The sequence below is a fragment of the Bradyrhizobium lablabi genome (assembly GCF_018131005.1).
GTDB classification, from domain to species: domain Bacteria; phylum Pseudomonadota; class Alphaproteobacteria; order Rhizobiales; family Xanthobacteraceae; genus Bradyrhizobium; species Bradyrhizobium lablabi_D.
In genome coordinates, this window is the sequence record NZ_JAFCJK010000020.1 from 1 (window position 1) to 50,990 (window position 50,990).

At 63.1% G+C, this 50,990-nt stretch carries 53 protein-coding genes and 1 tRNA gene; 26 read left to right on the plus strand and 28 right to left on the minus strand.

All coding sequences use genetic code 11. The annotated features are described in order from the left end of the window. Positions 1 to 161: 161 nt before the first annotated feature. Both JQ553_RS32880 and JQ553_RS32885 read right to left on the minus strand, forming a co-directional pair. Positions 162 to 1,364, minus strand: coding sequence for a DUF1501 domain-containing protein (locus JQ553_RS32880; protein ID WP_409363110.1), 1,203 nt, complete (start codon positions 1,362 to 1,364; stop codon positions 162 to 164). A 23-nt stretch (positions 1,365 to 1,387) separates the two neighbouring features. Further along, complete coding sequence (locus JQ553_RS32885; RefSeq protein WP_212504238.1) at positions 1,388 to 2,953, minus strand: DUF1800 domain-containing protein; 1,566 nt, start codon at positions 2,951 to 2,953, stop codon at positions 1,388 to 1,390. A 324-nt stretch (positions 2,954 to 3,277) separates the two neighbouring features. On the opposite strand from JQ553_RS32885, the gene JQ553_RS32890 reads away from it, so the two are divergent. Beyond that, the gene (locus JQ553_RS32890) at positions 3,278 to 3,967 is read left to right on the plus strand and encodes an HAD family phosphatase (protein ID WP_312015224.1); all 690 of its coding nucleotides are present in this window, start codon (positions 3,278 to 3,280) and stop codon (positions 3,965 to 3,967) included. Between the two features lie 104 nt (positions 3,968 to 4,071). Here JQ553_RS32890 and JQ553_RS32895 read toward each other — a convergent pair whose 3' ends face one another. Then, positions 4,072 to 4,779 (minus strand): glutathione binding-like protein, encoded by a 708-nt coding sequence (locus JQ553_RS32895; RefSeq protein ID WP_212504240.1) that lies wholly within the window; start codon positions 4,777 to 4,779, stop codon positions 4,072 to 4,074. Between the two features lie 202 nt (positions 4,780 to 4,981). On the opposite strand from JQ553_RS32895, the gene JQ553_RS32900 reads away from it, so the two are divergent. Continuing rightward, on the plus strand, positions 4,982 to 6,097 hold the full coding sequence (locus tag JQ553_RS32900; protein ID WP_212504241.1) for an MBL fold metallo-hydrolase: 1,116 nt from the start codon (positions 4,982 to 4,984) through the stop codon (positions 6,095 to 6,097). After that, positions 6,094 to 6,720 carry an SCO family protein gene (locus JQ553_RS32905; protein ID WP_212504242.1) on the plus strand — a complete coding sequence of 209 codons (627 nt, stop codon included), beginning with the start codon at positions 6,094 to 6,096 and terminating at the stop codon, positions 6,718 to 6,720. Before JQ553_RS32900 ends, JQ553_RS32905 begins: the two co-directional genes overlap by 4 nt. A 27-nt stretch (positions 6,721 to 6,747) precedes the next feature. On the opposite strand, the gene JQ553_RS32910 is transcribed toward JQ553_RS32905, so the two are convergent. Next, positions 6,748 to 6,981 (minus strand): hypothetical protein, encoded by a 234-nt coding sequence (locus JQ553_RS32910; protein WP_212504243.1) that lies wholly within the window; start codon positions 6,979 to 6,981, stop codon positions 6,748 to 6,750. 18 nt (positions 6,982 to 6,999) lie between these two features. Next, complete coding sequence (locus JQ553_RS32915) at positions 7,000 to 7,761, minus strand: sulfite exporter TauE/SafE family protein (RefSeq protein ID WP_212504244.1); 762 nt, start codon at positions 7,759 to 7,761, stop codon at positions 7,000 to 7,002. Between the two features lie 210 nt (positions 7,762 to 7,971). Here JQ553_RS32915 and JQ553_RS32920 point away from each other — a divergent pair, with 210 nt between their 5' ends. The 6 genes from JQ553_RS32920 (at position 7,972) to JQ553_RS32945 (ending at position 15,077) form a co-directional block, all read left to right on the plus strand. Beyond that, on the plus strand, positions 7,972 to 8,877 hold the full coding sequence (locus JQ553_RS32920) for a LysR substrate-binding domain-containing protein (protein ID WP_212504245.1): 906 nt from the start codon (positions 7,972 to 7,974) through the stop codon (positions 8,875 to 8,877). Beyond that, positions 8,867 to 10,090 carry an NAD(P)-binding domain-containing protein gene (locus JQ553_RS32925; RefSeq protein ID WP_212504246.1) on the plus strand — a complete coding sequence of 408 codons (1,224 nt, stop codon included), beginning with the start codon at positions 8,867 to 8,869 and terminating at the stop codon, positions 10,088 to 10,090. Before JQ553_RS32920 ends, JQ553_RS32925 begins: the two co-directional genes overlap by 11 nt. Positions 10,091 to 10,270: 180 nt before the next feature. Next, a complete protein-coding gene (locus tag JQ553_RS32930; protein ID WP_212504247.1) occupies positions 10,271 to 10,507 on the plus strand; it encodes a hypothetical protein in 237 nt (78 codons plus the stop codon). Positions 10,508 to 10,518: 11 nt separating this feature from the next. Continuing rightward, positions 10,519 to 10,710 (plus strand): hypothetical protein, encoded by a 192-nt coding sequence (locus JQ553_RS32935; RefSeq protein ID WP_212504248.1) that lies wholly within the window; start codon positions 10,519 to 10,521, stop codon positions 10,708 to 10,710. Between the two features lie 151 nt (positions 10,711 to 10,861). After that, positions 10,862 to 13,768 carry an excinuclease ABC subunit UvrB gene (uvrB, locus tag JQ553_RS32940; protein ID WP_212504249.1) on the plus strand — a complete coding sequence of 969 codons (2,907 nt, stop codon included), beginning with the start codon at positions 10,862 to 10,864 and terminating at the stop codon, positions 13,766 to 13,768. Between the two features lie 130 nt (positions 13,769 to 13,898). Further along, the gene (locus JQ553_RS32945; RefSeq protein ID WP_212504250.1) at positions 13,899 to 15,077 is read left to right on the plus strand and encodes an AIPR family protein; all 1,179 of its coding nucleotides are present in this window, start codon (positions 13,899 to 13,901) and stop codon (positions 15,075 to 15,077) included. A 73-nt stretch (positions 15,078 to 15,150) separates the two neighbouring features. On the opposite strand, the gene JQ553_RS32950 is transcribed toward JQ553_RS32945, so the two are convergent. Next, positions 15,151 to 15,786 (minus strand): MT-A70 family methyltransferase, encoded by a 636-nt coding sequence (locus tag JQ553_RS32950; protein WP_212504251.1) that lies wholly within the window; start codon positions 15,784 to 15,786, stop codon positions 15,151 to 15,153. Between the two features lie 130 nt (positions 15,787 to 15,916). On the opposite strand from JQ553_RS32950, the gene JQ553_RS32955 reads away from it, so the two are divergent. Next, positions 15,917 to 16,702, plus strand: a complete 786-nt coding sequence (locus JQ553_RS32955; protein WP_212504252.1) for a BglII/BstYI family type II restriction endonuclease — start codon at positions 15,917 to 15,919, stop codon at positions 16,700 to 16,702. A gap of 206 nt (positions 16,703 to 16,908) precedes the next feature. On the opposite strand, the gene JQ553_RS32960 is transcribed toward JQ553_RS32955, so the two are convergent. The 4 genes from JQ553_RS32960 to JQ553_RS32975 form a co-directional block, all read right to left on the minus strand. Further along, entirely contained in the window at positions 16,909 to 17,634 is a 726-nt protein-coding gene (locus JQ553_RS32960) for a hypothetical protein (protein WP_212504253.1), read from the minus strand. Between the two features lie 931 nt (positions 17,635 to 18,565). After that, positions 18,566 to 18,757 (minus strand): hypothetical protein, encoded by a 192-nt coding sequence (locus JQ553_RS32965; RefSeq protein WP_212504254.1) that lies wholly within the window; start codon positions 18,755 to 18,757, stop codon positions 18,566 to 18,568. Between the two features lie 149 nt (positions 18,758 to 18,906). Continuing rightward, on the minus strand, positions 18,907 to 19,143 hold the full coding sequence (locus JQ553_RS32970; RefSeq protein ID WP_409363112.1) for a hypothetical protein: 237 nt from the start codon (positions 19,141 to 19,143) through the stop codon (positions 18,907 to 18,909). Positions 19,144 to 19,221: 78 nt separating this feature from the next. Then, on the minus strand, positions 19,222 to 20,346 hold the full coding sequence (locus JQ553_RS32975; protein ID WP_212504256.1) for an alpha/beta fold hydrolase: 1,125 nt from the start codon (positions 20,344 to 20,346) through the stop codon (positions 19,222 to 19,224). A 411-nt stretch (positions 20,347 to 20,757) separates the two neighbouring features. On the opposite strand from JQ553_RS32975, the gene JQ553_RS32980 reads away from it, so the two are divergent. The 4 genes from JQ553_RS32980 (at position 20,758) to JQ553_RS32995 (ending at position 23,271) form a co-directional block, all read left to right on the plus strand. After that, positions 20,758 to 21,192: a nuclear transport factor 2 family protein gene (locus JQ553_RS32980; RefSeq protein ID WP_212504257.1), complete on the plus strand. Its 435-nt coding sequence runs from the start codon at positions 20,758 to 20,760 to the stop codon at positions 21,190 to 21,192. Between the two features lie 219 nt (positions 21,193 to 21,411). Beyond that, positions 21,412 to 22,320 carry a hypothetical protein gene (locus JQ553_RS32985; protein WP_212504258.1) on the plus strand — a complete coding sequence of 303 codons (909 nt, stop codon included), beginning with the start codon at positions 21,412 to 21,414 and terminating at the stop codon, positions 22,318 to 22,320. A 165-nt stretch (positions 22,321 to 22,485) separates the two neighbouring features. Continuing rightward, a complete protein-coding gene (locus JQ553_RS32990; protein ID WP_212504259.1) occupies positions 22,486 to 22,902 on the plus strand; it encodes a hypothetical protein in 417 nt (138 codons plus the stop codon). A 231-nt stretch (positions 22,903 to 23,133) separates the two neighbouring features. Next, positions 23,134 to 23,271 carry a hypothetical protein gene (locus JQ553_RS32995; protein ID WP_212504260.1) on the plus strand — a complete coding sequence of 46 codons (138 nt, stop codon included), beginning with the start codon at positions 23,134 to 23,136 and terminating at the stop codon, positions 23,269 to 23,271. Positions 23,272 to 23,314: 43 nt separating this feature from the next. On the opposite strand, the gene JQ553_RS33000 is transcribed toward JQ553_RS32995, so the two are convergent. The 3 genes from JQ553_RS33000 to JQ553_RS33010 all read right to left on the minus strand — a co-directional run bounded on the left by JQ553_RS33000 (position 23,315) and on the right by JQ553_RS33010 (position 24,562). Then, the gene (locus tag JQ553_RS33000) at positions 23,315 to 23,458 is read right to left on the minus strand and encodes a hypothetical protein (protein ID WP_212504261.1); all 144 of its coding nucleotides are present in this window, start codon (positions 23,456 to 23,458) and stop codon (positions 23,315 to 23,317) included. 154 nt (positions 23,459 to 23,612) lie between these two features. Beyond that, the gene (locus JQ553_RS33005; RefSeq protein WP_212504262.1) at positions 23,613 to 24,095 is read right to left on the minus strand and encodes a MaoC family dehydratase; all 483 of its coding nucleotides are present in this window, start codon (positions 24,093 to 24,095) and stop codon (positions 23,613 to 23,615) included. A 14-nt stretch (positions 24,096 to 24,109) separates the two neighbouring features. Then, positions 24,110 to 24,562, minus strand: a complete 453-nt coding sequence (locus tag JQ553_RS33010; protein WP_212504263.1) for a MaoC family dehydratase — start codon at positions 24,560 to 24,562, stop codon at positions 24,110 to 24,112. Between the two features lie 168 nt (positions 24,563 to 24,730). On the opposite strand from JQ553_RS33010, the gene JQ553_RS33015 reads away from it, so the two are divergent. The 3 genes from JQ553_RS33015 to JQ553_RS33025 all read left to right on the plus strand — a co-directional run bounded on the left by JQ553_RS33015 (position 24,731) and on the right by JQ553_RS33025 (position 25,579). Then, positions 24,731 to 25,024, plus strand: a complete 294-nt coding sequence (locus JQ553_RS33015) for a DUF4282 domain-containing protein (RefSeq protein ID WP_212504264.1) — start codon at positions 24,731 to 24,733, stop codon at positions 25,022 to 25,024. 119 nt (positions 25,025 to 25,143) lie between these two features. Further along, on the plus strand, positions 25,144 to 25,293 hold the full coding sequence (locus JQ553_RS33020; protein WP_212504265.1) for a hypothetical protein: 150 nt from the start codon (positions 25,144 to 25,146) through the stop codon (positions 25,291 to 25,293). Positions 25,294 to 25,426: 133 nt separating this feature from the next. Continuing rightward, positions 25,427 to 25,579, plus strand: coding sequence for a hypothetical protein (locus JQ553_RS33025; RefSeq protein WP_212504285.1), 153 nt, complete (start codon positions 25,427 to 25,429; stop codon positions 25,577 to 25,579). A 228-nt stretch (positions 25,580 to 25,807) separates the two neighbouring features. Here JQ553_RS33025 and JQ553_RS33030 read toward each other — a convergent pair whose 3' ends face one another. The 4 genes from JQ553_RS33030 to JQ553_RS33045 form a co-directional block, all read right to left on the minus strand. Then, positions 25,808 to 26,488 carry a ParA family protein gene (locus JQ553_RS33030; protein ID WP_212504266.1) on the minus strand — a complete coding sequence of 227 codons (681 nt, stop codon included), beginning with the start codon at positions 26,486 to 26,488 and terminating at the stop codon, positions 25,808 to 25,810. Between the two features lie 128 nt (positions 26,489 to 26,616). Next, a complete protein-coding gene (locus tag JQ553_RS33035; RefSeq protein ID WP_212504267.1) occupies positions 26,617 to 26,928 on the minus strand; it encodes a hypothetical protein in 312 nt (103 codons plus the stop codon). Between the two features lie 207 nt (positions 26,929 to 27,135). After that, a complete protein-coding gene (locus JQ553_RS33040) occupies positions 27,136 to 27,486 on the minus strand; it encodes a hypothetical protein (RefSeq protein WP_212504268.1) in 351 nt (116 codons plus the stop codon). A 35-nt stretch (positions 27,487 to 27,521) separates the two neighbouring features. Continuing rightward, positions 27,522 to 29,906 carry an arylsulfatase gene (locus JQ553_RS33045; protein WP_409363111.1) on the minus strand — a complete coding sequence of 795 codons (2,385 nt, stop codon included), beginning with the start codon at positions 29,904 to 29,906 and terminating at the stop codon, positions 27,522 to 27,524. Between JQ553_RS33045 and JQ553_RS35385 the strand changes: the two genes are divergently transcribed. Beyond that, the gene (locus JQ553_RS35385; protein WP_409363113.1) at positions 29,806 to 30,093 is read left to right on the plus strand and encodes a hypothetical protein; all 288 of its coding nucleotides are present in this window, start codon (positions 29,806 to 29,808) and stop codon (positions 30,091 to 30,093) included. The genes JQ553_RS33045 and JQ553_RS35385 overlap by 101 nt on opposite strands. Before the next feature lie 73 nt (positions 30,094 to 30,166). Then, positions 30,167 to 31,177 (plus strand): AraC family transcriptional regulator, encoded by a 1,011-nt coding sequence (locus JQ553_RS33050; RefSeq protein ID WP_312015226.1) that lies wholly within the window; start codon positions 30,167 to 30,169, stop codon positions 31,175 to 31,177. Positions 31,178 to 31,242: 65 nt separating this feature from the next. Here the strand turns inward: JQ553_RS33050 and JQ553_RS33055 are convergent, their stop codons facing one another. The 3 genes from JQ553_RS33055 to JQ553_RS33065 form a co-directional block, all read right to left on the minus strand. Further along, complete coding sequence (locus JQ553_RS33055) at positions 31,243 to 31,776, minus strand: AAA family ATPase (protein WP_212504271.1); 534 nt, start codon at positions 31,774 to 31,776, stop codon at positions 31,243 to 31,245. Between the two features lie 403 nt (positions 31,777 to 32,179). Continuing rightward, positions 32,180 to 33,952, minus strand: a complete 1,773-nt coding sequence (locus JQ553_RS33060; protein ID WP_249144819.1) for an adenylate/guanylate cyclase domain-containing protein — start codon at positions 33,950 to 33,952, stop codon at positions 32,180 to 32,182. 14 nt (positions 33,953 to 33,966) lie between these two features. Continuing rightward, positions 33,967 to 35,739, minus strand: a complete 1,773-nt coding sequence (locus JQ553_RS33065; RefSeq protein ID WP_212504272.1) for an adenylate/guanylate cyclase domain-containing protein — start codon at positions 35,737 to 35,739, stop codon at positions 33,967 to 33,969. A 351-nt stretch (positions 35,740 to 36,090) separates the two neighbouring features. On the opposite strand from JQ553_RS33065, the gene JQ553_RS35015 reads away from it, so the two are divergent. Continuing rightward, complete coding sequence (locus tag JQ553_RS35015; protein ID WP_283817316.1) at positions 36,091 to 36,222, plus strand: hypothetical protein; 132 nt, start codon at positions 36,091 to 36,093, stop codon at positions 36,220 to 36,222. 135 nt (positions 36,223 to 36,357) lie between these two features. Here the strand turns inward: JQ553_RS35015 and JQ553_RS35020 are convergent, their stop codons facing one another. From JQ553_RS35020 to JQ553_RS33095, 6 genes are all read right to left on the minus strand, one after another. Further along, positions 36,358 to 36,558, minus strand: a complete 201-nt coding sequence (locus JQ553_RS35020) for an ABC transporter substrate binding protein (protein ID WP_312015225.1) — start codon at positions 36,556 to 36,558, stop codon at positions 36,358 to 36,360. Continuing rightward, entirely contained in the window at positions 36,503 to 37,324 is an 822-nt protein-coding gene (locus tag JQ553_RS33075; RefSeq protein ID WP_283817318.1) for an ABC transporter substrate-binding protein, read from the minus strand. The genes JQ553_RS35020 and JQ553_RS33075 overlap by 56 nt, the downstream gene beginning before the upstream one ends. Before the next feature lie 85 nt (positions 37,325 to 37,409). Next, positions 37,410 to 38,174: a hypothetical protein gene (locus JQ553_RS33080; protein ID WP_212504273.1), complete on the minus strand. Its 765-nt coding sequence runs from the start codon at positions 38,172 to 38,174 to the stop codon at positions 37,410 to 37,412. An 85-nt stretch (positions 38,175 to 38,259) separates the two neighbouring features. Further along, positions 38,260 to 38,336: transfer RNA gene (locus tag JQ553_RS33085), tRNA-His, on the minus strand. A gap of 178 nt (positions 38,337 to 38,514) precedes the next feature. Further along, entirely contained in the window at positions 38,515 to 38,949 is a 435-nt protein-coding gene (locus tag JQ553_RS33090) for a phasin (protein WP_212504274.1), read from the minus strand. Positions 38,950 to 39,210: 261 nt separating this feature from the next. Next, a complete protein-coding gene (locus JQ553_RS33095) occupies positions 39,211 to 39,597 on the minus strand; it encodes a phasin family protein (protein ID WP_212504275.1) in 387 nt (128 codons plus the stop codon). Positions 39,598 to 39,932: 335 nt separating this feature from the next. Between JQ553_RS33095 and JQ553_RS33100 the strand changes: the two genes are divergently transcribed. Both JQ553_RS33100 and JQ553_RS33105 read left to right on the plus strand, forming a co-directional pair. After that, positions 39,933 to 43,379: a PAS domain-containing protein gene (locus JQ553_RS33100; protein WP_212504276.1), complete on the plus strand. Its 3,447-nt coding sequence runs from the start codon at positions 39,933 to 39,935 to the stop codon at positions 43,377 to 43,379. A 143-nt stretch (positions 43,380 to 43,522) separates the two neighbouring features. Continuing rightward, positions 43,523 to 44,350, plus strand: a complete 828-nt coding sequence (locus JQ553_RS33105; protein WP_212504277.1) for a metallophosphoesterase — start codon at positions 43,523 to 43,525, stop codon at positions 44,348 to 44,350. Here JQ553_RS33105 and JQ553_RS33110 read toward each other — a convergent pair. Together JQ553_RS33110 and JQ553_RS33115 are read right to left on the minus strand one after the other, a co-directional pair. Then, positions 44,289 to 44,774, minus strand: coding sequence for a Crp/Fnr family transcriptional regulator (locus JQ553_RS33110; protein WP_212504278.1), 486 nt, complete (start codon positions 44,772 to 44,774; stop codon positions 44,289 to 44,291). The genes JQ553_RS33105 and JQ553_RS33110 overlap by 62 nt on opposite strands. 97 nt (positions 44,775 to 44,871) lie before the next feature. Further along, entirely contained in the window at positions 44,872 to 45,666 is a 795-nt protein-coding gene (locus JQ553_RS33115; protein WP_212504279.1) for an alpha/beta fold hydrolase, read from the minus strand. A 146-nt stretch (positions 45,667 to 45,812) separates the two neighbouring features. On the opposite strand from JQ553_RS33115, the gene JQ553_RS33120 reads away from it, so the two are divergent. The 4 genes from JQ553_RS33120 (at position 45,813) to JQ553_RS33135 (ending at position 50,758) form a co-directional block, all read left to right on the plus strand. Next, complete coding sequence (locus JQ553_RS33120) at positions 45,813 to 46,457, plus strand: GntR family transcriptional regulator (RefSeq protein WP_212504280.1); 645 nt, start codon at positions 45,813 to 45,815, stop codon at positions 46,455 to 46,457. A 2-nt stretch (positions 46,458 to 46,459) separates the two neighbouring features. Continuing rightward, a complete protein-coding gene (locus JQ553_RS33125; RefSeq protein WP_212504281.1) occupies positions 46,460 to 47,989 on the plus strand; it encodes an aldehyde dehydrogenase in 1,530 nt (509 codons plus the stop codon). 198 nt (positions 47,990 to 48,187) lie between these two features. Further along, positions 48,188 to 49,555, plus strand: a complete 1,368-nt coding sequence (locus JQ553_RS33130) for an MFS transporter (protein WP_212504282.1) — start codon at positions 48,188 to 48,190, stop codon at positions 49,553 to 49,555. A 129-nt stretch (positions 49,556 to 49,684) separates the two neighbouring features. Next, on the plus strand, positions 49,685 to 50,758 hold the full coding sequence (locus tag JQ553_RS33135) for an alpha/beta hydrolase (protein WP_212504283.1): 1,074 nt from the start codon (positions 49,685 to 49,687) through the stop codon (positions 50,756 to 50,758). The last annotated feature ends 232 nt before the right edge of the window (positions 50,759 to 50,990 follow it).

The window sequence follows — 50,990 nt, forward strand, 5'->3', positions numbered from 1 at the left end:
TCCGACCTCTCCCCGCAAAAGAGCGGGGAGAGGTTGGAAAAGCAACACTTGTCTCGGCGAAACAGCAAGCGACACTCTCCCCGTCCTTCACGGGGAGAGGGTTGGGGTGAGGGGCTCTATCCACGAGCCGTGCATTCAGTAGGACCTCCAGCGGCGAGAGGTCACGCGACCAATCCTTTCATTGGCTTCACCGGCCCACTGTCCGGAAACACCGTTTCCGCCAAGACGCGCTCGGCCAGTCCGAACTGGTCGCGCAGCACGCCCTTCATCACGGCGCGCAGGTCCGTGGTCGGGGCGAGGTCGCGGCCCTGGTAGAGATTGGCGGGCTTGAGGCCCGGCCAATCCGACAGCACACGGCCGCCCTTTACGGCTCCGCCGGCGAGTAGAGCGATGGTGCCGGTGCCATGATCGGTGCCTTCGGTGCCGTTGATGCGCGCGGTGCGGCCGAATTCGGTGGCGACGACGATCGCGGTGTCGCGCCAGCGATCGCCGAGACTGCTCTCGAACTCCGCGAGCGCCCCGTCGAGGCCACTGAGCAATTGCGCGAGGCGGCCGACCGGCCCGCCTTCATTGGCATGGGTGTCCCAGCCGTCGAAGGCGAGCGCGCCGATGCGCGGGCCGTCGTCGGCTGCCATCAGTTTTGCCGCACCGCGCGCCACCAGCCGCATCGCGGCCGCGCCGCCGGTGCCGGGCTTCGGCTTCATGTCGTCAGTCAGCGCGGCCTTGTCGAGCTGCAGGCCTTGCGTCAGCGCACTCGCAAGCGCGGGATCGCGATGCTGATAGAGATCGATGAGGCGCATCGCGGTGTCGTCGGCGGCCTGCGGCAGCGCTACCGGCGCCCAGCCGACAGTCGGCGCGGCCCCGCGCAACACCAGCGGTGTGGTCGGGCCGACCGCGAGCGCGTTCATGACACGCTCACCCTTCGGCAGCACCTCGAGCGCGCGGTTGAGCCAGCCGGACTGCACGCGACCGGGACCGGCCAAGCCGCTTTCCAGCACGTCCTGGCCATCGAAATGCGAACGGTCGCGATAGGAGGTCGCAACCGCATGGATCACCGCCGCCTGCTTGGCGCGATACATCCGCGCGAAGGCGGGCATCGCCGGATGCAGGCCGAAGAACGGGTCGAGCATCACGGCCGCATTCGGCCCGTCAGTCCTTAGCGCGATCGAACCGTGGAGCGCGGCATAGTCGGGATCGCCGATCGGCGCGACGGTTGCGAGCCCATCGAGCGCGCCGCGCAGGATCACGACGACGAGCCGGGGATCGCGGGCGTCACCGGCGCGCGCGAATTTCGGCAGGTAAGCCCACGCCGCAAAGCAAGCGCCGCCAAGCAGCAACGCGCGCCGTGATGTCGCCTGCGCCATCAAGCTCTCACAGCACTCCATCGTCACCTCCTCTGGAATTCCGGCGACATCAACAAGAGCGCCAGAGCCTGCTGGCGGGATTCCGCGCGTTCGATCGTGCGCCGCGTTTCCGTCGACGCCGCATCCGCCGCGACGAGTTCGAGCAGGTCGCGCGGATCGAGCCGGTCGGCGAGCATGGAAGCAATCTGCGCCGAGATATCGAGCCGCAGTTTGATGCCTTCGGGCGAGGCCCAGGCCGCGTTGGTATCGGGAAATCCGTTCGGCCCGGCCGGCGACCACAAGGGCTGGCCGAGCACATTGAGGCCATTGAGATAGCGGCCCGGCTCCTCCGGATTGCGCGCCAGCAGACGGCCCGTTGCAACGAGAAATTCGTAAGGCGAGCGCATTTTTGCAAGTGGCGCCCGCCACGCGTCGTCGGAATCCACCAGCGCATTGGCGAGCGCCTTGAGGTCGCCGTCGCTCTTCGTGAAGACGTCCGTGAGCTTCGCCACCAGCGCGGGCGGCGGATCGTCGGCGACAAAGTGGCGGGCGAACTTGGCGGCGATGAACTTTGCCGTCGAGGGATGCCGCGCGATGTCGGCGAGAACAGCCTCGCCCTGCGCCACGCCATTGGGCTCGTAGACCTTGCCAAGCACTTTCTGCGCGCCGGGCTGGTGCGCATTGGCATTGAACACGAAGGTGCCGGGCGTGCCGAGCTGGCCTTGCCGGCCGGCATAGGTCCAGCCTGTAATGACGCGAGCGAGCGACGTCACGTCGTCCTGGGTGTAGCCCCCGCCGACGCCGAGCGTATGCAGTTCCATGATCTCGCGCGCCAGGTTTTCGTTCAGGCCGCGATTGCGGTTGATGCCGGCGCGGGACTCCGGACCCAGCGACTGCTGGTTGTCGAGGAAGAACAGCATCGCGGGATGCTGCTCGACCGCCTGCAACATGTCGGCGAAGCGGCCGAGTACGTGCGGACGGATCGCTTCCCGTTCGAACGAGCCGGCCCACATCCGCGCCAGCGCGCCCTTGTTGGCCGAAATGCAGAAATGGTTGGACCAGAACACCACGAGCCGTTCGAGAAAGCCGCAATCGGCGACCACGCCGCGCTGCAGCCGCGCCAGCGCCTCGGCACGAAAGGTCTTCTGGATGATGTTGAGCGGCTGCGGTTGCGGCTTTGGCGGATTGACCGATGGCGGCGTCGCCCCGGGCGACGTCATCGCCGAGCCGGCGTTATCGGCCGCCTGCATCGCCGGATCCTTCGCCGTGATCTCCTTGGCGATCGTGGAGAGCGACAGGTTGCTGCGACGTGGCTGCCGCGCGTCCGGGGATGGCTGGGCTGGCGTCTCGGTCGCGGCAGGCTGCGCCGCTTTCGCGGCCTCGCGTGCCTGTCGGATCTCGTCCTGATAGTCGAACACCTGCCTGCCCAGCGCCGCCGTCGAGAGCAGGCCCGGCACCTCGAGCAGCGCGCCGTTCGGACGCGCCAGTTCCGACCTGACGAAACCGCGCGGATCGGAGGCTGCATTGATGAAGTCGCCGGACGCGCCGCCGCGGGCGCCAAATCCGAACCGATTGAGGGCAACCAGCGCGGCTTGTGAATCGCGGGCCATCCGAAAGTCCCTCGAGAATTTCCCTTGGCGCCGTATCCCGGCTATATCCCATCATCATAACGCGTTTCCCGATGAACCCGAGATTAATTCAGGACTAATTCCCGGTCAGAATGCGCCGCTTGTCATGACAGATCGCCCGGAAAGCCCATCCTCGCGCCGCCTCGCATGCGCAAATTGCGGCACGGAATTCGGCTGCACGCCCTCGGGACCGTGCTGGTGCTTCGACGAAAACTTTCGCGTGCCGATGCCGACCGATGGCGGCGAATGTCTGTGCCCGACCTGTCTGGGCAGGCTCGCGCAACAGCACGCAAAGGCGCGTGTCACGTGAGCGCGCGATGGGCTGTCCACGCCGTCCTGCTCGACATGGACGGCACGCTGATCGACACTGAGAAGGTCTATTTTGACAGCCTCGTTGCGGCGCTGAACGCCCACGGTTACACCGACGACGTCGTTTCGCTTTGCAATTCCATGGTCGGCCTTCCCGGACCTGCCTGCGAGGCCCTGCTGCTCGATCGCTACGGCGCGGCGTTTCCGCTCGCCGCAATCAACCAGGTGTTCCTCGACAATCGCGACGCCATGATTCGCGCGGGCCTTCCGCTCAAGACTGGTGCACTGGAATTGCTCGACGGCCTTGCCGCCGCCGATTGCCCGATGGCGATCGTGACCTCTTCATCGCGCCGCTCGGCCGAACGCAACCTGACGCTTGCCGGAATCCGTGGCCGCTTCGACACGCTGCTGACGCTCGACGACGTCACGCACGGCAAGCCGGACCCGGAGCTTTATCTGAAGGCTGCATCATCCTTAGGGGTGACCGCGCGGACTTGCGTCGCCGTGGAAGATTCCAACCACGGCGTCGCCGCGGCCCACGCCGCCGGCACGATCACGCTGATGGTGCCGGATCTGTCGCCACCGACGGAGGAGACCCGCGCGAAATGCGCGGCGGTGCTGCCGGACTTGAGTGCAGTACTGGCGCTGCTGCGCGAGCGCGGCGCGCTGATGCGCAAATCTCGGTAACCGTCGTTGCGAGCGACAGCGAAGCAATCCATATGTCCGCGTGTGCGGCCGTGGACTGCTTCGTCGCTTCGCGTCTCGCAATGACGATGGAAGAACCGCTTACCCTATCGCACCACGGCCGCCGTCTGGCCGAACAACAGCTTGCGCTCTTCCTCGGTGCGGATCGCGGGCTGGCCGAAATTCGGGTTGACCTCCTTTGCCTTGGCATAGGCACGCTCGGTTGCCGGCCGCTTTCCGATCGTTTCCAGCCAGCGCTTCAGATGCGGGAAGTCGTCGATGTTCTGGCCCTGGTTCTTGTAGGGCACGACCCAGGGATAGCTCGCCATGTCGGCGATCGAATAGTCGCCCGCGATGAATTCGCGATCGGCGAGGCGCTTGTTCAGCACGCCATAGAGGCGGTTGGTCTCGTTGACGTAGCGGTCGATCGCGTAAGGCAGCTTTTCCACTGCGTAGTTCCGGAAGTGATGGTTCTGCCCGGCCATCGGCCCGAGCCCGCCCATCTGCCAGAACGTCCACTGGATCGCATCGTAGCGACCGTAGAGATCATCAGGCAGGAACTTGCCAGTCTTCTCGGCGAGATAGAGCAGGATCGCGCCCGACTCGAAAATCTGTAACGGCTTGCCGCCGCCCTTCGGTGCATGATCCGATATCGCCGGAATGCGATTGTTCGGCGCGATCTGCAAGAACTCCGGCTTGAACTGTTCGCCCTTGCCGATGTTGACCGGAAAAATCCGGTACTCCAGCCCGGCCTCTTCCAGGAACATCGTGATTTTGTGACCGTTCGGGGTGGTCCAGTAATGGAGGTCGATCATGGGTACGATCCTGGGCTGCGGGGAAAGATGCGATTGCATGGATTTGGGAGCAAAGCCCCGGGCGAGTCAATGGCGGGCGTATTGCACTGCGCGCGAATGTGATCTGCGGGCCACGCAATCGCCACATTGAGCCGCAGCCCGATTGCTCCTAGGCTGCTCATCACGGACTTACCAAGACATTTTCAACGCGGGGAGATTTCAAATGACCAGAGACCTGGCTCGGCGTGATTTCCTGAAAGGTTCGGCGGCGCTCGCGGGCGCCGCTGCGGCAGGCGCGTTTTCCTGTGTCGAGATTGCGAGCGCCGCGCCCATCGAGGTGCCTACCGTCGACAAGCTCTCGATCCGCGTCCTCGTCGATTCCAGCTTCGACCTGTTCTTCAAGCCGAAGCAGGCGGGCGGCGTCTCGATCGCGCCGCCGCCGCGCAGCGCCGATTACCAGAAGTCGCTGCACAATGAATGGGGCCTCTCGCTATGGCTGGAGTCGCAGGGCGGCGGCGCTCAGCGCGCCATGATGCTGGACTATGGCTATACGCCCGAGGTCTTGCTCAACAACATGGCGCTGGTCGGCGTCGATCCGTCGAAGCTCGACGCGCTGATCGTGAGCCATGGGCATTACGATCATTTCGGCGGCCTCAACGGCTTCCTCGACAAGTTTCGCGACAAGCTGCCGGCCGATCTCAAGCTCTATGCCGGCGGCGAGGACAATTTCTGCCATCGCCTCAGCGCGACGCCGACCAAGGGCCAGTTCGCCGATTTCGGCACGCTCGACCGCCGCGACCTCGCCGCGCGCAAGGTGACGACGGTGCTGTGCGAGACGCCGACCGTGATCGCCGGCCACGCCTTCACCACCGGCAAGATCGCGCGCCGCGGCATGGAGCGCGTGCTGCCGCAGACCTGGGTCGAGTTCAGCATGAAGGACGGGCTCGGCTGCAACGCGAGCCACTATCTGCCGGCCGAGATGGAGGGCAAGATCGTGCCCGACGAGCATATCCACGAGCATGCGACCTGTTTCAACGTGAAGGATTTCGGTCTCGTCGTGATCTCGTCCTGCGGCCATGTCGGCATCGTCAATTCGGTGAAGCAGGCGCAGGAGGTCTCGGGCATCCAGAAGGTGCACGCGATCGTCGGCGGCTTCCATCTCGGCCCGGCGCCGAAGGACTACCTCACCGAGGTGGTCGCCGAGATCAAGAAGCTCGATCCCGACGTGGTGGTCCCGATGCATTGCAGCGGGCTCAATTTCGTGCAGGAGGCGGCCGCGCAGATGGGCGACAAGGTGCTCGTCACGACCACCGGCAGCCGCCTCTCCTTCGGCATATGATCGCCCGCGCGATCGCGATCGCGCTCGCCGGCCTGTGGCTGGCGCTGGCGTCTGCGCATGGGGGCGAGGCACCGGCGCAGTCGGGCCGCTCGGCCGCCGAGATCATGGACATCCTGATGTGGAATCGGGAGCCTATCGGCGGACCCTTCGCACTTACCGACCAGGCCGGGCGGGTCCGCGCCGACGGCGACTTTCGCGGCAAGCTGATGCTGGTCTATTTCGGCTTCACCTATTGCCCCGACATCTGCCCGACCGACCTGCAGGCGATCGCGCTTGCGCTCGACAAGCTCGGCGGCGACGCCGACCGCGTGCAGCCGATCTTCATCACCGTCGATCCCGAACGCGACACCGCAGCACATCTCGCCGACTATGTGGCGCTGTTCCACCCGCGTCTGATCGGCCTGACCGGCAGCGCGGAGGCGATCCGAAAGGTGGCCGACGCCTACAAGGTCTACTACGCGCGCGTGCCGCTCAAGGACGGGAGCGACTACACGGTGGATCACACCGCCTACATCTATCTGATGGATCGCGATGGCAGTTATCTCGGCTTCTTCCCGCCCGGCACTTCGGCCGACCGCATGGTCGAGATCATCAAGCCGCGGCTGGCGCAGCCGGGGCGGTAGTTGCGCCCCCGCTCCTGCCCCCGCGCATCAATGCATGCGGCCATGCGCTCGCAAAAACGTCCTGCCGTCTTCGGTTACGGTCACCCGCAGGCCCTCGACCGAGGGACGGCGCACGACATAGCCACGGTCGACGGCGTCCTCCCATATCGTCAGGCGCGGGCACGAGGTGCGCCAGGTCTCGATCACCTCGGCATAGGGCCGCGGCTCGCGCGCGATCCATTCGACGAGATCGAGCACCAATGCGTCGGTCGTTTCCGTCATACGATCTCCCTTCATGCGTTAATGCGCGAGCGCGCTGTTGCGCGCGAACATCAGCCAGCCGCCATAGAGGATGTAATAGCTCGCGACCGTCGTGATCAGCCGGTTGGCCCAGGTGCGGAACTGCTGGTCGCTCATCGCTTCCAGAATCCTCCGCGCCAGCGAGGTGCCGAGCATCGAGGCCGCGACTGCGACCGCCGCCAGCACCGGGTCGAGCGAAGCCGCCTGGTCGATGATGCCGCCGAAATAGATCAGCTTGGTGAAATGGCTCGCGACCTGGCAGGTCGCCTTGGTCGCCACCGTCTCGCGCCGGCCGAAATTGCCGCCGAGGAAGAAGGTGTCCATCAGGGGGCCCGCGACGCCGGTCATCAGCATCAATCCCATGCAGACCGTGCCGTAGAACGCGCCCTGCCAGACGCTGTCCGGGTTCGGCTTGATGCCCTTCGGCACCAGCCGCGCCATGAACGGCGTGACGCCGAGCAGGAGCAGCGCGATCGGCTTGTCCGGCACATAGCGGGTGACCGACCACAGCGCGAGCGCCAGCGCGCAGCCGATCAGGTAGACTGCGACCGGCCGCCAGCGGATATGCGCCCGCCACAGGAAGGCACGCCAGCCATTGGAAGCCATCTGCGTGATCGCGTGCAGTACCATCGCCGACGGCAGCGGCAGGATCGCCAGCAGCACGCCGATCAGAATCAGCCCGCCGGCCATGCCGAACAGTCCGGACAGGAATGCCGTCGCGACCATCAACACGCCAAGCGCTGCGATCAGGAACGGCGACATCGAGGATCTCCTGCCTAAGCCGGACTGCGGTCGAAAACGCGCACGGTGACTTCTCCCTCGCCCGCTCTTCGCGAGGAGAGGGTCGGGGCGAGATAAAGAATATCGGAACGGATTGAATCGCAACCCGGCACACTCCGTTTCTGTCTTGCTTGGACGGTGCGCGCAAACTGAGTTATCTTGCCCTTGCATCAGCTTTCCTGAGGGTTGACCGTGCGGCGGCTGCTCTTTCTCAACGGCATCAAGGCATTCGAGGCTGCGGCGCGGACCGGCAGCTTTGCCGCCGCGGGGCAAGAGCTCAACGTCTCGGCCGCGGCGATCAGCCGGATGGTCCATCTGCTGGAAGAGCGGCTCGGCGTCGTGCTGTTCGAGCGCAAGGCCAACCGCCTCGTCACCACCGCGGCCGGCCGCGCCTATCAGAACGGACTGACGCCGATCTTCGACGCGCTGGCGAGCCTGACCGCGCAGGTCACGGCGCCGGCAAGCGTGCGCGTGCTGACCATCGGCGTCGGCCCGACCTTTGCGATGAAATGGCTGATCCCGCGGCTGGCCGACTTCCGGAAGGAGGAGCCCGACATCGAGGTGCGGATCACGACCGGCGGCGCCGCGGCGCCGTTCGGCGACGACTGGACCTGCGGGGTCAAGCTCGGCGGCGGCGAATGGCCGGGCTTCGTCGCCGAACCGCTGTTCGCCGCCGACCTGCTGCCGGTGTGCACGGCGCGGCTCGCCGGCACCTTCAAGCGCCCCGCCGACCTGCGGGGGCCGAGCCTGATCCGCGTCGCGCATTCGCCCGACGACTGGCCGTCATGGCTGAAGGCCGCGGGCGTCACGCGGGTCAGCGCGCGCGGTCAGGAATTCCAGTTCTACGGCCAGGCCCTGCAGGCAGCCATCGACGGGCTCGGCGTCGCCATGGGCATCCGGCCCTATATCGACGACGACCTCGCCGCCGGCCGGCTGGTGGCGCCGTTTGCGCTGAGCGTGCCGAAGGGCATGCACTGGTACCTGGTCTATCGCGGCTTCCACGCCGGGCAGCGCGACTTTGCCGCGTTCCGCCGCTGGATCATCCGCGCCGCGGCCGAGCCGGCCGCGCGGCGCAAGGGAGCGCGCCGTGCCGGATGAAGCGGTCGATACGCTGGTGATCGGCGGCGGCCAGGCCGGGCTCACCATGAGCCATCGGCTGAAGCAGCGCGGCATCGACCATCTCGTGCTGGAGCGGCACCGTATCGCCGAGCGCTGGCGCAGCGAACGCTGGGACGGATTGATGTTCCAGTTTCCGAACTGGTCGGTTCGGCTGCCCGACTTTGCCTTTCCGCACGATGATCCCGACGGCTTCTCGAACACGGCTGCGATCATCAGGTTCATCGAGCGCTATGCCGGGTTCGTCGCGCCGCCGATCCGCTGCGGCGTCGAGGTCACGAGCCTGCGCAGCGATGGCGGCGGCGGCTTCATCGCCGAGACCCGCGATGGCCGCATCGCGGCCAAGAACGTCGTGGTCGCGACCGGCCCCTATCAGCGGCCGCTGCGGCCCGACGTGCTGCGCGACCATGCCAATCTCTTTCAGGTCCACGCCAGCGGTTACAGGAATCCCGCGCAACTGCCCGATGGCGCGGTACTGGTGATCGGCGCCGGTGCCTCCGGCGCCCAGATCACCGAGGAGCTGCTGCGCGCCAGGCGCCGCGTCTTTCTCTCGGTCGGACGCCACAGCCGGCTGCCGCGCCGCTATCGCGGACGCGACCTGATCTGGTGGCTGGCCGAGATGGGCATCGACCGGACCCCGGTCGAGCAGCGCGGCCCGGCGCGCCTGCTGCCGGTGATCTCGGGCGCCTATGGCGGCCACACCATCGACTTTCGCCGCTATGCCGCCGAAGGCGTGACGCTGCTCGGCCGCGTGCAGTCTGCCGGCGACGGCGTGATCGCAATCGCACCCGATCTTGTCGACAGCATCGCCCAGGGCGACGCCTATTGCGCAACCTTCCTCGCCATGGTGGACGACTTCGTCAGGGCGCGCGGCCTCGATTATCCGGAGGAGCCGGCGGCGCGCACGCAACGGCCCGATCCGCCCTGCCTTGCCGAGCCGCTGCGCCGGCTTGACCTGCGCGCCGAGGGCATCGGCGCGGTGATCTGGGCCACCGGCTACGGGTTCGATTTCGGCTGGATCGAGCTTCCGGTGCTGGATGTGAGCGGGACACCCCGGCACCGCCATGGCATCTCCGACATTCCGGGCCTTTATTTCCTCGGCCTGCAATGGCTGTCGCGGATGAAATCCTCGTTTCTCTCGGGGGTTGGCGATGACGCCGCCGTCCTGGCCGACCATATTGCGGCCCGCCGCTGACCCCGGTCGCGGCTCCCGCTGACCCCGGTCGCGGCCCCCGCTGACCCGGTCGCGGCCCCGCCGCTGCCCCCCGGCTCGGCTGCTGCTCAAATTAACCGTGAGATGTGACCTCGTTCACACCTGATCCCGGGAGGGCGTGTTTCCTTCACGCCAACAAAAGCGGAAATCGCGGAGTCTCGGATGATCTACGGCTGTTTTGAAATCGAGTCGATTGAGGTAGGGACAGGGCAATGGCACGCCAGGATTCAACGTACCGATCAAAAGCCGGTCGTCATCGATGGCATCGCTTTTCCAATGCTCGACATCGGCTTTGCGTGGTCCGATCGGGATGCGGCGATCGCCGACGCGAAGACGGTCATCGACCAGTTCCAGCAGCGCTATGGCATGATGCTGCCATCGGTGAAACGTTCGGCCTGATCGGCAGCGCGATGGTCTTCTCCATTCCGCAATGCGAGCTCAACACGCCATGGCCGGCGCAGGTGAAAACGAGCTGCCCCGAATGCGCAGCCGAACTCGCGGTGCTGCGCGTCATTCCCGGTCGCGCCGCCGAATATTGGACCATGCGTTGTGTCGGCTGCGGCGGGATCCATCTCGACGTCGTCGACACGCCGCTGACGTAACGCGCTCCATCGTCGATACGTTGTCGTTGCGCGGCGGGTTCCCGCCTCGCCGCATGTCATGACCACTGACATCTGCTGCCAGCGGAATGGGCCGGACTCCACACGTCCTTTGCCCTTTTCTCGCTGCCGGACTCGTCCCATATTCGGGTGCATGGCGAAGAAATCAGACGCTCCGAAAAAGCCCGGCAAATCCCCAAAATCCAAAGCACACCGGCCCGAGGTTCTCCCCATCGGGCCGGCGCTTGCCGAGCTCCTGAACCCCGCAATCAACCGCGGCGACGCCGGCATGGGGTCCGGCACGGGATTGCAGCCGCCGCCGGACAATTCCTGGGATCGTCGTGCCGGCGGCGAGGCTGCCGCGCATCGCGCACGCGCCTCGACGCGCGGAGCCAGCAATGACGTCGCAAAGCGCGACGCTGCCGGCCTCGAGGAAACCCCGCAGGCCAATTACGGCACCTCGGCGACGATTCCCATGCTCGACCCCGAGATCGCACGCCAGCTCGGCCTGCCGACCGCCGAGGACGACGACGAGGCGCTCGCCCGCCCGCCGCGCAGCAAGATGGAAGCGCTCGGCGTCAAGGCGACCGCCGACGCGCTGGAAAACCTGATCCGCGACGGCCGTCCGGAATTCCGCAAGGACGACGGCTCGATGCGGGTGTGGACGCCGCACCGGCCGCCGCGCCCGGAGAAGTCCGAAGGCGGCGTGCGCTTCGAGATCAAGTCCGACTATCAGCCGAAGGGCGACCAGCCGACCGCGATCGCCGAGCTGGTCGAAGGCATCCAGCGTAACGACCGCACGCAAGTTCTGCTCGGCGTCACCGGAAGCGGCAAGACCTATACGATGGCAAAGGTGATCGAGGCGACCCAGCGCCCGGCGCTGATCCTCGCGCCGAACAAGACGCTGGCCGCGCAGCTCTATGGCGAGTTCAAGAACTTCTTCCCCGACAACGCGGTCGAGTATTTCGTCTCCTACTACGACTACTACCAGCCGGAAGCCTACGTCCCGCGCACCGACACCTACATCGAGAAGGACTCCTCGATCAACGAGCAGATCGATCGCATGCGCCATTCGGCGACGCGCGCGCTGCTCGAGCGCGACGACGTCATCATCGTCGCCTCCGTCTCCTGCATCTACGGTATCGGCTCGGTCGAGACCTACACCGCGATGACCTTCGCGCTGAAGAAGGGCGAGCGCATCGACCAGCGGCAATTGATCGCCGACCTCGTCGCGCTGCAGTACAAGCGCACGCAGGCCGAGTTCAGCCGCGGCACGTTTCGCGTGCGCGGCGACGTCATCGACATTTTCCCCGCGCACTATGAGGACCGCGCCTGGCGCGTGAACCTGTTCGGCGACACGGTCGAAAATATCGAGGAGTTCGATCCGCTCACCGGCCACAAGCAGGACGAGCTCGAATTCATCAAGATCTACGCCAATTCGCACTATGTGACGCCGCGCCCGACGCTGGTGCAGGCGATCAAGTCGATCAAGAGCGAGCTGAAGCTGCGCCTCGACCAGCTCAACGACCAGGGCCGCCTGCTCGAAGCGCAGCGGCTGGAGCAGCGCACCACCTTCGATCTCGAGATGATGGAGGCGACCGGAAGCTGCGCCGGCATCGAGAATTATTCGCGCTATCTCACCGGGCGCCGCCCCGGCGAGCCGCCGCCGACGCTGTTCGAATACGTGCCCGACAACGCGCTGGTGTTCGCCGACGAAAGCCACGTCACCGTGCCGCAGATCGGCGGCATGTTCCGCGGCGACTTCCGCCGCAAGGCGACGCTCGCGGAATATGGCTTCCGCCTGCCCTCCTGCATGGACAACCGCCCGCTCCGCTTCGAGGAATGGGACATGATGCGGCCGCAGACGGTGGCGGTGTCGGCGACGCCGAGCGGCTGGGAGCTGAACGAGAGCGGCGGCGTGTTCGTCGAGCAGGTGATCCGCCCGACCGGGCTGATCGACCCGCCGGTCGACATCCGGCCCGCCCGCACGCAGGTGGACGATCTCGTCGGCGAAGTGCGCGCGACGGCTATGGCCGGCTATCGCTCGCTGATCACGGTTCTCACAAAGCGCATGGCCGAGGACCTCACCGAATACCTCCATGAGCAGGGCATCCGCGTCCGCTACATGCACAGCGATATCGACACCATCGAGCGCATCGAGATCATCCGCGATCTCCGCCTCGGCGCGTTCGACGCGCTGGTCGGCATCAACCTGCTGCGCGAGGGCCTCGACATTCCCGAATGCGCGCTGGTCGCGATCCTCGACGCCGACAAGGAAGGCTTCCTGCGCAGCGAGACCTCGCTGATCCAGACCATCGGCCGCGCCGCGCGCAATGTCGACGGCAAGGTGATCCTCTACGCCGACCAGATGACCGGCTCGATGGAGCGCGCGATGGCCGAGACCACGCGCCGCCGCGAGAAGCAGGTCGAGTACAACGAGGCCAACGGCATCACGCCGGAGAGCGTGAAGAAATCGATCGGCGACATCCTCAACTCCGTCTATGAGCGCGATCATGTGCTGGTCGAGATCGGCGACGGCGGCATGGCCGATGATGTCATCTCTATCGGCCACAATTTCGAGGCTGTGCTGAACGACCTCGAAACCCGCATGCGCGAAGCCGCCGCCGATCTGAACTTCGAGGAAGCCGCAAGACTGCGCGACGAGGTCAAGCGCCTGCGCGCCACCGAAATGGCCGTGGTCGACGACCCCACCGCCAAGCAGCGCAGCGTGCAGGGCAAGGCCGGCGCCTATGCCGGAGTGAAGAAATACGGCGACGCCGCGAATCTGCCGGTCAGCGCGATGAAGAAGAAAACCGTGTCCACAGCCTTGAAGGCCAGCGGCAAGTCCGGCTCGAAAGTCCACAAGCCGCATCTCGACGAGATGCACGGCCCGGAATCCCTGCCCTACCGCCCCGGCGGCGCCCTGCCGGCCAAGCCGTTCGGCGGAAGCAGCCGGATCATCCAGCCGACCGACTCGCGGCAGTCGGGGCCGGAGTTCGGCCCGGCGCCGCGGTCGAGCGGCGGTGCGCCGGGGAAACGGGGCGGGTGGAAGAAGCGGTGATGTCGCCTCACAATCCAAAAGAGGCCCTTGACTTTCGGTTGTGGTTTGCCCATTTTGCTCGTGGTTCGTCCATCGGCTCCGGCAGACGCCGGGCGCTGTTAACGGGACGGCCGCAGACATGGAGACTAACATGACCGCTACCAGCTCGGCTGGCATCGTTCAGCTCGCTTTCGAGTCCGTCCGTAACCTCACGTCGCCCGACGAGAAAAAGAACGGCACTCGGACTTACTTCGCCAACATCCCCGCCCCGGAAATCTTGAAACTCGACACTGTCGAGAACCTTCGTCAGTACATTCCTGAGCTCCGGCCAGGAAAGCGCAACAAGGTTCATGAAGCCATCGGCGAAACGATTCGCGACAATCCCGATGAGTTTATTGTGTTGAACAGCGGCTTTACGATTTGCGCTAGCGAGTGCATCGTAAATGAAGATAAGAAAGAAATTCGCCTGCGAAATAGCAGCCTAATCAACGGAGCGCAGTCGCAAGGCGAAATTGGTCGGTACTTCAGAGAGTGTGAAGAAAGAGGCGAATCGGCCAAAGACTTCTATGTGCGCGCCGAAATCATCGTTGCGGAAGAGCCCGACTTCGTGACCGAGGTTGCCATTGCTCGTAATACTGCCACGAAGGTGTCGGAGTTGGCACAAGCAGGCAAACGGGCAAAATTTGACGACCTCGAAACAAGCTTTGTCAGAGTGTTTCCAGATGCAAAGCTTCGTAAGTCGGATACGGACCCGATTGATACAATTGATACCGAGAGAGTTATTCAGCTTTGCGCCGCGATGATGCCGCCTGAATTGGTCGGCGAAGACAAGTTCGTTTCGAGCAAGCTCAAAGCCTACAAAAACAAGGCTCAGTGCCGGGTCGACTTCGAGAAATCACATGACGAATTAGACAAGGATGAAGACAAGCAGGATAAGAGACTAGTCGAGTTGTATAACTTTTATGTCGACATGGCTCCCCACGCTTGGCATGCCTATCAAGAGTATCGCACGCATTCTGCGTGGAGGGGAAAGCGCCTTCGCAAAGAAACTAAAGCAGTGAAACGAAAGTCCAACCACGAAATCACGATTGCCGATGGTCTAATTTTCCCAATCATTTCTGCGCTTGCATTGTTCGTCCACAAGCGAGACGGCCATTGGGAATTGACTAAACCGAGCGTGTTCAAGGACGAAGATCTGATCGACGCAGCCGTAGAGCAGTTTCGCGAAGGCTGCAACAGCGACCCCGTTGTGATGGGACGCTCGGCCGGTGCTTATCAGAGTTTGATGCTCGTTCCAAAGATGTCCTTGCGTTTCCAAGATACGCAATAAGAGTCAAACGAGCAGAGTTGGCGGAGCCAACTCTGCTCGTTTGCGGCTCTCCCGAAGATTCAAATTACCGACATCACTCCGCTGCAACCAATCCCGCCTGCGAATGGTTGGCGTACGTCTTCCACGTTGGTTTGTAATCGTCCGCTTGATCGCCCCACGTCGTCCACCCCTTCCGCGGACCGCGACCGAACAGTTCAACAAACGGCCCCGGCGAGCACGCTTCGATGATCTCATACTGCTCGTCCGGCTTGCGCGAGTGCTCACGCTTCCTCGTCGCGAGCAAGTTCACCTGCCGCCTGCCGGGCGCTAGCGTGCGCGCATTCTTTCCGCGGACCCCGAACAAGATCAGCTCGGTTACATTTCGAAAATAGAATCCCACGCCCCTTCCATCCGATCCGCCGTCCTTGCGAACCTTGTGCCAGACGATGTTGGACTTGTAATTGAAGCCCCACGCTTTCATTACAGCGAGCCCTTCAGGGAGCAACGCGTTGGGGCACCAGAGATATAGATGCGACGTGGGCGCCGCGATCTCGACGATCGGAAGCGCACTAATCTGGTCCAGTTTCATCGTGCCGTAGCGCGACAGGCGCTTGTGCTCGGGGGCGACCTTCCCCGTCTTGTTAGTGAATTGCCACGGCGGATCAGCCAGAATCGTCGAAAACCGACGACCATCCGCAAAGCGCAGCAAATCCTGACCGGCGGAAAGCATCGGCGACTCCAAAACGTTAGGCATGATGATCGATATACGCGGTATCCCTAACGCAGAATATCATGTTCACGTTACGTTCTCAAGATGGATAGTGGATAATTATTCGCGCGAGGGTTGGGGTGCGGTGTCAATGTTTGATCGCTTGAAGGAGCGCGGCTTCGAGATCGAGTTTCGTTCGCATGCTGAGGCAATTCTGGGTGTCGATTTCCCTGAGGTCGCCGAACAGCTTGAGGGCGTGCTGCTGTCGTCGACGATTCCCATTGAGGAGATCATCGGCTCCGGCGGAGGCGAGACCAAAGGCACCCAGCGGCTCCGGAACGCCTTGGCGACCCACGACTGGCGCAAACACAACTTCATTGTACAGCGGATCATCGATGGCGTCGAGCGCGAGGCTCAGTCGCATGAGATTGACCACGTGAAGACGTTCGATGCCGGCACTATCGCGCTTGAGATCGAGTGGAACAACAAGGACCCGTTCTTTGACCGCGACCTTGAGAACTTCAAGCGGCTCCATGCCGACGGCGGCATTTCGCTCGGCATCATTGTGACACGCGGCGCTAGCCTGCAGGCCTCAATTACGAGCCTCGTTCGACGCTTTGCCGATGAAAGAAACATAAACTCTCACGATGATATGGAGCGTATCGGGCTCAATCCAACCCGCCGTCAGATCAGAGACGTCGTGAGGCGCGTCACGCGCAATAGGAACCCAATTCCGTTTCGAGACGCATGGACCGACCAATTTGTTTCTGACAAATTCGGCACAGCGACAACACACTGGAGCAAGCTGCAGGAACGCGTTCAGCGGGGCGTCGGCAACCCCTGCCCGCTCGTTCTCATTGGACTGCCTTCGTCGATCGTAACCTTTGGCGAAGATCAAACCGAGGTTCAGAAACTTCTCGGTGATGACGAAGACTGATGGCGATGGTTTCCGGGTTTGCCGCACACACAGCGACCGGAATGACACGCAGACAGATCGCCCAGTGCTTGCTATCGCCATCGCTACAGCAAAGCGCCCGACAGGCAACTCAGTAGTTGTTTAGCTCCCAGTTGATCCGTCCAGCCTGCACGCGAGAAATATTTCGCTTCCGACGAAAGGCTTGGCCAACCACCACAACCGACGCCTCAATGCCCGCCTTGCTGGATGACACGGCCCACGCCAACGTTCTTGACCTTGTCCTTGGCGATCTTCTTGTATTCGTCGCTGACGCTTATTGCCGTAAAAACCTTGCTCAAAGTCTGCCAATATTTGACGGCATAATCAGGCGATTTGTAGTAGCGCGCTGCCGGCGTGTTGGCGCTGGCCGCCTCGTCGTGCAGCATGACCGCGACATCCCACGCCGCCTTTTCTATTGGATCCGTCATCCGGACCCGATCCAGGTGAACCCGCTCGGGGTGACCCGCGCTCGCGGCGAACATCTTGGCGATCACAAAGATGGATTGCGCGATATACGCGCCTGATTCATGCGTGATGTTTGTCATGTTCGGCACTTTAAGGACATTGAATCCAGCATGCGTGCATTCATGGACGATGGCTGCGATTCGATGCGATTGTTCGTTGATCGGCGTGCTCCGATCTCCCAGGTCGGGGAATCTCAAAACAAGGACGTCGAACACGGTGGTATTGCCGAGCTTCAATTCCCGGAAATATTTGCCGGCTTCATTCGCCTTGAGGACGTCTGGCTGGACGATCACCATGATGTTGCCATTCGCGATTTCCTGCGAAACTTTCTGATACATCGTCGGCGAAACGCTGACGTCGCCCATTTGAAAGCTGATCTCACCAATTGCCGGGTCTTTCAGGACGCGCTGAACCAGGCTGGTGGCATTCTTGTCGTCCTGTGCCGTCATGCGACCATCTCCCGCAAATTCGCGAAGCGTCGTGAACAGTATCACCTTTCGGATCTCGCGCGATGTCCAGCATGAGTTCCGGAACGCGCACCGAAGCAGACAGTCCGCCGACCATCCTGAATTTCGCGCCGCCCGACATCATCCACCCAAGCGCCGCTTCGATCTCGATGCGCGCCGACTGGCCGCGCTGCCGGGTGGGCCTGACGGGCAACTCAGTTTTCGTTCAGTTCCCGGTTGATCTGTCCAGTCCGCGCGCGAGAAATATTCCGCTTCCATCGTCGGGCAAATCAATTGTTCAATCCCGCCCGTCTCACCCGATCGAGGGGCGCTTCGCGATCGTCACGAGTGTTGCGGTGAGATGCGGTGGACGCCGAGTGCGCGACAGACGAGTGCGCACGAGGCGGATGGCGAAGTCGTGTGGTCCTGACGCCCCAGTGGCTGGTGTTAAGTCCTTAAGAAGCTCGCGCTTCTCAGGGATGACGGTGGCAACAAAGCCCGGTCTCACCGAGGAGAGCGCGAAGTAAGCCGTAAACCATCGCGCAGGGAAAGCCGGGTTGTTCCCGGTTACACCTGTGGTCCTACCCCCGGTGCTTTTTGTTGCACCGGGCCCACGGGTGCGATCGGCACCCGGCTTTCCCTGCACCCTCCATTCGATGAGGGTGGAAGACGACGCAAGACTCGGACGCGATACGCGCCGCGAGAATGCGAGCATGCATCCGTCTGCTGTTTGATATGTTAAACCGGATCATCGGTGTGGGTCATTGCGAAGAGCTCGCGACAAGATTGCAAAGCAATTTTGCGCTGAGGCGACGGAGCGATCCACCGTTCCGCATACGTTGCGGCATGGATTGCTTCCGCCTTCGCCAAGGCTACGGCGGACACGTCGCTCGGCTCGCAATGACGGCCTCCGATATTTCGCGTGAGGCGACGCCTATCCCGACCTGCGGTTGCTGGTGTTCTGCGTCAGATTGCCGTGCGCGGCCTGTTCGCGGATGTTGTGCTTCTCGTCGTCGCGATGGCCCTTGGTGGTATCGAGCGGAACGGCGGGCGTGCTGCCGGAACCCTTGCGGCTCTGGTTCTCCTCGGGAACGGGCTTGATGGTCTTGCTCAGCGGTTTCGTCATTCATTGTCTCCGTTGCGCACCGGGGAAAACGCGGTGCGAACGGATGACGTTCCGGGAACGCGCGATCAACTCGCGTTCCGGGAACGCGCGATCAACTCGCGTTCCGGGAACGCGCGATCAACTCGCGCGCTGATGCTGGACGACGTTGGCTACAGCTTCTCCGGTTGCGCCTGGCGTCCCTGACCCTGCTGCTGACGCTCCTGTTCCCTGGCGCGATGGCGGCCGTAGAGGCAGCCGGCGGCAGCGCCGAGCATGCCGTGATGGCCGGCATAGTGGCCGGCCACGCCGCCGACAATGGCGCCCTTGATGCAGCCCTTGGCATCGGCGGGAGACGACGCGGCGAGCGCGGCGACGGCAATGGCCGAAGCAAGACAGGCTGATCTGATCATGGACAGGCTCCGAAGGGACGTCGCGACAACGGCGAGCCGGCCCTGCAGTTCCCCGTTACACGTCGCGCGATCGCTTCAACGCTGCGGCTTGCCGCCATTGGCCACGACGCTGTCGAGGAAGGCGGCGGTCTCGCGGTTGAGAAACTCGACATCGGCCGGGATCGCACCGCCCGCCGCGGCGTGGCCGGTCACGGTGCCCGGGCTGATCGTCTTCATCGTCACGCCCGATATGTTCCTGCCCATCTCGGTCGGCTCGAATTCGGGATTGAGCAGGTCCTTGGTGCCGGTCAGGATCAGCGTCTTCGCCTTGATCGAGGCGAGCGCTTTGGCGGTGTCGCCGTTGAAGCCCGGCGTGGTGCCGACATCGTGCCGCTCATAGGCCCAGGTCTGGTAGATCCAGTCATTGGCGTCGAACGCCTTCATCATCGCGGTCTCCTGCTGCTCCATCCAGGGCAGCACGTCCATGCCGTTCTTGAACTGCGCCTGGTACATGTCCGGCGTGCGCGCCGACAGCAGCGAGAGGATGTCGCGCCACAGCCGGATGCCCTTCTCCGGCGGCGCCTCGTAGTTGCCGTCCTTCCAGGCCGGATCGGTCATGATCGCCTTGCGCGAGGCTTCGAGCACGGCAACCGTCCAGGCCGGGGTCCTGGCGAGCGGCACCATCGCGACCAGCGCGTCCATGAAGTCCGGGTGGCTGACGCCCCATTGCAGCACCTGCATGCCGCCCATCGACGGGCCGACCACGGCGACGACATGGTCGATGCCGAGCTTTTCCTTCATCAGGCGATACTGCGATTCCACCATGTCGCGGATGGTGAATTTCGGAAACTGCATGCGCGGCTGCGCCTTCGAATTGCTCGGCGAGGTCGAAAGCCCGTTGGCGATCGCATCGGTGCAGACGATGAAATACTTGTCGGTGTCGAGCGCCTTGCCGGGCCCGATCATGAAGTCGAGCCGGTGATGATTGCCCGAGATCGCCGTCACCATCAGGATGGCGTTGGATTTCGCCGCGTTCAGCGTGCCGTGGGTGACGTAGGAGATCGAGAAGTCCTTGATCGCCTCGCCGCTCTCGAGCCCGAGGTCGCCTTCATTGTAGAGCTGGTGCGGCGGCTGCTGCGGCGTATGGGCAAGCGCCGGCGGCGGCAGAGCCGCACAGGCCAGCAGGAAACCGGCCACGGTGAGTTCGGCGATGCGTTTCATTGATCTCTCTCCCCATTGCGGCGGCTTCGACGACCGCCTTCCCGCGCAAAGGATACGGGCTGGCCGGGCGCCGGCAAGTCCGCGCGACGATAATTTGGCGAATGCGGCACGCGGAATAAACCGGAGCTTCCGCGGTTGCGGCGCCGCAGCCATCGCCGTTCTGTCATTCCTCTGTACACGCCAAGATTGCCGAATTGCCCGCGGCTGACAATCGGCGGCAAGCACTGTGAACCGCCTCACATTCAGGTGACGTCCACGCAATCGTGTAATGCGAAATTGTTATTTGCGTTTTTGCCATTCCGCACTATGTGACGGCGGAATAGTGAAAAGCAGCAACCTGGCACGGCGTCGACGCTGACGCCCTGAGCCCCATGCTGTTTTGGAAATCCCGTTTTTCAGGAACACCGCAAAATGACAGAGCATAGTCTCTGGCGTTTTTCGCGCGCATTCCATCGCGCGATCAATGAACGCCAGCTTGGTGATCTCGAGCCCCTCGTCGATGACGAGGTCGATTGGGCAATTTACGGACCGATCGAGATGTTTCCCTTCTTCGGCGCGCGCCGGGGCAAGGCGGCCGTGCTCGAGGTGATCAGACAGATCAGCGAAAACGTCCGGGTGCACCGCTTCGATCGCGAGTCGATCATGCTGGGCGTGGATTCGGCGTCCTCGATGATGCGCTACTCGCTGACGGCGCTGGACTCCAACAAACCGATCTCGGTGCGGATCGCGCATTTCGCCCAGTTCAAGGCCGGCAAGCTGACCAGCTTCCGCGTCCTGGTCGACAGCTTTGACCTGGTCGAGCAGACCGTGGGCTCTCCCATCCATCTGCCGCGCATGGCCGGATAACCCTTCGCTCCGCCCAATCCGGTTGCCCCTTCCCGGGGCAAAAGCGCGAAGCCTGTCTTCGCGCTGAGGTCCGGGGCATCCACGTTCGGTCCTCTCCAGCCCCAGGACGGACGTGGATGGCCGGGACGGCCGTCCCCTGCCGGCGCGGACCCTCGGGGCCCGCCTTAATTTTGCACCATGGGAACCGCATTCTGTGGCGCTGGAATTTGCGGGCTGGGAATGACCTCCACATCACGATTTGGCTGGGCCAGGCTGCCGGTGCTGGCGGCGGGCTTCACCCTGGCTATGGCGCTCGCAGCCGTCGCGCAAACTCCTCCCGCGCAGGACACCGATCAGTCGGCGGAGGCGGCCGCTCCCGCAGCCGACGCCGCTGACGCCGACCTCATGAACGATATCGACGAGAGCAAGCTCGACTGGAGCCAGCTCGACACCGACCCGACGGCCCTGCCGGCGCTGTCGCCGAAGGGATCGGGAAAGCCGGCAGGCGCGGCCGGCGGCAACGCGGCCTGGTCGTCCAACCGCAACGCCAACGGCACGTCGGCGGTGTCGGTGAAGGAGGCGATCTCGCCGTTTCTCGATACCCGCATCGGCGCCGACATAACGGTCGCGAAGCAGGGCACGCTTACTGCATCGGAGCAGTTGTCGGAGCGGCTCGCCAATGGCGGCAGCCTGCCGCAATCCTCCGGCAGCGCCTGGGCCGCGATCAGCGCGCCGGGGGTCGCCTCGATCTGGGACCAGACCTCGGTCGAGGCTCGCGTCGATCCCGGCACCGATCAGAGCAGGATCGGCACGTCGCTAAGTAAATCCGTGCCACTGTCAGACCAATATTCGCTCACGCTGCAGAACGCCTACAACGTCATACAGCAGGGCGTCGTGCCGGTGCCCGGCATTGTCGGCCATCCCTGGCGCAGCTACGAGACCGACCAGTCGGCCAGGCTCAGCGTTAACGACAGCGGCACCAGCATCGTCGCCGGACAGACGCTGTCGACCAGCGACGACAAATGGCTGCGCCGGATCGGCGCGGAGCAGAAGCTGTTCGACGGCGTCACCGTCTCGGGCTCGATCGGCGAAACCGCGCAGGGCGCCACGAGCAAGAGCATCAGCGCCGGCTTCAAAACGAGCTGGTAAGGCCCGGTAACGACCTCTTATCCTTCATTTCATGTTCCGCGAATGATCGAGCATTCGCCGCAACTTGGCCCAGATGCGGTCAAATTCGGCGGTCCTATTGGGCCCTTCGTCAATTCGTCGTGCGGGGGGAAATCCGCGCTCGTTACGCGAACCAGGGGAAAGCCGATGAACGCTACCAATCGCTCCGAAGAAATTGAGACTGAATCGGACGTCGACACCAACCTTGCCGCCGTCTCCGAAGTCGAGGCCGGTATCCGCGACTTCGTGCGCAACGACATCGCCTATCTGCGGCGGCCCGTGGTGAGCACGGAAACCGCTCCGCCGGAGCCGAGCGCCGACGCCACCGTCAACAACGTCAACTCGCTGATCCAGCGCGTCGCCGGCACCTCGCTGGCCGAGATCGAAAAGCTGATCTCGGAGCTCGAGAGCCTGCGCGACCTCCTGCATGCCGAGGGCCAGCGTGTCCAGCGCGAGATCTCCGGCTACGCCCAGCTCAGCCAGGCCGCGATGAAGTCGACGCGCATGATCGCCGACAACGTCACACAGTGGAAGCGTGCCGCCGACGGCCTGCGCAACAGCTAATGACGATCGGTCGCAGGACCAACATCCGCCGCGTCCCTCACGGGGCGCGGCGGCTCCATTTTGAGGCTTTTTCCGGCTGGAATGGCCGCCGCTGATGTGGCAAGAACTGAGTGTAAGCGATTCTTGCACAAACGATTCCCGTCGACATTGGAAGTAAGTTTTTGGAGCGCAGGCCGCAACGCAGTCGCGCGTCGTCACCCGGCGGCCGGAATTTTTTGGGGGGCTTCATTCATGCAAAGCGTTCGACCAGACAACAGCGATCCCATTCCGCTGCCCCAGCCCCAGCGCGGCGTCGGCACGATCATGATCCGGTTTGTCGGACTGTTGGCCGCTGCGACCGTCGTCATGGTGCTGATCTGGAATCGGTAGCGTCCGTATCGGCGATCAGCCGTTATGGTTATCAGGTCCTGAATCAGCGATCGATGCTCGCGGTGGTTTCGAGCGAATAGCTGCCGTCGGCAACACTCTTCACGATCAGGCCGGTGGCAAGCATCACCGTGACCGTCACGGCCGCGAAGATAATGCCGAGAATTTTCAGCGCACCGCGGTCTGCCATAGTCGTCCCCTGAAGTACCTGCCCAAATCCATATGGCACTGACAAGTTCAAAATGCGTTAGCAGGAAATCGGTTCCGTGCAATACACAAGCGCTTCGGCGCGCGGCTTATCGGCTCACCATGGCGTCCGCGCAACATGAGGCGCGGCTGCAACGTCAGGAACCGGGATGGCGCCGCGGCACGAAGGCGGTCGCAAGGAACGAGAACGCCACCTCGCCGCGCTGATTGATGCCGGTATTGCGGGCCTGCACGACGCCCCATTCGGGGCGCTTTTCCGAGGTGCGCCTGGTCTCGACCTGGCTGCTGAAGCTCAGCGTATCTTCGGCAAGCACGGGCTTGATCCAGCGCAACTCGCGAAAGCCCGGAGACGGCCCCCATACCGCGACCGTCTCCCCGCGCGCGGCGGCTTCCTCCGACTGACGTTTGCCGTCGGCGACCAGCAGCTTCATGCACACGGCGGCGACGTGCCAGCCCGACGCGGCAAGCCCGCCGAACAGCGAGTTGCGCCCCTCCTCTTCGTCGAGATGGAAGCGCTGCGGATCGAACTGCCTGGCGAACCGCTTGATGTCCTCGGCGGTGAAGGTGAACGAGCCGAACTCGCGCCGCGCGCCGATTTCGATGTCTTCAAAGAAGCGCATGCGGTCCTCCTCGATCACGATGCGTCGCGGCGACGCACGATGATCGGCGACTCCATATCACAAAGCACCTGCCCGCTTGCATTGCGGACCGCGGCCCTGAACGTGACGATGCCGGTCTCGGGGCGGCTGCGCGAGACGCGGGCCTCGGCCACATCGACGTCCAGCATCAGATCGTCGCCCGGGCGCAGCGGCGCGAGCCAGCGCATCTCATTGACGCCGGGCGAGCCGAGCGAGGCGGTGCGGCCGATGAAGCCGTCGAACAGCATCCGCATCATGATCGAGCCCAGATGCCAGCCCGAGCCGGACAGGCCCTTGAGCATCGTTTTGCGCGCCGCTTCCTCGTCGAGATGCATCGGCTGTGGGTCGAACTCGCGGGCAAAGGCGAGGATCTCCTCGCGCGTCACATGGCGGGGGCCGAACGTGCCGAAGCGGCCGGGCTTGAAGTCTTCAAAGGTCAGCGTGGTCATGGAGTGACGATATGCCGGAAACGAACCCGATTGTGACCGTTATTTGCGGCAATCACAACCAGCCCACTCGCATAGCTTGCACCTGACTTGCCCGGCGCCCTGTTCGGAGCTAGCCCTTGGTCCTCAGGCGTGACGCGAATCATGTCCGAATTGCCGGGAGAACCACCGATGTTCGATTTTAAGGATCTTTTTCAGTGGGACCGTTTCATCACGCCCACGATCATCAAGACGTTCTACTGGCTCGTGATCGGGGTCATCGTGCTGTTCGGAATCTCCGGCATCCTGTCCAGCCTGTCCGCGATGGCGATCAGCCCGTTCGTCGGATTTGTCCTGCTGCTCGCATCAATCGCCAGTGTCGTGGTCGGCATCGTGTTCTCGCGCATCGTGGCGGAGTTCGTCCTGATCGTATTTCGCATCAACGAGCACCTCGGCGCGATCCGCGACAAGGGCGGCATGCGCTGACGTGCCGGCGCTTGGTTAAGCGGCGGTGACCGCGGCGCTGCAAAGTCGAGCGGCCCGGAGAGCCGGAGTTTAGCGTTTTGGGCTTATCGCTGTCCCCCGGACAAAACCGGGGGAGACCAATGAACCAGCCAATCAATCACGATCCGCGCTATCCGATCTGCGAGCGCGCCCAGCGGATGCAGGACGTGCTGCTGGTGTCGTCGTTTGCGATCTGGGCGACGGTGATCGGCTTCGTGCCGATCATGACCTACCGCCTGCTTTTGGCCTGAGGCGACTTCCGCCCGGTCAGTGGTTAATCCGCGGTAGCACCTGTGGTCAAATGCGAGCGAAACTGCGACCGGGATCTTAACAGGCAAGCGCGTATCACCTCCGCGCTACGAACAAGAACTGTGCGGGGGCAACGTGAATTCCGAAGAACATTGCATTGCCGTAAGGCCGGAACTTGCTGCGAAGCCCGGCTTTACGACCGAGGATATTTTGTGGGCTATAGGCATCTGGTCGGTGATCCTGACCCTGACGCCGGTGATCGTTTTCTACATGCTGATGGTGGCGTAGCGCCACCTCTGCCATCGAAAGCAAGCCGACGAGCAATTCATGGCCGCACATGAATTGCTTCGTCGTTCTTGTTCGCGACCAGAGCAATATCGGTTCTGATTGAGTCAGAACCGAAGCTTCGCGTCTTCCTTGCGCGAACCGGCATCCACTTCGCTCGAAAACGCAATAATGAAACTGCCAACGAAAAACGCGCCGTGTCCGCGCGTTCCTGGTCCGCCCGGGCTGTGGCTACGCGGCCTGCTTGTGCATCGCGCCGGAGGTCGACGCCGTGCCGCGGATCGCCTTGATCGAGCGTTCGATCGCAGCCCACAACCGATTGATCTCGGCAGCCGCGCGGCCCTCCGCATAATATTCGCGGGCGCCTTCACCTTGGCCGAGCGCCATCAGGAGGTCGGCGCGGTTGGAAATCTGGCCGCTCCACACCGGCGCACGGAATTTCGCCAATGCCTCACGCGCGATCGCGACGATGCGGCTCTCGACGCCGTCACGTTGCGCGGGCGCGCCGTTGATCACGACGGCATAGGGTTTGCGCGCCGTGCGGCAGGTCTGGATCGTTTCCTGCACCGCGTTGACGTCGAACACGCCGGGCCGCGCCGGAATGATCACCATCGTGGCGTTCTTGATCGCATCGTCGACGACGGCCGACAGGTTCGGCGGCGTGTCGATGAACACCCACTCGATGCCGTCTCGCTTGGCGGCAGCGATGATGCTGCCGACGGAATTTACCGCCGCCTTGATCGGCGGCTCATTGGTGCCCCGCAATTTGTGCCAGAGGGTGAGCGAGCCCTGCGGATCCGCATCGATCAACAGACACGGCTTCGTTGCCTTGTGCACTTGCGCGGCAAGGTGAGCAGCCAGGGTGCTTTTCCCCGAGCCCCCCTTACGCGAAGCGAAAACAATGACGTTCATACCTTAGCCTCCAGATTGACCCCAGAAGCCGAAAATGAATCAGCGCGCTGATTCGCGAAAGAAAAAAATAACTTGCATGTCAAAAAGTGGCCAAGATTACCAGGGTGCGTTGGCTTTTGAGTCACACGTCACTGTGCGCGCTTCGCGCGCTCGCGCTCGCTCCATTTGCGCACTGCCCAGCCAAGCATCTTCGCGATCGGTTTCTGCAGGAACGGCACATCCTGCGCGAACAAAAGGAGTCCGAGCGGCAGCATCCAGAGCCCGAGCACCGGCAGAATGCTGAATATGCCGCCGAGGATCAGCAGGATCGCGAGCGGAATCCGCACATAGCGCGACGACGGCTTGCGCACCCAGCCGAGAAATCGCGCCGGTCCAGCCGGAAGCCTGGCCTCGAACCAGGCGAAATGCCGATCGATCTCCTTTTTGTAGAAGTCGCTCACGCCTCTCTCCTGCTCTATCCCGCACGGCGAGATCGAGTCCCTTCGTGAAGAACACATGAGAGCAGAGATGATGCTGTGTGACGGCATCACAAGGCGTCAGTCTGTCGCGTGCAATGGCCTTGAAATTGCGGGCGCGCGATCCACCGCAATGCTGCAAGCCGGGCGCCGCCATAGGTTCGTGAAGTCCGGGAAAGCCAAAAGAAGCAACTAACTGTTGCCAGACCTGGTGACCACGATGCGACAGAGAAGGCTGGATAGAAACGCGTGCAGCCCGACGGCCGGCCAAAGAAGAACCCCTGCAAACTCGCCCACGAGTGCGATGTAACCGAGATAGAGCGTCACGGCCGCGCTATATGCGAACATGCCAGTTGCCGGAGTGCCTGGCCAACATGAAATTCCCAGAGCGATCAGTGCAATGCCAGCCACCCGTGCGACCGGGATTGCGATCCCGGCAAGCGGCTGCCCCAGCAACACTTGACCGACGACCGACGGGACAGCCAGCAACGCCAATCCCGTCACAGCCTCGGCGATGGCGGCGAAAACCAGCACTTTCTTCATCCCGCCGACGACCTCATGCGCCGCGCAAGCAGTCTTCAGTTCTTGGGCTGCCTGGCCGGCTCCGATTCCAGCTTGAACGTTAACTTGCCAATTTTGCCGGTGAACTTGAACGGCGGGTCGTACCGATACTCCAAAAGCGCCAGTCCGGTTCGTGTGTCCTGTCCGACGTCGAAGGTCTCGTCCTCCGGGAACGTGATCGGGGTGGAATTCTCCATCGAATTTCTGGCAACTTCTTTGCCGTCGACGGACAAGACGCCGGTTCCTCCCTTCCCCAAACCTGGTTCAGCAGACTTAAAATCAAACACGATGGTGTGTTTGCCGGCTTCGAGCTCAGACCCCTCCCACATTGTCCGCTTGAGGTCGAGGAGGTTGTAGAGGAACACCACCTTGCCGCGGCCGACGCCGAACTCCCCCTTGCTCAGGAAAAGGCCGTAGCCGCCGAAACGTCCCCCCTCGGTGACGATCATACCCTCCGCGCCGCCTTCGGGAATCTCCACTTCCGCGGTGATGGTGTAAGACCTGTTCTTGATGTCAGGCGCGGCGCTGGGCGGCGTGCCGATCAGTTCACCCGAATAGGTGAACTCTGTTCGTCCTGCTGTGAGACTCGGCCGCGGCGTGTTCCAGCGCGCGAGCGTCGTGTTGTCGAGTGGCAAAACGTTGTACTTCTTCGCCTCGGCGTAAAAGACCTCCTGCATCTGCTTGAGCTTGTCAGGCATCTTGGCGGCCAGGTCGTTGAACTGCGTAGGGTCCTCCTGAACGTTGTAGAGCTCCCAATTGTACCCGGTGATCACATCAGGCGGGGTCTTGGTGCTCAGCTCCCACGGAAGGGTCACCGGGGTCGTGGCCGCCACCCATCCATTCTGATAGATGGCGCGATTGCCGAGCATCTCGAAATACTGCGTCGTGTGTCGCGAGGGCGCCGCGGCGTTGGCGTTGTCCCACGTGTACGCCATGCTGACACCTTCGATCGGAATCTGCCTGATCCCGTTGATCGTGTCGGGTTGCGGAATGCCGGCCGCTTCGAGGATGGTCGGCACGATGTCAATGACGTGGTGGAATTGGCGGCGGATGCCACCGCGGTCGGTGATGTGGCCGGGCCATGACATCACCACGCCCTGGGCTGTTCCGCCGAAATGCGACGGCACCTGCTTCACCCACTTGAAAGGCGTGTCCATCGCCCATGCCCAACCTGCCGCGAAATGCGGGAACGTCCGCTCCGATCCCCAGAACGGGTACCACGGAAACTGGTCTTTCACTGGCACGGGAACGCCGTTGAAGGTGGTGAACTCGTTCGGCGTGCCATTGAGCATGCCTTCGGCACTCGCGCCGTTATCGCCCCCGATGTAAATGATCAGAGTATTGTCGAGTTCGCCGAGGTCTTCGACGGCCTGAATCACGCGTCCGATCTCGTGGTCGGCGTAGGCGAGATAGGCCCCGTAGACGTCCGCCTGCCTGATGAACAGCTTCTTTTCGTCCCAGCTCAGGGAGTCCCATTCGGGCAAGTCTTTCGGCCAGGGAGTGAGCCTGGCATTCTCGGGCATGATGCCCAGCCGCTTCTGATTGGCGAAGATTTTCTCACGCACCTTGTTCCAGCCCTCGTCGAACAGGTGCATGTCGCTGACCTTCTTGACCCACTCCGGCGTTGGATGATGCGGCGCATGAGTGGCACCCGGCACGTAATAGACGAGCCACGGCTTGCCCGGCGCGATTTCCTTCAACTGTTTCATGTACTGGATTGCCTCGTCGGCCATCGCCGTCTCGAGATTCCAGCCGGGATTGTTGAGGAAGGGATAGATGGCGGTGGTATTGCGGAAAAGGTTCGGTTGCCACTGGCTCGCATCGCCACCCACGAAGCCGTAGAAGTAGTCGAAGCCCATTCCGTTCGGCCATTGATCGAACGGCCCGGCCTGGCTCGCCTGGTAGAACGGCGTGTTGTGGTCCTTGCCGAACCACGAGGTCGCATAGCCGTTCGCCTTCAGGATGGTGCCGATCGTGCCCTTCTCGATCGGGATGATGGAGTCGTATCCCGGAAATCCCGTTGCGATTTCGCCAACCACTCCGAAACCCACCGAGTGATGATTGCGTCCCGTGATGATCGCCGCTCGTGTCGGTGAGCAAAGCGACGTCGAATGGAAGTTGGTGTAGCGCAGTCCGGCCTGCGCGATGCGATCCATGGCCGGAGTGGGGATCACGCCGCCGAAAGTACCGGGTGCACCGAAGCCCTGATCATCGGTCATGATCAGGAGCACATTCGGAGCACCTTTCGGAGGCACCACACGAGGCGCCCACCACGGCGTCGACTCGGAGGCTCTTTCCCTGATGACTCCGCCAAATTGGGGAGGCACCGGCGGTAGTTGTTTTCCGGTGATCGTCGTCGTGGCGCTCGACGAGCCTGGAGTGCCAGTGACCTGCTGGGCCATCGTCGAAAAGGCACCACAGGTAAACAATGCTGCACTTGCCAATAAGCGGAAAGTAAACATTCAAGTAACCTCCCCTGGCCTGACCGATAATGTTTTTCGCTGCTCAGAGTGCGGCCTATCAGGCCGCTATATTATCGAGCCGCGTGACGCCCGTATTGACTTTGGCGCGCAAAATTTGACTAAATAGGAATCTCGTCGTGCACGCGGCCCCGTAGCTTGAACGGAGGTCAACGGCCTTGGATGCTCCCACTCAGCCCGCCGTGAGCGAAGCTACCGCGAAGATCCGGAATGTCGCGGCTATCCCTCTGGTTCTGCGCGAGCTTGGCGCGGATGTTGAGGCAGTTCTGCGACAAGCTGGCCTCGACCCACTGATCTTCTCCAACTCAGAGAACGTCATGCCCTATGCCGCACTCGGGCGGCTGCTGAACAAATGCGTTCAGGTCACGGGCTGTGAAAGCTTTGGGCTCCGTGTAGGGGCCAAAACAATGGCAAGCGCCATCGGCCTTACCGGACTCGTCTCGCTGCATTCTTCAACCGTGCGCGAGGCTCTGCGAGTTATCAATGACACACTGAAGACAAGCGAGACCGGTGGCGCAACCTTTCTCGATGTTCACGGAGGACAGGCTTCTTTTGGCTATGCCGTCACAGCTCCCAACATCGAGGCGGTCGATCAAATCGAAGACGGCTCCGTCGCCATCGCCATCAACATCATGCGGCAGCTCTGCGGCCCGGCGTGGCGAGCCAATCGCGTTCGTCTCAGCCGCAACCGCCCTCGTGACAAAACGCCGTTCCTGCAATTCTTCGAGACACAGGTCGACTTCAACGAGGCTTGCTCCTGTTTTGAGTTCGATGCTGCAACTCTCGAGCAGCCGGTGCAAGGACGCCGGCCGGAGTATGAGGATGTTCTCGCCCCTCTTCTCGAACTGGCCGCCGCGAACACGAGCAAGGATTTTCTCTCGACGGTCAAGCTCGTCATTCGCAGCCAGATCGGGACTGGAAATGTTTCGCGCGATAGTGTCTGTCTCACCATGGGCATAGGTCCGCGGACGCTTGCCAAGCGCCTGGAGAGTTACGGGTTGAGCTACTCGAGCCTCACCGAGGAGATCAGGTTCGAGACCGCGCAGAGTCTGCTGAAAAAAGAGATTCCCATTGCCGACATCGCAACCCAGCTCGGCTTCGCCGATCAAAGTGCGTTCTCGCGCGCTTTCAGAACGTGGTCAGGCTCAGCGCCCGCACGGTGGCGCGCGGCGCGGCGCGATGAGAACCATTGAGCCCGATATCGAACCGGGCGGGCCGCCGATGCGCTCCGCTCGAGGACGCGCGACGTAGCGCACTCTCACAGTGAGCCGGACTGACCGATCCTGGCGCCCACATACGCCTCAGCCTGTTGGAGCAGGAGGTCGAGTGAGCTAACGGCCGTGTCGAGCACCAGATGCTCTCGATCCCACGGTTCATAGTCCCGGTTCACTACCTCGTGCCACGTTGGCAGCTTGAGGCCCCTGATGTCTGAAGTCCGCGTTTCCACTCGTTGCCGATGCAATACCACGTCGCTGCAAATCACCTCGATCTCAACGACGCTTGCCGACTTCTGCAAGGCGGTCTCTCGCCATCCGACTCGGCTTGCAAGGACTGGATTTACACAGTCTGCGACGACGATACGTCCAAGCTCGAGATTTTCAGCGGCCAGTGCGTTGGCTACGACGTAGCCCATCGCGCCGACCGCGTGGCCTGCTACCCGTAACGCCTGCTCAATGGCGTCGATACGAAGATACGTGGCCCCCAGACGTCTTATGAGCTCGCGAGAAATTGTCGTTTTCCCGGTGCCAGGGAGACCGCCAAAGACAATCAGCGCTGGCGCATGGCCTATCATGCCGCATCATCCGTCAGTATTCGGAAGTCCACAATGAGTCGTTCGCGACTGTACCGGACACAAACGCTTCTACGATTTTCGTTATGCCAGCGAAGCGGAAGCCAATCATCCGCGATTACCCGCGCGCTTCGTCTCCAGAATCGTAGTGCCGCCGATACGAATCAGGACCGGGATTCTATCCTGAAGCTGTAGCCGTGCTTTCCGAGCAGCGCCAAAAGATCGGGTCCGTCGATCAAGCCGTCTCGCGGCGCGCCCGTTTGATTTGGGTCCCCTTTCGGGCGGACCTGCGGTTCTACGCGGGCGGGCCATCCCGATTTCACACTATTTGCCCTTAAAGACCCAGCCGCCGCCGAGGTTCACAGGGCCGCGTGGTCGACACAGGGAACGAGGGGATACACCGGAGTCATTCGGGCAACCCGGCCTTCCGAAGACCCTCAATATACAGCTTTGCGTTTGATTGTCCGCCCCGGGCGATTAAGGCCGATATTTGAAAGGCGGGATCGATCTCAAGCAGACGCGCCGCCGCGTCGTGTGCCTCAGCGTCACGTCCGAGATGGGCGTAGGCGGACGCGAGGCAGAGGTAGGTTGTCCGAAAGGAGGGGATCTGACGTTGAGCTCTCTTCCCTACGACGACGGCCTCGTCAAAGCGGCGAAGCTCAATAAGGGCTATCCCAATGCCATGAAGCGTCATGTGTAGTCGCGGGTCTACCGGGCTCATGCGAATGGCACGTTCATAGCTCCGGATCGCTTCCTCCGGCAGCCCCGCAATTCTATAGACATGGCCTCTGCCGGTCCATGCGAGCCATGAGTTTGGGTTGAGCGCGACCGCCCGGTCAGTCATTTCGATCTCGGCTTCACTATCGCCGATCATGTACGCCGAAATTACGGAAGCCCTTGCTAACACGTCTGGATCACTATCATCGATGCTCAATGCCAAACGAACGAGCCGAACTGCTTCCTTGCGGTCGAACTGCGGATCGTTGCTATAGCCCCAAACGACGTTGAGCAGGTGGCAGATACCTGCCAGTGCCGCAACAGCGCCGAACCGAGGGTCGAGCTCCAAGGCACGATGAGCCAGCCTTATCGCCTCGGCCAACCCTTCGCGGGTCGTTAGGTAGAACTGCTGCGTGGCTCGGAGATAAAAATCATAGCCGGTGAGGTTTTCTGGTCGTCGCCGCGTCGCCGTTTCAATTTCTGTTTGAAGCATCTTTGGCTCGATGGCTGAAACAACGGCGATGGTTACTTCGTCCTGAAGAGCGAAAACGTCGGTTAGGTCACGCTCAAACCTGTCCGCCCATATGTGTACCCCTGTAGTCGCATCGATCAATTGCCCGGTGATGCGAACTTTCCCCGCCGCCTTGCGCACGGACCCCTCAAGGACATAGCGGATGCCAAGCCGACGCCCGACCTCCTTTATATCGACGGCTTTGCCCTTGAACGTAAAGCTCGAATTGCGAGCGATGACGAACAACCATTTGAACCGCGAAAGCGCGGTGATGATTTCCTCAACCATTCCGTCCGCGAAGTATTCCTGCTCGGGATCGCCGGACAGGTTCTGGAATGGCAGAACCGCAATAGAGGGCTTGTCGGGTAGCGGAGGTGGGCTCTCAGTCTGACCAACACGCTCAGCGGCCCGTTGGGTTTCACTCGGCCCACCCACCTGATAGGCCCTGATTGGCTCTTGGATGTTCTTCACCTGCTGAGCACCAAGGTCTACGAAAGCCATCGGCAGGACCTTGCGTACCTGATCGTACGTCGCCCCGGAGATACACACGCCACCCGGCTTCGCAACGGACTGCAGACGCGCGGCAATGTTCACGCCGTCGCCGAAGAGGTCCCCAGCGCGAACCATCACATCTCCAATGTGTACACCGATGCGGAAGCTAATGCGGCGCTCGGGTGCGAGACTGGAGTTCGCTTCGGCCAAAGCGGTCTGCGCCTCCACCGCGCACTGCACGGCCTCCACGGCGCTTCCGAACTCCGCAAGGACACTGTCGCCCGCCGTGTTCGCTATGCGGCCCCTGTGCTCTTCAATGAACTTGTCGAGGATCGCGCGCCGTTCAGTCAGCCCCTTGAGCGTGCCGACCTCGTCAGCGCCCATGAGGCGGCTGTAGCCTTCCACATCCGCTGCGAAGACTGCGAGGAGCTTCCGGCTGACTGTCATAGGGTCTGACATGCGTGCCCTGATCCCTACCCTTCGGGTACTCCGGCCATGCGCATGCCCTGATAGGCCCGCTCGCGTGCGGCAAGGAAAGCCGGGTTGTCGCTCGGTGCACCGGCGCGAAAGCGGCGAACCGTGAAGCTTGGATCAAGCGCAAGTCCGGCTTGCACAACGGCGCGCGCCTCGTCTAGCGAGCCGAGCCACGCCAAAGTAGCTCCGAAGAGGAAATGAGCGATAGCAAAATTGCGGTTGGCCTCGATGCCCTTACGGAACCAGCCGACCGCTTCGGCATCTGCGCTGAACCAAAACTTCGACTGACCAACCCACATCATCCAGCGGAAGGCGAAGGTATCGCGCGGGGAAAGGCGAAGCGCCTCGCGGATATGTGCCTCGGTCTCCTGGCCGCGTCCCATGTAAAGCTTGGCAACACCAATCCAGGCATGCGCATTGGCCAGATTTCGGTCCAGCGCCAATGCTCGCTCGCATTCATAGATCCCTTGAGTAGCGCGATTTGTGAAGATTTGGACAGCGCCCAGATACATGTGAGCCAATGGGTGCTCGGGGGCTGTGGACAGTGCCTTGATCAGGCTGCCTTCAGCAGCGGCCAGCCGCGCGGCCCGGTCATCGCCAACAAAAGTGGCACCTTGGTTTAAGGTAGCGCCTGCCGCGCCGACCAACGCCTCAATATTCCCGGGATCAAGCGCCACGGCACGTTCGAAAAAGTTCTGCGCTTTGGCCATGTATTCGTTGGTTAACCCCCTGTGTATGCAAGCCATGCCGCGGAAGTACAAGTCCATTGCATCGGGGTGCAGCGAACGCTCTGCTCGCCGGGCTTCGGCCGCAACGAGCTGCGTGTTCAGCGTATTGGCAAGCCTCGATACGATTTCGTCCTGCATCTCGAATAGATCAGCGACGGGCTTATCGAACCGTTCGGCCCAAAGGTGATTGCCGGTCTCGGCGTCGATCAACTGCACATTCACGCGAAGGCGGTTGCCGCCGCGTTGCAAAGAGCCTTCCAGCACATAGCGGACGTTCAGCTCACGTCCCAGCTTCTTTACGTCCACGGGCTTGCCCTTGAACGTGAGCGCCGTGTTATGAGCGATGACGAACGAGCCGCTGATACGCGACAAGTCCGTGGTCAGGCTCTCGGTCACACCATCCACGAAGTAGTCTTGCTCGGGATCGCCACCGATGTTTGCGAACGGCAGCACCACGATCGAAAGACGCGGGGAGGAGGTTGACAGCGGGACAGCCCGATCTGCGTTTGCGTTGCCGCCGACCGCATAGGCGCGGATCGGTCGAGCGATGTTCTTTAGGAGTTGCTCGCCAAGGTCGGTGAAATCGACGGGGACCTTGTCGCGAACCTGTTCATAAGCGGATGACGAGATACAGATGCCCCCGGGCTCAGCCATCCCCTCAAGCCTCGCTGCGACATTGACGCCATCTCCCAGAATGTCGTCACCCTCGATTAGTATGTCGCCGAGGTTGATCCCGATCCGAAACAGCATGCGCCGTGTCTCGGGAACACCGTTGTTTCGCTTGGCCATCACCGCTTGCACAGCGACGGCGCACTCGACCGCATCGACCACCGAAGGAAACTCAAGCAGCACACCGTCCCCCGTGCTCTTCACGAGGCGTCCCCCGTGTTTCGCCACGAGAGCATCGGTAACCTTCCGGTGTTCACGGAGAGTACGGGCGGTGCCCACTTCGTCGAGGCCCATGAGCCGCGAGTAGCCGGCCACGTCAGTGGCGACTATGGCCGCCAACCGGCGTCCGACCCGTGCTGGCTGCTTTTGCTTCATGGCCAAGCTGCCCCAGCGACGCCATCCTTGCCCGGATGCCGCCTGCCGCCAGTCTGGGCTTAGGGGCGGCCCTCGTCAACAAATGGAAACCCATGGCATCCTGGGGTTCGGTGCCTGTCCTGCGTTGCCCCGTGGCTCATTAGCACCGCCCTTGCTCTACCCGGGAATGCACCGCGAGCACGTCCCAAATCATTCCAGCGCTGAGGCTGCCAATGCCAATCTCGTATCAACTTAAGACGCCCCGGAGAACAGCAGCAGCGTAGAGGCTTCAAATCGTGACACTGATCGGCGACCTCGCGGAGGGCGGACCTGCTCACTGCCGATATCGAACACGAGGAGACGCGCGCGGGAATGCGTGACGCGTCGGACGCGGCCTATCCGGTGCTGGCGCCGAGCCTGAGGATGCGAAGGAAGAATATTGAGGCGACCATTGCCACGCTGGAGAACCTTCAGGCGCACTCGATACGACAGAACGCGAGGTAGCATAGGTGATCATCGGGGAACACCGAGCGCCGGGGCGTTTCTCGTGCCGAGGCTCGACTTCCGCTATGCGACAGTAGCGACGACATTCATCATCGCACCGAAGCGACGCGATGGGCCACAAGCAGACATCGATGACTATTCGATTATCTCGTCGGCGCGGACAAGCAACGAGGGCGGTACGGTGAGGCCGAGTGCCTTCGCAGTCTTCATGTTGATGACCAGCTCGAATTTGGTCGGCTGCTCAACTGGCAGGTCCGCAGGTTTGGTGCCTTTGAGAATTTTATCGACGTAGCCGCCAGCATGGCGGAGCAGATCGGCTATGTCGGGGCCGTACACGATCAATTCGTCCCGGGCTGACCCACTGAATAGGTAGATCGCAGGCAGATGATGATTTGCCGCGAGCGCGGCAACGCGCGGGGCCTCTTGCAGTTAGGTTATCGCTGAAGACAATCATCGCATCGGCTTGCTGGGCGGCCGACGCAAAGGCCACATCGAGTTCATCAGCCGTGGTTGCCTCGACTATCGGTAGAGCCACGCCCATGGTCCGGGCTGTGCGGGACAGTTCGTTGGCCAATACGAGCCTGTGCGACGGGTTGCCGGGATTGACCAAGAGCGCAACCTTCGAGGTGGCAGGCACTAGTTCCCGCAAGATTTCTATTCGCTTCGCGAGCCAATCTCCCGGCGCGTAGGTCGCAAGACCCGTTATGTTGCCGCCCGGGCGCGACAGGCTTTGGACGAGGCCGGTCGCCACGGGATCAAACACGGCCACGAATACAATCGGGATAGTTGCCGTTGCCGATTTCAGGGCTAAGGCCACCTGCGGGCTCACGCCAACGAGCACATCGGGCTTGAGAGCGACAAGCTCGTTCGCTAGAGGCGGTATGCGCTCGGCTTGCCCCTCGGTCGACCGGTAATCAATGATGAGGTTCTTCCCTTCGATCCAGCCATGATCGCGCAAGCTGTCTAGCCACACCTTGTAACGTGGCAACTGTTTGAGCACAGGATCAAGATAGCCGATCCGGCGAGGCGGCCCTTCTGCCCGAGAAGTCCGTGACGAAACGAGCAGTGCCGCAGCACCCGCTATGAAATCCCGCCGTCGCATGTGTCCCCCTTCCAAGGACCACGCCTCTGGGGGAGAGATTAGCACTTGTAGTGCGGTTGTGGGGTGCCTTGAAGACCGGTTCGGGTCATTCGCGCCCGAGCTGCGACAGCCGCAATTCCGCTGGCTTAACAACCTTCACGAAGGCTTCGAACAAGTCCCAGCAGCTAATGCCTGAGCCTCGCGTCGGACCGTCTGTGAACGCTGGGAAGCCGTCCGGGGTATCGTCGCGGGAGTGGTCACCGTTAGCGCGCCGCTCAAGCAACCTTATGGCGGGTAACAGGTTGTCGCCAACAGCATCGACAAACAGCGCATAGGCGGTGGTGTTCAGGGCCTTGCCCTCGCTTGCAAGAAATGTCGCCACGCGCGCCAACTCGGCAATCTGAGGCCTCACTGCTTCGCGAACCTCGGGCTCCTTCTGCCATTCCCAGTGAGGATCGGCCTTGGGGTTCTCATGGTAGCTTTCGGGTGCTTCGGGGTAGATAACGTTCCACACGAGATGGTCGCTCATCTCCCGCCAACGCTTCGGCGGCCCTGGATCGTTTTCGTATTGATTAACGAAACACGCATACCAGAGGCCCGCGAGCGCTATCGCGTTCAGCTTGGTGAGCGGCTGGCCTTCGCCGTTTCGTTGCGCGCGCAATGTGGCGATACGCGTTTCAACCTCGGCTTCCCATTCACCAAGTCGCGCCTTTGCTTCGTGGCGCGGAGTGTCACCGGGCAACTTCAGCTGTGCCTCGCGCCGAACGCCATACAGTCGAGCGTATTCGTCACGCACATCCTCAGGGATGCCCTCGCGGGCAAACAAGCGACCATCAGCAGCACGATTTAGAGCGACCATCCGCAACGCCATTTGTAGCGCCTTTTGTATTTTCGGAGGCGCGAATACGTCAGGTCTATCAGTAAGTTGCTGGAGATGCGGGACAATTCAACTGTAGTGGTACAGTTGGGTGGGCTCGAACCACCGACCTCCTGTTCCACAGACAGGCGCTCTAACCAACTGAGCTACAACTGCATCCTTGCGCGCGGGCCCCTCGGAAGGGGGCGGCAATTTCGGCGGAAACTAGGTGCAACGCCGAGCTTTGGCAAGGCCGGAACGGGGCTATTTGCACCCGCCATTTCGCGGCTTGCCAGTCAGCAAAAAGCCCGGACCGTGCGGCCCGGGCCCTTCGTTAGCCTGAAAGCTGAGACGATCAGGCGGCGGGCTTGTAGAGCTTCGACGCGCCGGCCTTGATCGGCTCGGCGGCCTCGGCCGCGACCTTCTGCCCGAGTTCGGCCAATTCCTTGGCCTGGGCGGTGTAGGTCTCGAACTGCTTGCGGGTGTGCGAGGTCCAAAGCTCAAGCGCTTCCGACGGCGACTTCACGCCGAACAGCTCCTGGGCGAAGTCGAGCGAGGCGGTTGTGTTGGCCTTGAAGAACTCGATCATCTTGGCCGAGTAGGCGCTCGTACCCTTGCTCACTGTGGTGAAGACGGCCTCGAGCGTGCTGTTATGGGTTTCGGCGGCGTCCTTGAACCTGGCGTAGTTGTCGCGAGCCTGCGACACACCCTTCTCAGCGAAGGCGCGCATTTGTTCGGGAACCTCGAACGGGACGATCGAGGCAGAAAGCGGATCAGACGGGTTAGCCATTGACGTGCATCCTTCGCAACAGATGAAACGATGTGTCCATTGCGAACGCGCCGGAACCTATGACCGGACACGTTGGGAATGGATCACGCTGCCTTGGTTCACGGGATTACCCTTGCGGGTCATTGGCGAGTAAACACCCTTATCATGTCAATTTTGTGCAACGCAACGCAAATTGAGGCGCGATGCCGCACTTTTGATCGTGATGGATGCACTGGCAAGAAATCTCTTCCCAGGGTTGTCACGAGGATTTGAGATTGCCCGTCAGCTCTTCGGCTTAACCGCGTCGATGGCAGCGCGGCTGACCATCTGACCCATTTCACTGGCCTGCTCGGTAAGCGAGCGCATCTGGCCCTGCACATATTCGCTGTGCAGCTTCATGACCTCGGCCAGATCCTTGGCCTTGAGCAGCGACTGCGCGTAGTCCAGCGAGGTCTGCACGTTCCTTTCGGCGTAGCTGAAGGCCTTGGTGGAAATGTCCCTGGCGCCGGCGCGTACAGTCGCGCCTCGCTCCTCGATCGAGCCGGCGGTCGCATCCGCGCTGCTGACGAATTTCTCGAACGCCTTGCGCGCCTGGTCCAGGCTCGCCTCGGCCATCGACCGCATCTCCTTGGGAATCTCGAAACGATCACGCCCGTTGTTGTCGTTCATGGTCGGTTTCCTTTCAATTTCGGCAAGCCGACCGGCACCCCCGCGGGTTCGCGGCAGGATCTTGCGAGGCCATCTTGCGGGTGTTGACGGGGCGCTGTCGGTTCACATCGTGGGCCTGGCTCCCGGCTGCTCACACCAGCAACGCCGGAGCGATCCGGATTGTTCAGGCAAGTTAACGTTATCCGCCTTTGGGCGCGCCGCGTGCGGGGTGCGGCCGTGGACCTCGCCCCTCCGCTTGCGATACTAACCTTCTGTTAAGGCTGTCGTCCCTTGGCCGCCGGTTCCAGCGTCGATCCGGGATGAAAGCGCAACCAACGCGGGCCAAGTCTTGCGCAATGAATGATTCGGAATTCCAGCTCCAGGCGCTTGGCGATCCCCGGCTGGCGGACCATGCGACGAGCGCCCTGCCGGCATGGCTGTGGTCAGCGGACGGTGCGCGAATCCTTTGGGCCAACCCGGTCGGCGCGCAAGTATTCGGAGGCGTCAACGGCGCCGATCTGGCAAGCCGAATGTTCGGCCCGGCCGATCCGCATCGCCGTCAGGTCGCCCGGCTCGTCCGGAGCCTTGCAGCCAGCGGCGCGGTGCGGTTGGAGCGCCTGCGCGGCTTTGACGCGGCCCCCGGAATGCTTGCGACCTGCGCCTGCGCGCGGTTCGACCTGCCCGATGGCAGCCACGGCGTTCTGCTCGCCACGGTCGGTGCGACCGGCCGCACGATGCCGTTCGTCGAGCGGCTGCAGCGGCTGGTGCAGGGGATCGACCACCCCGTCGCAGCTTTTGCGCGCGACGGCCTGTTCATCGGCGCCAACGAGGCGGCCCGTTCGCTGCTCGGTCTCCACGATCTCGCTGAGGCGGGGCTGGATGCCGCGCGCAGCGACGCGCTGAAACAGGGCAGCGCCGCCACCAGTGTCGGGATCGGCGGCGTGACGCTGCAGCGGGTCGGCCGCGGCGCCGATATCGGGCTGGTTGCCGTGATCAGGCCCGCGGCAACCCGGCCCATGAATGCGTGGATTGCCCCGGCCGCCGCGCCGGAGTGCACGGTGCCGGAGCCGGTCGCGCAGCCCGCGGCCGAGCCGAAGGCCGCATCGATGGTCGAACAGCCGATCGTCAATTACGAAGCGCCCGAGTTGACCGACGAGGCGCCGGCCGAATTCGCGCTGTTCGATGCGCTCGATCCGCCGGAGGCGGAGCCGTTTCAATCACAGCCCGCCGCCGCTGAACCGGTCGTTGAAGCAGATCAGGCCAAGGCGTCCTCGCACGAGCCTTCGCCCTACATTGAGCCGGTCGCGGGCGAGCCTGTGTCATCAGCGCCCGGTGATACTTCCGAGCATGCGCCACCACCCAATGCGGCCGCGGACACGCCAGCGCACGCCGCCGCGCCGCCGTCCTGGCTCGACGAGCCCTTGCCGAGCGCGCGGCGATACCCGCTGCGCTTCATGTGGCAGATGGACCATGAGGGACGCTTTTCGCTCGGCTCGGACGAGTTCACCCGCCTGATCGGCACGCGCACCGCCGCCGGGTTCGGCCGGCTGTGGACCGACATTGCGCAAACCTTCGGGGTCGATCCCGAGGGCCGCGTGATGAAGGCGTCGGCCACGCGCGACACCTGGAGCGGCATCGTCCTGGAGTGGCCAGTCGATGGCGGCGGCAGCCTGCCGGTCGAATTGTCGGGTCTGCCGATCTTCGACCGCGGTGGGAATTTTGCCGGCTATCGCGGATTTGGCGTGTGTCGCGACCTCGACGGACTTGCGCGACTCACCGCGTTGCGGCGGTATGAGTTCTTCGGCGGCCCACCCGCGCCGCCGTCCGGCGATGATACGCCGCGGCCGGCGGAGCCGCCGCAAACCGGTGCAGCAAAACCACCACCTTCGGAATTGATTGAGGCAACCGCATCAGAGACTCCACACCAAGCCGATCTGGAAACAGCCGTGGATCCGACTCACGAGACGCGCGAGGACATGGGCGAGGAGACACCACAGAACGTGGTTCCGTTCCGTCCCGCTGGCGATGCAAAACCGCCGTCGCTGACGCCGGTTGAAAACAATGCGTTCAACGAGCTTGCCCGCCAATTGTCGGCGCGGCTCGAGCAAGTGGCGCAGCTTGCGACAACCTCCGGCCAAAGCGACCCCACCGAGACGGTCGCCGAACAACCTGTTGCAAGCGAGCCCCCGCCAGAAGAACCGCCGGCGGAGCGGACGGCCCAGTGGCTTGCTGAACCCGCGCCGCCGCCGCGCGGCGAAACCAGGCGCGACAGGGCGCTGCTCGACCTCCTGCCGGTCGGCGTCCTGATCTACCGGCTCGACCGCCTGCTCTATGCCAATCGCACATTCCTGGAACGAATGGGCTACGACAGCCTGCATGCGCTGGAAGACGCCGGCGGCCTTGATGCGCTCTATGTCGAAGCGGGCATGTCGAACGCGGGCGGCGTCTCGGGAGCCGGCACGCCGGTGACGATCTCGGCAAGCCAGTCCGCGGATGGCGCGATGCAGTCGATCGCGGCGGACGCGCGGCTGCACAGCATTTCCTGGGACAGTGAGTCCGCGCTCGCGCTGATCTTCTCTCGCACGCGCGCGGAGGATGCCGCCATCGCGGCGGCGTTGTCCGAACCGGATGCCAGGACGGACCGCGCTCCGGCAGCCGAGCCGGCGCTTTCGGCGCCGGAGCCGGCCGCCGGACATGCCGACGCCGAAGAGCTCGGCGCGATCCTCGATACCGCGGCCGAAGGCATCGTCATGTTCGATGCCGAGGGCAACATCCGTTCCTGCAACCGCAGTGCCGAGGCGCTGTTCGGCTATGATGGCGACGAGTTCATCAGGCGCAATCTCGCCGATTTGTTCGCGCTGGAGAGCCAGCACGACGTGTCCGAATATCTCGCGGGCCTGAAGTCGGCCGGTGTCGCGAGCCTGCTCGACCATGGACGCGAGGTGCTGGGGCGCGTGCGCCAGGGCGGCATCATTCCGCTGTCGCTCACCATGGGCCGCACGCGCGCCGACAGGCCGAACTTCTTCGCCGTGTTCCGCGATCTGTCGCAGGCCAAGAAAAGCGAGAGCGAATTGCGCGAGGCGAGGCGGCTCGCGGAACGCGCCGCGAACGCCAGGTCCGACATGCTGGCGCGGATCAGCCACGAACTGCGCACGCCGCTCAACGCCATCATCGGCTTTGCCGAGGTGATGATCGGCGAGCGTTTCGGCGCGCTCGGCAACGAGCGCTATCTCGAATACACAAGGGACATCCGCGCCTCCGGCGAACGCGTGATCGCCATCGTCAACGACCTGCTCGACCTGGCGCGGATCGAGACCGGCAAGCTTGATCTCGCCTTCACCAGCCAGAACCTCAACGAGATGGTGGAAAGCTGCGTCGCGGTGATGCAGCCGCAGGCCAACCGCGAGCGCATCATCATCCGCACGTCGCTCGCGCATACGCTGCCGCCAGTCGTTGCGGATACGCGCGCGCTGCGTCAAATCACGCTTAACCTGATCGGCAATTCGATTCATCTCGCCAATGCCGGCGGCCAGGTGATCGTTTCGACTGCGCTGTCCGACTTCGGCGAGGTCATGCTGCGCGTGCGCGACACCGGAGTGGGCCTCAACGACAACGAGGTCGCCGCGGCACTGGAGCCGTTCCGCGCCCCGACGCCATCGGACCAGGCCGGCTCCGGCGGCGTCAGCCTGTCGCTCACCAAGGCGCTGGTCGAGGCCAATCGCGCCAAATTTCAGATCAGGACCGGCGGCCGGACCGGTACGCTGATCGAGGTGGTGTTCACCCGCGCCGCTGCGCGGGCTTAACTGCGTCTTCTTGCGCCGCGCCGCGAGGGAGACACGCGCACATTCGCTGCGGGAATCTGTCGCGTCCGCCTGGCGCGGTACGGCACGGTTCTTGCTCGATTTCCGGATCGCCCTTTGATGGGCCAGCCGGGCCTTGCTCGATCATGCGCTGCCTTGTGGTCGCCGATCTGCACTACTCGTTGCCGCAGTTCGACTGGCTGCTGGCGGCGGCGCCGAAATTCGATCTCGTGATCTTCGCCGGCGATGCGCTCGACATCGGCTCCTTCGTCGACTTCCGTGCGCAGATCGTTGTGGTCAGGAAATACCTGTCGCTGCTGGCGGCGCGCACCCGCGTCATCCTCTGCTCCGGCAATCACGACCTCGACGAGCGCAGCGCGGATGGCGAGAAGATCGCGCGCTGGATCGCCGAAGCCAGGGAGTTCGGCATTGCCTGTGACGGCGACAACCTGACCATCGGTGACACGTTGTTCACGGTCTGCCCATGGTGGGATGGCCCGCTGGTCAAGGCGCGCATCGACGATCAGCTTCGCGAAGCCGCGGCGATGCCGCACGGCCGCTGGATCTGGGTGCATCACGCTCCGCCGGCGAATTCGCCGACAAGCTGGGGCGGCAAGCGCTTCTTCGGCGATGTCGAACTGGCGCAGTGGATCGCCCGCCACCATCCGTCGATGGTGATTTCCGGCCATGTCCATCAGTCGCCGTTCATACCCGACGGCTCGTGGTACGATCGGATCGGCGCGACCTGGGTGTTCAACGCCGGCCTGCAGCCCGGCCGGCCGCCGGTCTACATCGTGCTCGATCTCGACCGGGGACAGGCGTTCTGGCTTGCCGCCGGCGACGCACGGACCATCGATCTCAGGCAGCCCCTGCATCGGCCGGCGGCACCCGTTCTCGAACCGCCGGACTGGCTCACAGCCTTGGATCGGATTGCCGATCCGACCCCGGCACGACCTGCATCGGCGGCAGGCTGATCATGCTCTGCAGCACTTCGCCGACCATCGCGAGATGCGTGCCATGGTCGGCATATTGGTGCATCAGATCGGCGAGATAAGTCGTGGCGACGTGGAGCCGCTGCGCCAACAGCCGCGCGATCAAGATTGCCACCGTCGGCTGGTCGCGCAGGAAGGACGCCGCATCCTCAAATTCGTACAGCGTGGAGTCGGCCGAGGTGCGCACGGTTGCGGAATGCGGCTGCTCGAGCAGCACCGACATCTCGCCAAACACTGCGCCGGGCTCGCTGATCACGGCGACCACGCTGTCGCCCTTCACGACCTCGACCTTGCCGTCGATCAGCACGAACAGATGCCCCGTCCTGCCGCCCTCATCGATGAAGGACGTGCCCGCCGGCAGGCTCCGCCGTGCCGCTCCGCTGCAATGATCCAGGATCGCATGCATGTCGTTTCGCCTCCGTCTCTGCACCAGATTAGGCAGAGACCCGGTCCGAGGTGAAACGCATTAGCTGGGCGTCGTGCCCAAATTGTCGGCAGGCGGGTTAGGCGGCGGCCGGACGAGCGCCCGGCAGAAAATCGCCGATCGTCTCGAGAAACAGCTCCGGCGATTGCAATTGCGGCACGTGCGCACATCCCGGAATGATCTTGAGCTCGGCGCGAGGCAGTCCCGCCGCCAGTTCATGGGACATCGGCGGCGGCGTCGCTTCGTCGTGCTCGCCGACCAGGACGAGGGCCGGCACGTTCACGCCGCGAAGCTCCGAGCGAAGATCGAGGCTTGCGAGCGCCTCGCAGGCGGCTTGGAGCACGCCGGCATCGGTGCGCAGGAAGGCCGCGCGGCGATCCTGCATCAACGCGGGATGCCGCGCCTGGAAGTCGGGCGCGAACAGCCGCCGCATCGCGACGTCGGTAATCGCGCCCAATCCTTTTTCGCGGGACAGCTTCGCCATGTTGCGGAACGCCTCGCGGCCGGGCTCGGAGAATGCCGCGCCGCAATCGGCGAGAATGAGCTTGCTCGCGATCGCAGGATGCCGGATCGCCATCTGCAGCGCGACGAACCCGCCATAGCCGTTGCCGAGCACGATCGCCGCCTCGCCGCCCGCCGCATCTTGGACCGCCTCCGCCATGCGGTCGGCGATCGCGGCGAGGCCGCCGTCCACCGCCCGCGAGCGCCCGAATCCCGGCAGTTCCGGCGCGATGGTCCGGAACGATGTCGCAAGCTTCGGCACGATCGCATCGAAGCTCGCGCGATCCGACAGCAGCGAATGGAACAGGAACAGCGGCGATCCCTCGCCCGATTGCGCTGCGTTGACGGTGCCGTTGGCGAAAAGCCTGTCCATTGCCGATCCCTTGAGCTCGCCTGGCGTCAAACGCCGAGGGCGCCCGATCCCGGGCTGGCGGTCAAATCTCGCGAATTTCATCCGTTTGACCCTTGACGTGATATTTCACGACTGCAACATTGTGGCAAGAGAGGCTGATCAAAAACATGCTCTTGCGCGACAATATCTACGAAAATATCCGATCTGATATTTTATCATGTCACTTCGCGCCCGGCGATGAAATGCGCGAGCAGGATCTCGCCGAGCGCTATGCTGTCAGCCGCCAGCCGGTCCGGGATGCGCTCCTGAGGCTCGAGCGCGAGCATCTCGTGACGGTGCACCCGCGCCAGGGTTATCGGGTTAATCCGATCTCGCTCTCGGATGCGCGCGACCTGCTGCGCTTCCGCCTTGCGCTCGAGCCGGCCTGCGTCACTGAGGCGATCGAGGGCGCGTCCGACAGCGTGCTGAAATCGCTCGACGAGTTTCGCCGCTTCTCCGGCAATCATGAGAACTTCATCGCCTACAACCGCGCGTTCCACACCGCGCTGGCGCACGCGTCCGGCAATCGGCGGATGGCCGCGGCGCTGTGCGACCTGATCGGTCAGGCCGACCGGCTGGTGCGCGTCAGCGTTTCCAATCTGAGGGGCCACGATCCGGCAAAGCTCGTCGCCGAGCACGTCGCCCTGATCGAGGCCATGCAACGGCGCGAGACTCGCAGCGCGGCGCGCATCATCAAGGCCCACATCGTGGCCACCGAGAAGCGTGTCCTGCCGGCGCTCAGGCGCAACGCCGTCATCATCGAAGAGAGGTGATCATGAACATTCCGTCGAAGCCGGCGTCGATCGACGTCGAGATCCACGGCAATTTCGTCGACGGGCGCGAAATCGAGGCCGGCAATGGCGAGATGCTCGACGTTCGCAATCCCGCCACCGGCGACGTCATCGCCCGGATTCCGAACTCGACGCCTGCGGACATCGAGCGTGCGATGAAGAGCGCGCGCGCCGCCTTCGAAGGCAAGGCGTGGGGTGGCCTGGACACGCGCGCGCGCGCGAAGCTCGTCAACAGGCTCGCCGATGCCTTCGAGGCCAATCTGGACACGCTGTACCGGTTGGAAACCCTCAACAACGGGCGGCCGGTCAACGAGACCCGCGCCCAGCTTTCGCGTCTGCCAGACTTCTTCCGCTACTTCGCGGGGCTCGCATTATCGCGCCGTGATTCCGTGATCCCGGTCGAAGGCTCCTACCTGAACTACACGCTGCGCACGCCGATCGGCGTGGTCGCCAACTGCACCCCGTTCAACCATCCCCTGATGATCCTGTGCAAGTCGCTCGCGGTGGTGTTGGCGACCGGTTGCGTCACCGTGGTCAAGCCGTCGGAATACACGCCACTCACGACGCTGAAGCTCGCGCAGATCTTCACCGAGGCGGGACTGCCGCCGGGCGTCTTCAACATCGTGCTGGGGCTCGGTCAGAGCGCGGGCAGGATGCTGGCGGAGCACGGCGACATCAACAAGCTGGTGCTGACCGGCGGTACCGAGGCGGGGCGCATCGCCGGCAGCGCGGCGGCAAAAGTGTTCGCGCACCAGACCATGGAGCTCGGCGGCAAGACGCCGGTGATGGTGTTCGACGATTTCGACGTCGACCGCGCCGTCAATTACGCGGCGTTCGGCGCCTTCATCGGCGCCGGCCAGACCTGCGTCTGCGCGTCGCGTCACATCGTGCAGGCTTCGATCTATGACGAGTTCGTCGAAAAGCTGAAGGCCAAGACCCGCACGATCCGGATCGGCGATCCCTTCGATCCGAACACCCAGCTCGGCCCGGTGATCTCGGCGCGCCAGCGCGACCGCGTGCTTGCCTATTCGCGCTACGGCCATGAGGACGGTGCTCGGCTCGTGACCGGCGGCGTCGCCGCCAAGGTTCCGGGCCACGACAACGGATATTTCGTCGAGCCGACGGTATTTGCCGACGTCCGGTCGGACATGCGCATCTTCCAGGAAGAAGTGTTCGGGCCGTTCACCTCGGTAACGCCGTTCAAGGACGAGGCCGACGCACTGCGGCTCGCCAATGATTCCCCGTTCGGGCTCGCCGCCGCGGTCCGTACCCGCGACGTCGCGCGCGCCCATCGCGTGGCCGCGGCAGTGAAGGCCGGCATCGTCTGGATCAACGATCACCACCGGCTCGACCCAGCCTCGCCTTGGGGCGGCGTCGACGACTCCGGCATCGGTCGCGAATGCGGCACCGAGAGCTTCGACGATCACTTCAACACCAAGAGCGTGATGGTCGCGACCCATGAGCAGCCGTTCGACTGGTACCGCGACACAGCGAGCCAGCAGCGATTGAACTGAAGCATGATCCGGAAAAGTGTGAAGCGGTTTTCCCTCGCGACAAACGCGAAGCGTTTGCGCGGAGATCATGCTCAAACAGAGAGCTAAAGCGCGATGACGATTCAACCCAATCTCATCGCGCTTTAGCAGCCATTGCAATCGGCACAACGCCCGCGAGAGGCGGCCGCCAACAGGAATAGCAGACAGGGGAGAGCGCACATGTCGACATCGGTCAACGCAGGCAGCCGTCTTGATCGGCTTCCGATCGGGCCATTCCATCGCCGCATCATGCTGCTGATCGGCATCGGGATGTTTTTCGACGGGTTCGATATCTACATCGCCGGGACGGTGCTCGGCGTGACACTGAAGACCGGGTTTTCCACGCTGGCCCAGAATGCCGCCTTCATCTCGGCGACCTTTGTCGGCATGATGCTGGGATCGTTCGGCACCGGCTTCCTCGGCGACCGTTACGGGCGCCGCTTCACCTATCAGTTCAATTTGCTGTTGTTCGGCATCGCGTCTCTCGCGGCGGCGTTTGCTCCGAACATGGCATTTCTGATCGCCTGCCGTTTCGCGATGGGCGTCGGCCTCGGCGCCGAGAACGTCGTCGGCTATTCCACGATGACCGAATTCGTGCCGGCGCGGAGCCGCGGCAAGTGGCTCGGCTTCACGGCGGTCTGCGTGGTGACGGGCCTGCCCGTGGCCTTGCTGGTGGCATCGGTCGTCGTTCCGCAATTCGGCTGGCGCGCGATGTTCGTGATCGGCGGCGTCGGCGCGCTCATTGTCTGGTACCTGCGCAAGTCGCTGCCGGAATCTCCCCGCTGGCTGGAGGCCGTGGGCCGCACCGCGGAAGCGGAAGCGCTGATGCAGGCCATCGAGAAGGAAGCGGCCCAGGGCCGTCCCCTGCCCCCGCCGGCGCCCGGGGTCGCAACGCCCGTATCGCCCGATCTCGGCACGTTGTTCACCGCGCCGCTGCTCTCGCGGATGATCGTCGGCGCAGTCTGCCTGATCACCATCAACACCTTGCTGTATGGTTTCATCACGTGGCTGCCGGTGTTCTTCATCAAGCAGGGTCTGTCGATCGCCACCTCGTTCGGCTATTCGCTGCTGATGGCGCTCGGCGCCCCGGTCGGCTCGGCGATCGGCGCGCTGACCGCGGACCGCTGGGGCCGCAAGCCGACCATCATCGGCGCCTCGCTGATCTCGGTCGTGCTCGGAATCATCTATCCGATGATCTCCGATCCGGTGCTGCTGCCGGCCGTGGGATTTGCGCTGACGGTTCCGATCTACGTGCTGGTCGCACTTCTGTTCGGCGTCTACATCCCCGAATTGTTCCCGACCGAGGTCCGGCTGCGCGCCTCCGGCATCGTCAACACGCTCGGGCGCGGCGCGACCATCGTCACGCCGTTCCTCGTGGTCATGCTGTTCGAGGCGCGCGGCGTCGCCGGCGTGATGGCGCTGATGATCGGGCTGCTCGTGCTGCAGATCGTCACCGTGTGGGCGTTCGGAATCGAACCCCGGCACCGCAGCCTGGAAGAACTCAAGGGCGAGGAAGCGGCATCCCCGATCCTCAAGGAAGCCTCATAAGACGCGACGGCTCCTCGTCACCACGCGCCGCATCACGACTTCGCATCCCGAGGCTTGCCGCGAGATGCGTGCTCATGCCGCGTGCCATCCAGAACCAACAAAAATCTATCTCTGAAGTGGAGGAGACATATGATCGAATTCGGTCTCGACAGGTTTGGCCGGCTTGCCTGCCTCGGTTTTTGCGTGATCGCGGCGACGCCTTCCGCGGGTTGGGCGCAAGCCGCGGCGCCGGATGCGCTGCAGGTTCCCGCCAAATCCGTCCCGGTGCCCGGCACCGTCAGCCCGCAGCTTGCCAAGATCGTCGGCATGCCGCTGCGAAACGGCTGGGACGTGCTGCCCAAGACCGGCGAGGATTGGGTCCCGGTCGTTCAGGCGACCGCAGCGGCGACGCTGAAGAATCTTCCGGCAATGCAGGAGCGGCTTCGCGTCAAGGTCGAGAAGACCACGATCGACGGCGTCCGGGCATTCATCGTCACCCCGGCAAGCATCCCGCCTCAGAACCAGAATCGCGTCCTGCTTCACATGCACGGCGGGTGCTATGTGCTGAACCCCGGCGAGGCAGCTCTGCCTGAGGCGATGTTCATGGCCGGCTTCGGCGGCTTCAAGGTGATCTCGGTCGACTACCGGATGCCTCCGGAGGCCTATTTCCCGGCGGCGCTCGATGACGGCATGACGGTTTACAAGGCGTTGCTCAAGACAACCGATCCGAAAAAGATCGCGGTGTTTGGCAGTTCCGCCGGCGGCGCGCTCACGCTGGAAATGATGCTCAAGGCCAAGCAGGACGGACTGCCGATGCCGGGTGCGATTGCACCGGGCACGCCGATGTCCGACGTCACCAAGGTGGGCGACACTTTCGTGACCAATGCCAAGCTCGACAACGTTCTGGTTTCGCCAGACGGCTTCTGCGATGCCGGCACGGTCGTTTACGCCAAAGGTCATGACTTGAAGGATCCGCTGCTCTCACCGGTCTACGGCGACATGAGGGAATTTCCGCCCACCATCCTGACCAGCGGCACGCGCGACCTCCTGCTCAGCAACACGGTGCGCGTCCACCGCAAGCTGCGAGAGGCGCGCGTCGAGGCCCAGCTTCAGGTGTTCGAGGCGCAGTCGCATGCGCAATATTATCGCGACGACACCTCGCCGGAGGCCAAGGAGGCCTTCGAGGAGATCGGATTGTTTTTCGACAAGCACCTCGCGAAATAGGCCTGCCATCATGCCCCGCGTCGGCGGGGCATCTTTGGCTCCCGCCGCCATCTGAAAGTGTTCGCAACGCGCGAATGCCCGACGGGCAAATCACTCGAAAACCTGTCCAGCCCTCGCGCGAAAAATATTGCACTTCCGTCGTCGGGCAAATCAGGTGTTCAATTCCGCCCGTCTCACCCGATCGAGGGGCGCTTCGCGATCGTCACGAGTGTTGCGGTGAGATGCGGTGGAC

Coding starts and splice junctions, on each gene's coding strand:
- JQ553_RS32930 (WP_212504247.1), top strand. CDS start 10,271: ATGATCTACGGCTGTTTTGAAATCGAGTCGATTGAGGTAGGGACAGGG.
- JQ553_RS33010 (WP_212504263.1), bottom strand. CDS start 24,562: ATGACCACGCTGACCTTTGAAGACTTCAAGCCCGGCCGCTTCGGCACG.
- JQ553_RS35385 (WP_409363113.1), top strand. CDS start 29,806: ATGACTCCGCCAAATTGGGGAGGCACCGGCGGTAGTTGTTTTCCGGTG.
- JQ553_RS32945 (WP_212504250.1), top strand. CDS start 13,899: ATGACCGCTACCAGCTCGGCTGGCATCGTTCAGCTCGCTTTCGAGTCC.
- JQ553_RS33135 (WP_212504283.1), top strand. CDS start 49,685: ATGATCGAATTCGGTCTCGACAGGTTTGGCCGGCTTGCCTGCCTCGGT.
- JQ553_RS33125 (WP_212504281.1), top strand. CDS start 46,460: ATGAACATTCCGTCGAAGCCGGCGTCGATCGACGTCGAGATCCACGGC.
- JQ553_RS32980 (WP_212504257.1), top strand. CDS start 20,758: ATGACAGAGCATAGTCTCTGGCGTTTTTCGCGCGCATTCCATCGCGCG.
- JQ553_RS33080 (WP_212504273.1), bottom strand. CDS start 38,174: ATGGCGTTGCGGATGGTCGCTCTAAATCGTGCTGCTGATGGTCGCTTG.
- JQ553_RS33120 (WP_212504280.1), top strand. CDS start 45,813: ATGCTCTTGCGCGACAATATCTACGAAAATATCCGATCTGATATTTTA.
- JQ553_RS32905 (WP_212504242.1), top strand. CDS start 6,094: ATGATCGCCCGCGCGATCGCGATCGCGCTCGCCGGCCTGTGGCTGGCG.
- JQ553_RS33065 (WP_212504272.1), bottom strand. CDS start 35,739: ATGAAGCAAAAGCAGCCAGCACGGGTCGGACGCCGGTTGGCGGCCATA.
- JQ553_RS33090 (WP_212504274.1), bottom strand. CDS start 38,949: ATGGCTAACCCGTCTGATCCGCTTTCTGCCTCGATCGTCCCGTTCGAG.
- JQ553_RS33115 (WP_212504279.1), bottom strand. CDS start 45,666: ATGGACAGGCTTTTCGCCAACGGCACCGTCAACGCAGCGCAATCGGGC.
- JQ553_RS32900 (WP_212504241.1), top strand. CDS start 4,982: ATGACCAGAGACCTGGCTCGGCGTGATTTCCTGAAAGGTTCGGCGGCG.
- JQ553_RS33075 (WP_283817318.1), bottom strand. CDS start 37,324: ATGCGACGGCGGGATTTCATAGCGGGTGCTGCGGCACTGCTCGTTTCG.
- JQ553_RS32985 (WP_212504258.1), top strand. CDS start 21,412: ATGACCTCCACATCACGATTTGGCTGGGCCAGGCTGCCGGTGCTGGCG.
- JQ553_RS32910 (WP_212504243.1), bottom strand. CDS start 6,981: ATGACGGAAACGACCGACGCATTGGTGCTCGATCTCGTCGAATGGATC.
- JQ553_RS33000 (WP_212504261.1), bottom strand. CDS start 23,458: ATGGCAGACCGCGGTGCGCTGAAAATTCTCGGCATTATCTTCGCGGCC.
- JQ553_RS32975 (WP_212504256.1), bottom strand. CDS start 20,346: ATGAAACGCATCGCCGAACTCACCGTGGCCGGTTTCCTGCTGGCCTGT.
- JQ553_RS32895 (WP_212504240.1), bottom strand. CDS start 4,779: ATGATCGACCTCCATTACTGGACCACCCCGAACGGTCACAAAATCACG.
- JQ553_RS33110 (WP_212504278.1), bottom strand. CDS start 44,774: ATGCATGCGATCCTGGATCATTGCAGCGGAGCGGCACGGCGGAGCCTG.
- JQ553_RS33045 (WP_409363111.1), bottom strand. CDS start 29,906: ATGGCCCAGCAGGTCACTGGCACTCCAGGCTCGTCGAGCGCCACGACG.
- JQ553_RS33040 (WP_212504268.1), bottom strand. CDS start 27,486: ATGAAGAAAGTGCTGGTTTTCGCCGCCATCGCCGAGGCTGTGACGGGA.
- JQ553_RS32935 (WP_212504248.1), top strand. CDS start 10,519: ATGGTCTTCTCCATTCCGCAATGCGAGCTCAACACGCCATGGCCGGCG.
- JQ553_RS32955 (WP_212504252.1), top strand. CDS start 15,917: ATGTTTGATCGCTTGAAGGAGCGCGGCTTCGAGATCGAGTTTCGTTCG.
- JQ553_RS32960 (WP_212504253.1), bottom strand. CDS start 17,634: ATGACGGCACAGGACGACAAGAATGCCACCAGCCTGGTTCAGCGCGTC.
- JQ553_RS32990 (WP_212504259.1), top strand. CDS start 22,486: ATGAACGCTACCAATCGCTCCGAAGAAATTGAGACTGAATCGGACGTC.
- JQ553_RS32885 (WP_212504238.1), bottom strand. CDS start 2,953: ATGGCCCGCGATTCACAAGCCGCGCTGGTTGCCCTCAATCGGTTCGGA.
- JQ553_RS33130 (WP_212504282.1), top strand. CDS start 48,188: ATGTCGACATCGGTCAACGCAGGCAGCCGTCTTGATCGGCTTCCGATC.
- JQ553_RS33095 (WP_212504275.1), bottom strand. CDS start 39,597: ATGAACGACAACAACGGGCGTGATCGTTTCGAGATTCCCAAGGAGATG.
- JQ553_RS33060 (WP_249144819.1), bottom strand. CDS start 33,952: ATGTCAGACCCTATGACAGTCAGCCGGAAGCTCCTCGCAGTCTTCGCA.
- JQ553_RS32915 (WP_212504244.1), bottom strand. CDS start 7,761: ATGTCGCCGTTCCTGATCGCAGCGCTTGGCGTGTTGATGGTCGCGACG.
- JQ553_RS32880 (WP_409363110.1), bottom strand. CDS start 1,364: ATGGCGCAGGCGACATCACGGCGCGCGTTGCTGCTTGGCGGCGCTTGC.
- uvrB (WP_212504249.1), top strand. CDS start 10,862: ATGGCGAAGAAATCAGACGCTCCGAAAAAGCCCGGCAAATCCCCAAAA.
- JQ553_RS33030 (WP_212504266.1), bottom strand. CDS start 26,488: ATGAACGTCATTGTTTTCGCTTCGCGTAAGGGGGGCTCGGGGAAAAGC.
- JQ553_RS33055 (WP_212504271.1), bottom strand. CDS start 31,776: ATGATAGGCCATGCGCCAGCGCTGATTGTCTTTGGCGGTCTCCCTGGC.
- JQ553_RS35015 (WP_283817316.1), top strand. CDS start 36,091: ATGCGTGACGCGTCGGACGCGGCCTATCCGGTGCTGGCGCCGAGCCTG.
- JQ553_RS32995 (WP_212504260.1), top strand. CDS start 23,134: ATGCAAAGCGTTCGACCAGACAACAGCGATCCCATTCCGCTGCCCCAG.
- JQ553_RS33100 (WP_212504276.1), top strand. CDS start 39,933: ATGAATGATTCGGAATTCCAGCTCCAGGCGCTTGGCGATCCCCGGCTG.
- JQ553_RS33005 (WP_212504262.1), bottom strand. CDS start 24,095: ATGCGCTTCTTTGAAGACATCGAAATCGGCGCGCGGCGCGAGTTCGGC.
- JQ553_RS33105 (WP_212504277.1), top strand. CDS start 43,523: ATGCGCTGCCTTGTGGTCGCCGATCTGCACTACTCGTTGCCGCAGTTC.
- JQ553_RS33015 (WP_212504264.1), top strand. CDS start 24,731: ATGTTCGATTTTAAGGATCTTTTTCAGTGGGACCGTTTCATCACGCCC.
- JQ553_RS32950 (WP_212504251.1), bottom strand. CDS start 15,786: ATGCTTTCCGCCGGTCAGGATTTGCTGCGCTTTGCGGATGGTCGTCGG.
- JQ553_RS32965 (WP_212504254.1), bottom strand. CDS start 18,757: ATGACGAAACCGCTGAGCAAGACCATCAAGCCCGTTCCCGAGGAGAAC.
- JQ553_RS33020 (WP_212504265.1), top strand. CDS start 25,144: ATGAACCAGCCAATCAATCACGATCCGCGCTATCCGATCTGCGAGCGC.